Here is a 57,671-nt window from a genome sequence, read left to right as displayed (position 1 = left end):
CGGACATCCAGCTTTAATCGCGAGTCCAAATTTGACATCGGCTCATCCAGCAGTAGAATTTCCGGGTCCTTGGACAACGCGCGCGCCATGGCGACACGCTGCTGCTGACCGCCTGACAGCTGCGAAGGCTTGCGGTCGAGCAGATGATCGATCTGCAATATTTTACTCGTTGCGAGTGCACGTTCATAGGCTTCCTTCTTAGCCATCTTCCGCTCGCGAAGCGGGAATGCAATGTTGTCACGAACCGTCAAATGAGGATACAACGCGTAGGATTGAAACACCATCCCAATATTCCGATCCTTCGGTTCCACATGATTGACCAGCTTATCCTTGAAATAAATTTCACCGGAGGTTGGCTTCAGCAGCCCTGCCAGCATCATTAGCGTTGTCGTTTTTCCGCAGCCAGATGGGCCTAGCAGCGCAACAAACTCACCCTTTGCAATTTCGAGATTCAATCCGTCAACCGCGCGGCTTCCGATTTGCTTACCATCATAATCTTTTACGATATTTTTAAGAGAAATCATACCTGCTTTGCTCCTCCCATATTGATCTTCAGAAATACTTTCTGGGTAAAGATATAGAAAACGACTAGCGGGATCGTATAAAACAAACCAATCGCCGTAATTAATCCGTAGTTCAAAATGACATTTTCCTTCGTGACCAAGCGAGATAGATAACCGGCCAGTGTCAGCATATTGTCATCGAAGATAAATAGCTTGAACAGAAACCATTCGCCGTAGGCGCCCAAGAAGGAGAACACGGATATCGCTCCAATGCCCGGTAAAACGTACGGTACGAGTACTTTCATGAGGGCACGAAATCTCGAGCATCCATCTACCATGGCCGCCCATTCCAAATCCCAAGGCACTTCATCGAAGAAGCCTTTCATAATATACACACGACCTGGCAATGATCCCGTAATGGCAACGAGAATAACGCCTATATACGTATTCACCAAATTCATTTGAACGAGGATAAAAAACGTAGCGATAATGAGCGTAATACCTGGGAAGGAGCGCATTAGGAACAGAAACTTCATAGCAGCCAGCTTGCCTGTGAAATCAAGCCTGGAGAATGCATAGGCAGTGGGTACAGCAATGCCGACTTCAATGATAACAATTAGAATCGAATAGACTAATGTATTAAGTACGATGGGCCAAATCGCCGGCAGAACAACACCTGCATATTCGATTGGCTCTTTTACAAAATTGAAGTTCTCCAGCGTAAATTGCCCCGTTGTGCCATTAAAAGTAGCTGAGAGAAAATACCAGATAATCATTCCAATGATAGGCATCGTAAAGAGCAGCATATACGTGTGTACGAGCAGTTTTTTTGCAATACTTGTCGACATAATGGCCTCCTAATCCTCAATGCGCGATGGCTTGATCATTTCATCGAAATCAAACAGCCTCAGCAGCCATAATGTCAAAATAAGCGAGATCAGCACAACCAGCAGTGAAAGAGCAGCGCCGTATCCATAATATTTCAAATTAAAAGCCTGCTGGTACGCGTATAGAGATAACGTTGTCGTGTCTCGCATAGGTCCGCCATTGGTCAGCAGCAGGATGAAGAAGTAGGAGGACACAAAGCCGATGAGATCTGATATCGTAATATACATTAACGGCCACTTTAATGAAGGAAGAATGATTTTGGTAATGACCGATTTCTCGCTTGCTCCATCTACTTTGGCAGCCTTATACAGATCCTCAGGTATGGAGCTGATTGCAGCCGATAATAGAATCATGCCTCCTGAAGTTGTAGAAACGATCGTTGCAATGATTACGATTGCCATCGCGATTTTTGTAAACCACGAAATGGGATCGCCTTCTGGCTGGAAAAGATGTAGAACCTTATTGATAAGCCCATCCCCCGTAGGGTCGAATAAATACTTCCAGAACGTCACATATACAACAGCAGGAATGATGCTCGGAATTAACCATAGGACACGATAAATGACTGCCGCCAATTTGCCCTTTAAGAAATACTGGGTTGCGATCGATATAAACAAACCAAAAAACAAAGAGAATACAAGTGTAATAACGGCAAACAAAACAGTGTTCCATAAAATTTGGGGCATGCTGTAATCGGTAAAAATCCGTTTGAAATTATCGAAGCCAACAAAATTGATTTTCATTGATGCATTCAAATCCGTGAAGGACATCATGATGGTCGCAATCGCTGGAAGAATGAAAAATACGAGCACGAGCAGCGCAAAGGGCATAATGAAAAAGTATGGATACATTTTTTTGGCTAAAGGCTTCTTGTAAGGCTTCTTGGCTAAAGTCACTGGGATCTCCATAATGAGATCTGCACCTGCTTCCTATAAGCAAAATATACGGAAAGGCGCTCTAATAAGCAGAGCACCTTCTCGGTATCATCGTTATTCTACAATGAGACTGTCCGCTGGTACGTTTTGTTTGACATCCTTCTGGAATAGCTCAAACGCTTGAGCTGCGGTTTGGCCTTTGGTCAGAATGGCATCAATGCCAAGCGTGAACGATTTCATATAGACCGCATAATCCATTTGGGCCGGACGCGTTTTGGTAAACTCGATTAAGTAAGCATGATCTTTATAGAAGCTCATTTCTTGGAAGCGCGGGTCTTCTTGTGCAGCAGCTGTTACAGGAAGCTTACCGCTTTTTAGCGTATGATTAATTTGCAGGTCTGCATCCAGTACGTGCTCAATCAGCTTCTGAACATACGGCATCTTCTCGTCGTCAACCTTAGCTCCTACGTAGACCAATGCAGGGTTGCTGTAGGACACAGGTTTTCCGCCTTGCTCTACCGAAGGAACCGGAATCCAAATCGCATTTTCCTTAAACCAAGCTTCATAACCAGTCAAGTCCTCATCCATGCCAAGCTGCGTACGCATCACTTGATAGAATTCCGTACGGGCAAATTCAGCGAACAGTTCGCCTTTAATGAACAGCTCGGCAGCCTTGTCCGTATCGATCTCAGCAATGCCCTCCGTAACTACGCCGCGCTGCTTCGCATCCTGCCAAAATTCATAAACCTTCTCTGTGTTTTTCGACAGCACCATCTTGTTCTCTTCCGCACTATAATTATAGTTGTCGAATGTATAGTTCCAGCCTTCAAACCTTGTATCCTCAACTCCGAAGCCGATTTTGACTAGCTTCTGCTTTGCAGCCTCATCTGCAAGATCAACCAGCTCTCCGAAGGTAAAGATGCCAGCATCCACGCGAGCCTTCAACTCATCGATTTGTGCGGCTGTCCATCCAAGGCCCTCCAACGCTTTCCGGCTAATGAATACGGGAGAGGCATCCATATCCTGAATAACGCCGTAGTAGTGGTCTTCGTATTTCATGATGTTATTGTAGGATTCCGGCATGTTTTTGAACACGTCAGATGTTCCAACCCAGTCTACATCGCGAATGAGTCCGGCATTTAACTGCCACCCAATATCCACGCTGGAGTTAATAAATACATCGGCTACCTTATTCGCTTGTGCCTGCAAGATCAGCTCATCATCGCCAATGCCAGGCCACCAGTCTATTTTTATTTGTACATTCTCCGCCTTTAGTTCTTCGTTCACGCGTTTTTCTGCTTCTAGGAAATTATCCTTCCGCGCTCCCCATGTGTTCTCGCGAACGGAGATGACGACTTCTTTCATTTTCTCGCCATTGCTAGAAGCTTCTGCGCCGCCATTTGCAGCAACGCCAGAATTTGAGCCTGTACTACATCCTGCTAACAATGTCATACTTGTTATTACACTAACTAATCCAAGTGCAAGCTTCTTCATTCTTGTAAACCCTCCTCGTTTTCCAGTTCTCACTGGCTTAACTAAACTATAAAGGAGAATTGTAAAAACTGTGTCAATTACACATTAATAAATTGTTTTATTATTTTTTTAATTGTGATGTTGTTGTTTTCAAGTTAACCAATCAGATTTACGAGATGAATACATGCTCAAGCGCTTGATCTAGAATGGCCATTGCTTCTTCCATTTGCTTCACGCTTGTTATTAATGGCGGAACAAGCGTAATCACATTTCCGCTGGACACCTTAAAGCTAAGCCCGCGGGATAAGCATTCATAGAGAACCTTTTCAGCACCTACAACTTCCTTCTCTTTCGTCTCCCGGTCGGATACGAGTTCGATTGCGGCCAGCATCCCTTTCACCCGAACATCGCCTATGACGGCATACTTCTCCTGCAGCTTCCGAAGCTGAACAATTAGCCATTGCTCCATATTTTGTGCATGCTCAAGCAGGTTTTCCTTTTCGATGAATTCAATGGTGGCCAGTGCAGCCGCGCAGCCTACGGCGCTTTTCTCATGCGTATAATGCCCAAGGGAAATATCGCCTGCAATATCGAGATGCTCTCTAGCGATAATGCCTGCCATTGGGAAAATCCCGCCGCCAAACCCTTTGCCAATAACGACGATATCCGGCACAATGCCATAATGCTCGTGAACGAACATGGTGCCCGTACGGCCGAGCGCCGTCGGTATTTCATCCAGTATGAGCAGCACGCCATACTCATCGCAGATTTGACGAAGGCGCTGCATATAAGCAATGCTCGGAATCTGTACATCCGTGCTGCGAATCGGCTCAAGAATAACCGCACATACATCCTCTTCTCTCTCTAGCATGTAGCTTAAATAATCCAGATTCCGGTTGTTAGCCTCTTCTCCTTCGCCAAAGATTGAACGATAGCTGTTATAGGGCATCATATGCTCCGTTCCGGACATCAGCGGCCCGATCCCGCTTCTGAATACAGCTTCTCCTCCAACGGAAATCGCATCCAAGCTTGCGCCATGGAAGGAATCCCAAGTCGAAATCGTTTTGTGCTTGCCAGTTGCCCGGCGCGCAAGCTTCAGCGCTATGCCAATCGCACTGGTGCCGCCTGGCGCAAACAGCACCTTGTTTAAATCCCCCGGCGCCAGCTGGGTTAGCTTCTGCGCCAGTTTAATCGCAATCTGGCTCGTATATCGGCGCGGCAGAAACGGCAGCTGATGCATTTGAGCAATGATTGCATTCATCACATACTCGTTTTTGTAGCCAACCTGGTGAACGCTGTTTCCATGAAAATCAATTACTTTGCGCCCATCTTGATCCTCAATGTAGATGCCCTCTGCTTTTACAATCGCATTTAAGCATGGCGTAGACATCGACTGATGAAGAAAAAGCTTGCTGTCCTGTTCCAGTACAGCAAGCGTCTCTTCGCTTAGATGCTCGTCTTGCCAAGCTTGGCGGGCATCCGTTCCATTGATATCTCCTTCTATGCGGCTATTGATGCGGATTTCCATATGGCAGCTCCTTATTCATCAATCGTTCATTGATTTGCTCAATCATCGCAGGCAGCTGAGAAATGTCTTCGATAACGGCATGCGCTCCTGCTTCCCTATACGCCTTACTCACAGAAGCGACCATATGACGTTCTTCCTCCGGCGAAAGCTGCTGCACCTCGGCCTCCGTTAACCCGAGCATCGAGCTGCCTTTTACGATACCGATCGCCCACACGCCAGCACTATTCGCCTCTTGCATGTCAGAGGTTGTATCTCCGACCTTAACCACTTGCGCATGATGGCGCAGGCTAAGCTGCTTCATATTCTCATAGATCATGTAAGGATAAGGTCTGCCTTTATCCATAACCAGATCAGGGGTTACCCAATGGTCAGGCTCATAACCGTTTTGCTTAGCCGCTTTCGCCACGATGGATAGCATGGCCGAGGTATAGCCTGTAGTTGCACCGATTTTCAAGCCTTGCCGTCTGAGCAGGTCTACGGTCTCTACAACATAGGGATTAGGCTCTCCGAATTGCGAGAGTATGGCCAGCAGTCTAGGCTCAAACCGCTCATGCAGCTCATCAATATCCGCTTCCGAATAGCTGCGGCCGAATTTCGCTTGAAATTCAGCTGCTATTCTTGGCATTTGCAGCAGAGACTGAATGTGATCCCACTTCAATTGCCCCATAGGAGCGCGAACTTCCTCCATCGTTAATGGAATGCCGATCTCCTCAAAAATATGGCTAAATACCTGCACCGGCGCAAAGCAGCCATAATCAACTGTCGTTCCTGCCCAATCCAATATAACGCCTTCAATTCTCATCATTGCTCTCTCCCACAAAACGTAATGTGTGCTCAATCAAACGTTCCATATCCTCTGCATGCACATCTCCCATATTCCCAATGCGAAATACATTAATATCTGTTAATTTACCAGGATAAATGACATAACCAGCCAACTTCAGAAAGTTGTAAAAATGCTCAAATGTAAACGGAATATGCGTTGGATATAAGAAAGTTGTAATAAGCGGTGACTGCAGCTCCTTTGGCAAGTAGGCTTCGAAGCCAGCTTGCGTCATCCCATCCACGACGATTTGCTGGTTTGTGCGATATCGTTCATGGCGAGCTTCTACCCCGCCCTCTTCCGCTAGTTCCTTGAGCGCTTGCTTAAAAGCATGTACGACGTGCGTTGGCGAAGTGAACCGCCATTTGCCGGAATCCTTTTCCATCGTCTCCCACTGATCATACAAATCCAGCGATAACGAGCGTGCTCTCCCTTTGCACTTCATGAGCTCATCCCTTTTGCATAGAATAAAGCTGAAGCCAGGAACGCCTTGGATGCATTTATTCGCGCTGCTTATGACAAAGTCAATCTGCAGCTCTTCTACTGCGATTGGAATTCCGCCAAAGCTGCTCATCGCATCGATGATGGCTAGACGACGATTTCGTTTAATGGCATCCATCACCGCCTCAAGCGGATTTAAAATGCCTGTCGTCGTCTCGCAATGGACCATAGCCACATGCGTAATCGACGGTTCCTCAATCAGCTTCCTTTCCACAACAAGCGGATCAACCGGTTCATTAGGTTTAAACTCGAGGGAAAGATGCGGGATGCAGAGTACCCTTGCAATGTCCTCCATACGCTTCCCATAAGCGCCGTTTATCAGCACTAGCAGTTTGCCGTCACTCGGAATGACCGAGCCAAGCGTCGCTTCCACACCGAAGGTGCCGCTGCCCTGCATAAACACTGCCGTATAATGATCCTTAGATGCACAGCCAACCTCTAGCAGCTGCTGACGAATCTGTTCAACAATCGCTTTATATTCTTGATCCCACGTACACCAATCCTTTTGCATTGCCTCTTTAACCGTTGGCGTTGTCGATAAGGGCCCAGGCGTCAATAATAAATAGGGGTTGCTCATAGTTCCTCCTGCAGCTGCAGCTCGTATTTAGGATAGATGGGATTGCTCCACGCTACTTTTCCACAGGCATCTACGCATTCCACTCGTACATATTGCTCATCATTTTGAATAAAATACTCAGCTTCGGTGATGTTTACGCCGGTAGGGTCCATTTCCGCCAAACCATTGTTCGGAAAAGTAATAAACCGAATGCTCCGAACAGGCGAGCACACGACTTTCAGTCTGTTGTTCTCAATGCGCAGATCATAAATTTTCGGACCATTGGAGCTATAATATTGGCCAGCTTTTATCGCATCAATAATCGCTTGCTGCCCTAATCGTTCGCTCTCAACGACAATCCAGCCTCCATAAAACTCGGATACCGCCATGTCCGTCGGACCGCCGTGGGCATCGTCTGCCGCAATAGCGTTGACCCGCTTGCCCCACTTCAGAACATAGTCCCAATAAGATACGCCGTAGCCTACCGCCTCTTGAATTTCGGATTGGTGATTATAGATTTCAATTGCCGCATACCCTTCAAGCTTCAGCAGATCCTCTTCTCGGTTCTTGGACCATTCCGGATGATTCATAATGACGAGATTTCCTTTGCTTCTCATCTCATCAATTAATCGCTGAATCGTATCCAAGCTCTCATAATCCGGCTTAGCATGCACCTCATCGTGCTGAAAGGGCATCTCGGCCAGCAGCGAGCGATCCAAAAGTCCATGCAAGTGATATTGTTGCCACGTCGTTTCACGTTCCATTTCACAAGCCATTTCATAGCCATCCAGCATAATAAATGCTTCCGTGTCGTACGCATCGCTTTGGAAATAGATTTCATGGTCGCTTAAGCACATAAAATCATAGTCCTTTGTGCGATAAGCCTCTCTCATTTGCTCTACCGTATATTCGCCATCGCTGCGAATAGAGTGCGAATGAATGTTACCTTTATATTTTTGACGCCCCGCGTTTAATATCATTGCATCTCTCATTGTTATTCCTCCTCGGCTAAATCTTCTACAAAGATCGGATTAGACCATGCAATTCTGCCCTTTTCATCCACACACTCTACCCGAATATAGTTCATGCCCTTCTGGATCACCATACTTCCAGAGGTCATTAGCTCGCCCTTCTCTCGTTCTACATGGAACGGCCCACGCAGCGGAAATGCTTTAAACATGATGTACTGGCAAGGAGAGCACTCCACATGGACAAAGCCATTCTCTACTCGGAAATCAAAAATTTCAGGTCCAGAGCTGGAATAAAACTGTCCTTTTTTTAGTGCAGTGATAATGCTTGCCTGTGAAAGCTCTTCTGCCTCGACAGAAACCCAGCCGCCGCCGTACTCAGGAATTTTGCAGCTTGGATCATGGTCGTGCGAGTCATCGGCAGCAATACCGAACACGCGCTTGCCATTCTGAAGCGCATGATCCCAGTAAGCCGCCCCATAGGAAGAGCTCGTCGTCCATTCCGTTGCGTGATTATAAATTTCAATGGCAAAAAATCCATCATACCGAACCATATCCTCAAAGCGTGTCAAATGCCATTCGGGGTGATTGAACACAACAAGATTTCCATGCGCCCTCATATCGTCAATCAGCTTCTGCGGGGATTGTTGACCCTCCCAAGGAATGGGAACCTCAAACGTTTGCAAATGTTGAAATCTATCCTTGTCCGACTCGACCGTTGGATCGTCCAATACGCCAAAGTGGTAGCCTGGATCTTCATCCGGCACAAGATTTAATCCGCCTCTCTCCATACCGGGCAGTACAAGGAATGATTCCGTGTTATACTCTGCGGTACGAGCGAATACATCATGATCCGTTATACTAATGAAGTCGTAACCCATAGCCTTGAATGCAGCAACAACTTCCGATGCCTCTTGCGATCCATCTGACCATGTCGTATGCAAATGTAAATTCCCTTTGTACTTCCTTTTGCTTTTATCCAAATATACGGCATCCTTCATTGTCATCACTCCTATTTTCTTAGTCATCCGTTAGAACGAAAATTTGCTGAGCATGTAAAATACGAACACAACTTATTTTTGCTTTTAATTGCTTTTACTTTTATTTATGTTGTTTTAATTATTCTACTGCGAAAAATCGACCAATACAATGCCATTCGCAAGATTTAACATAATGATTACAATCTTTACACAACAACAAACAACATCAAACTAACAAACTAATAAATCTTTATATATAAAAAAAGCCAGCAGAGAAGACTCGCTTCTCTGCTGGCTTTCCTGATTAATTCAAACCTCAAAGTTCATGATTCCGTTGGCATCATCCATCTCGTATTCGCCTCTTCCAGTTGGGCGTTCCATGCTGCCGGAGGCTCTAATTCCGAAATAACGATATCGACATTATGAAAATCGCATATTTTGACCATGGACCGTTTGTTCCATTTCGATGAATCCGCCAAAATGATCGACGTTTCCGACTGCTGAATCCATTTGCGGGTAAGCGACGCCTTCTCATAGTCATAGCTTGTGAATCCATGCTCAATCGATAAGGCATCAACGGTTACGAATGCTTTATTCACAAAAATATCCGACATATTTGCTTCCGCAATCGCACCCGTTACGCGAAGATGCTTCACATTCACTTCTCCGCCAAGCATAATCATTCGGCCATCGAATTGCTCTCGCTTCTTGAGTTCAATCAAAGCCATTAATGCGGAGATCGAGCTCGTTAGCACGGTAACCTGCTGTTTCTGAGCGAGAAACGGGATAATCTGAAGCGGCGTCGTGCCTTCATCGATAAAGATAACATCATGGTCTTCAATTAGCGTATAAGCAAGATAGCCAATTTTCTCCTTCGCCTCTTGATTAATGCACGCTCTTTCAAACAAGGTAGGCTCGACCTCAACCTTTAGCTTAATTGCGCCGCCGTACACCTTCTTAAGCTTGTTTTCCTTCTCTAGATCATCCAGATCTCTACGAATCGTTTCAGTCGTAACCTCGAACATACGCGCCAGATCGCTCGCAATGACCTTTCCATGCTCATTCAGCAAATTCATAATACTCAGCTTTCTTTCTTCACCCGCGAGAGACATCGCAAACCCTCCTAATCTTTATCACTACTATTCTAACGCACTCATAATCTATAGAGATGCAGCCGCTGACGGCGATTCAGGGATATTCCCTACCAAATTCCGCATCCATTTCTGAGAGCGATAACGTTTGTATCCGATCAAAGCCTTGCTTATTTCTTCACATAAAAATAGGCCATAAACCCATTCGAGCGGCAGATGGAGCACATACGCGCCAACGAATACCGCTGGCAATGCAATCGCCCATGTTGTAATTAGAATCATATTCATCGTAAACAAATTGTCCCCGCCTGCTCTAAACATACCGACAATCCACACATTATTCAAGAAAAATGCAGTCATCGCCAAAGCCTGCAGCAGGAGAACATTTCCTAAAGAAGCGTGAACCTCAGCGCTTAGCTTCGGAAAAACAAGAGACGCGAATGGCGAAACGATAACAATGACAACACTAATCATTATACCAGCGATAACCGAAATACGCGTAAATCTACGAGCATACTCTATTGCCTGCTCTTGATTATCCTTGCCTAGCTGTTGACCAATCATCACCTTTGCTGCATAGGCAAATCCGTGGATTCCCATCATAAAATACCCCTGAAGTGTATTCGCCAGCTGGAACGTAGCCAATGCCGCAATGCCTAGAGATCCGAAAGCTACGGCATAGAGCATGTTGCCGATCGACCACATGCCTTCGTGGAACATGAGCGGCGTTATCGTTTTCAATACCTGCTGACGCAGCTTCAAAGGTAAACTGAAAAGCTCTCGAACTCCAATATTTAAATAATACGATTTACTATAAATGAAAACAAACAAAAACAACAAGCTTATGCTTGAAGCGATTAACGTTCCCCAGGCGGCTCCTGCAACGCCAAGCTTTGGCAAACCCAGCCTTCCATAAATCAAGCCGTAGTCCAATATAATATTGACCGCCATCGCACATAAGCCGACATACAACGTAATCTTAACCTTGCCTATAGATCCGAGCGCCTGAGCATACGCATCCCTAATCGCACTAATGAGAAAAACAAAGGCCATAATTGAAACGTATTGTAAACCAAGCGGCAGTAAGTCAGTGTCCTTAATAAATAAAGTTAGAATCGGTTCCTTCCAAATCAACACAACAACGAACGCCAGAAGACTCATACCGATTCCCGTAAGCAGCATAAAACCGAATGTCGCCCGCATAAGGGTATACTGCTGCTTACCATAATATTGGGTCATATAAGCGGTCATCCCATAGACAGCGGTAAGGATCATGGATAAAATGAAGCTGATTCTGCCAGCAGCGGCAGTTACGGCGACAGCTCCATCCCCCAAGCTCGTCACCATTAGCATATTAACAATCGAAAACGAATTGCCGACGAGCATTTGCAGCACAGATGGGATGACCAATTCTTTCATCTCGCGTTTAAACTCTGACCTTCTGATTGTATTCATCCCTAAGCCTATCCCTCATTCTTATTCAAATTATACGACAATTCGCATGCTTTTCACATAGCTTCAAGCGATTACATGGTAGTTTTCATGTGGTTTACATTGCTTTCATGTTGACTAATCCATCTTACAAATTGTTTGTCTATTAATCAATGTGTATTGGAGCGATTGTAGGAGGTTTACAAATACTTTAAATTTCGTATAACAAAAAGACTACCTCCGTTTTATCTAGAAAGTAGTCTTTCCTTTAACCGTTTGCTTTCGTTTTTGTTCATTTTTTATATGCTTTCTTTCGTTTTGATTAGTCTTTGCTAATCCAGATTTACCGCTCTGGCATTAAGTGCATTTACTCTGATCGTATCAATCGCAAGTGGAAAACCATCTGCTTGTGTTATTACAATGCTCTTACTTTCTCCTGGCAGCAAATCAAAAAAATTGTCACTCATACGGACATTGCCTTGTGCAATCTGAATATTAATCATCCGAGCAACAGCATCATTAGCCTGTACGTGCAGCGTGCCTTGCTCACCATTCCAATGGGCAACAAGACTGGATTCAGGTAGTCTAAGAAGTCGGTAATCTCTTAGGTAATAATAATTATCAAAGCAATCCCATTGTTCAGCAGACAGTTTCACTACAACTTCTTCTGCAGGAATATCTCCAAGCAATTCATTTTCTTCCCACTCGCCTAGCCTAACAGCTGAATTGGCTGTCACCTTAGCCGCAACTTCCTGCCGCTTGATGAGAGTGCCATCCATATGATAAATCGCCAGTTCCACGTTGCCCTGATACGCATCTAAACGGTCATTGACTGCCCAAAGCACGATAGGACTTTCTGGTCCATAATCGATGGTCAGCAAGAGCGGATGATAGAATTTGCGCGCATAGTAAAAGGATGCTTTTGGCAGCAGCTCATAGTCAATTAGTGACCAGCTTGTCCCCGGCCAACTGTCATTATGCTGCCAGATCAAGGAACCGCTTGTGCGTATTTTGTTGCGCCGATAATGTTCGATGCCATATTTGAGTCCTTCAGCTTGTGTCAGCATGGAATAGCTCATGTACTCCTCAATATTGCTCGGAATACCCGTAAACCCTTCCATGAGTAGAATCCCCTTTTGATGATTCGTATCTTTGTTGCGGTAAGCCATCTCTGTGCTGCCCCAGTAAAACTGTCCTTCTGGAATATACTTTTCGAGCGTGTAGCGATTAGCAGAAGCATGCATGCCGAATTCGCTGCTGAATAGCGTATCATCTTTTTTATAATTTTTAAACGTGACACCTTCAATACTATAATCCAGCATTGTTTTTTCGCCAATTTTACGTGGATATACGGAACCGTGCCAGACTTGCCAATTATGACGATCTCCTACATTGGGATCATTAGCATCATTGCCGCCATATGGAGACGAAGGCCAATAAGGACGCGACGTGTCTAGTTCACCGAGCAGCTCAGGCAGAAGCTCATGATAAATCGTTTCACCATAAAATGGACAAGTAATGTCACCATCGGCAGACTTCATATCGTATAACCAATCAATTTCGTTATTGCCGCACCATAGTGCCAAAGAAGTAAACTTCCTCAACCGTTTAATATTATAGATGGCTTCCTGTCTCACGTTCTCCATAAAATCAGCGTTGAAATCCGGGAATAGAGCATTAGCGAATGCAAAGTCTTGCCATACCAGCACACCAAGGCGGTCACATTCTTTGTAGAAAACATCTTTTTCATAGATACCGCCGGCCCATACTCGCAGCATATTCATATGGCTATCTACTGCAAGCTCTATCAAATCTGTATAGCGCTTGTCTGGTGCACTGCCAATAAAATGATCAACAGGAATCCAGTTGGAGCCTTTGGCGAACAGCTTCACACCATTTAGCAGGAAAGCAAAAGCATCGTTACCTAGATCATCTTGTACTTGAAGCTCAATGGAACGAATGCCAAAGGAATGACTATATTGATCCACAGGAACATCATTAGCAAGCAATACAACTTCAAGCTGGTATAAATAAGGTTCGCCAAGATCATGCGTCCACCATAAGCTCGGGTTCGTAACATTGAGCAGACAGGTTGTACGCTTGTCTTGAACCGGATTCGTTGATTCAGCTACAATATGGCCTTCTACATCGATTAGCTTTGTTTGGACAACAAAATCTTGCTTAGAAGAAAAACGTTTAATATCAACCGATACTTGTACCGATGCCTGTTGCGAGCTTGACGAGAGTGATTGAGCAAAAACGCTGTCGAAGCGCGCCTGGACAGTTCTAAGTAAATGCACTTTCCCCCAAATGCCTGTTGTCACCATGCGTGGACCCCAGTCCCATCCATAATTCATGGCTGCCTTTCTTATCCAAGGACGTTCCTTCGTATAAGAGGACCATTGCATAAGCGCCTTGTCCTTATGATGAAGGGATAATGGATCAAATTTAACTGCAATAGTATTTTTACCAGACTTCACAACTCTAGTAATGTCAAAGAAATAGCCACGATGCATATTAGCCGTTTTACCCACTTCCAGACCGTTGATAAAGACGGTTGCGAACGTGTCGAGACCCTCAAAAAAAAGCTCTAGCTTCTCTTGCTTCTGCAAGACCTCGTCCAGCTGAAATTTCGTTCTGTACCACCATTCCTTGTTCTCGATCCAGCGGCAATTGATATCGTTATGACCAAAGTAAGGATCGGTAATTAAGTTTCTTTCCATAAGTGTTGAATGGACACAGCCTGGCACTTTAGCTGTCATCCAGAATCGATCGTCTAGCCCCGCATCAGCAAGTTGCAATGCTGGTACTTGCCCTATGTCATAACCCTGCAATCTCCATTCTGCTGTAATCTCCATATAATCCTCCCATGATCTGAATAAATTTCAGGCCCGATTAAGTCTTAAGCTAAACACACTTAAGCCTCATCGGACCTGATAAAAGTCTGTATAAGTTAGAACGTTAAAGCGATATTTGTTTCACGATTACGAATTGTTCGATTCCGCAACTTTACCTTTTTCAACGAGCGTTTCATAAGCTTGCTCTAATGTAATTTGACCGAACATGACCGATTCTAGCTCTGATTTGTATGTGGCTGTGAAATCTTCAGCGCCAGCCGGTGCCGGATAGAATGGCAGTGCATTCGTTTTAGCTGCATCAAGAAGCTGAATACCTAGTTTTTCACCGCTTGTAAGCGTAGATTCAATCGATCCGAGCACTTCGCTGTTGATCGGAATACCACGAGTGGTTCCCAAAATTTTACCAGCCTCTTGGTCGGATATGAACCATTTTAAAAATTGCTTAGCTTCTTCAATACTTTTGGATTCAGCATTGATAGAGAAGAAGATCGTTGATTGTGCCCAACCACCGCCAGCTGTACCAATTGGATAGCTATTCACTTGAATATCTCCATTAGGGAGCAGTGCTTCTACTGCTGTTGCAGAACCAACGGAGGAACCTCTCAGCAATACACGTCCTTTAGCAAACGTATCCGTTTGTGGATCATTTTCTTTTGAAGAAAGCTGCAAATCAGCTTTCGGTACAATGCCTTTCTCCGAGAATTCAGCATAAATATTGTTGAATTCCATCCAAGTATCTTTATCTAAGTTAAATTTCCCATCCTTGAAAATAGGGCCAAGGCCTTTTGATGTTTGATAGAACTGATACCATTCCCAAATATTTCTCAAATCATCAATCGGATATTTATCGTTAGGCAGCTTTGTACGAGCTTCACGAGCAAAGTTAAAGAAGTCCTCCCACGTCCAATTGTTTTGCGGAAGTGTTATGCCGTATTGCTCAAGTCCTGCCTTATCATATACCATCGCTTGTCCGTTGTAGCTAAGCGGTATCCCATATAACTTTCCGTCAATTTTAACGTTTTCAAGCACACTTTCGTCAACAATGCCTGACAGATCCAAATCTGACAAATCAGCTAGTAAACCGCGCTTAACGTAGCTCTCAATATAAGCAGCATCCATTTGCATGACATCTGGTAACGTCCGAGAAGCCGATAGGGTTGGCAGCTTGCTCCAGTATCCATCCCATGCTGTAAATTCTGGTGTAAATTTAATACCCTCATTTTTACTCGTATAAAGGTCCAAAACTTTGTTCGTTGCTTCGTGACGCCCATCAGACCCCCACCACATGATTTTCAGATTCTTTTCACTAGCGGCAGCTGGGGTATTTGGAGATTCTGATGATTTTGATGAGCTGCACCCGGAAATAACTAGAGCCGAAGCAAGAATACCTGTTGTTAACATTTTCAACCAAGGTTTTGCTGTTTTCATACTTTGAACACTCCCTTTTGTAAGTTTGTATATATAAATTTAGGTGTTGCCGTTAGTTAGGCAGGACTAGCCTTTAATGCCTGTTGTCGCAATGCCCTCAACAAAGTGCTTCTGTGCCACGAAGAAGATAATCGCTGATGGCAGAACAGATAGCAATGACATAGCAAGTAATTGTCCCCATTGCACTTCAAACTGGTCAATAAACATCCGAAGACCAAGACCTACTGTGAATTTTTCAACTGAACTTAGATAGAGCAGCTGCGAGAAGAAATCATCCCAGCTCCACAGGAAGGTGAATATCCCAACGGTGTAAAGGGCCGGCTTGATAAGCGGCATAATAATTCTAAAGAAAATGCCATATACCGAAGCACCATCAATTTGAGCCGCTTCATCCAGTTCACGTGGAATACCTCGAATAAACTGTACAACCAAAAAGATAAAGAAGGCTCCTCCTCCAAAGAAGTGAGGTAAGATCAGCGGAATGTAACTATCTACGAAACCAAGTTTGTTATAAAGGATATATTGTGGAACGACGGTTACTTGAGCAGGCAGCATGAGTGTTGCCATTAGGACAGCGAACCAAAAGTTACGGAACCTGAAATTTAGTCTCCCAAAGCCGTAACCTACTAGAGCCGCTGTTAATACACCGCCAAGTACATTCCAAAACTCCATCATGAGTGTGTTGGCGAAAAATGTGGTGAAGGTATATTGGGATGAGAACGCCCAGCCATCCGTATAGTTTTGCCACATCCACTGCTCAGGAAAAAGAGATGGTAAAGATAACTCCGCGGTGCTTTTGAAAGAGGCACCAATCCACCAAATAACGGGGTAGATCATAAGTAGAGAGAATGGGATCAGGATAAGATGACTTTTCCAAGACCGCTTCGCTTCAGATGTCATATTTATTTCCCCCCATCTGATTCGTAATGCACCCAGTATTTCGATGCAACGAAGTTAATAAGCGTAAGGACGCCAATAATAAGGAGCAAAATCCAACCTAATGCAGAAGCATAACCCATTTGGAATTGCTTGAATGCCTTTTCATAAAGGAACAGCACATACATATAAGTCGAATTTGCAGGTCCGCCTGCTGTAATCACAAAGGCTGAAGTAAACATTTGAAAAGCATTTATAATACCAAGAACAAGGTTGAAGAATATAACCGGTGACAGCATCGGAATCGTAATATTGTAGAACTTCCTGAAAAGGCCAGCCCCATCAACAGAAGCGGATTCATACAAATCTCTCGGAATCTGCTTTAATCCAGCCAAGAATATAACCATGGTTGAACCAAACTGCCAAGCACTAAGAAGAATGAGTGTGCTAAGTGCTGTCTTGGGATTAGAAACCCAACCAATTCCTTCAATGCTAAACCAGCTAAGAATATGATTAATGTAACCATCCAGTCCGAACATATTACGCCATAGTGCTGCCACTGCGATACTACCACCGATAAGAGACGGGAAATAGATCAACGTTCGATATAGACTCATACCTTTAAGATCTCGATTAAGCAGCATCGCTACCATTAAGGAGAAAAACAATTTGATAGGAACTGCAAATAATACAAAGGTAAAGGTGACGACAAGCGATTTGACAAACAACCTATCTTTCTGAAAAATAGCTTCATAATTGCCTGTTCCGACCCAGGTCGGGGAATCAAGAAGTGAATACTGCGTAAAGGACAAATAAAAGGATTGTATTATTGGCCATAGTGTCAAAAGAAGAAAGCCTAGCAGCCAAGGAGAAATAAAAACGTATCCGGCTACATTATGCTCATATTTTCTTTTCGCACCTATTTTTTTCCCGAACATAGCATTACCCCATTTCCGTTAGAATCGATCGTATCTGTTAATGATTACGCTTTCTTTAGTTCATATTAAAAGATGAAACGGATTCAGTCAACTAAATTAGACTAAATTTTATGTTTTATTTTTGTTTGTAAGTTTATTTAAAGCGATTTCAATAATAACAAGATGTTGAAAGTTGATTTAAAAAGAAAAACGTCCTTGCCTCCTTGGGCAAAGACGTCCTATATTTGACTTTCTTTTTATGATCATCACTTTAGCTATTGGAAGAGATCGTTGCTGCCCGCGGCGTATCTATGCTGCTGCGAATAATAAGATCGCTTTGCAGCAGCAGCTTTTCATACGGCATATAGCTATTGGCTAATCTGCGGAAAAGCATATCAACAGCCTTTATGCCTAGCTCTTCACTCTCCGCGTTAACCGTACTCAGCTCCGGAAATTGCTCCAAAATATCCATATCATTGTCAAATCCCATAACGGATGTATCGAGCGGAACACGAATGCCCAGCTCTTCCATTGCACGCATGCATAGTGAGGCTATTTTATCATTGGCAAATACGAAAGCAGTTGGCAGATTGTTATGTTTCATTTGCTCAAAGCTGCGCTTGATAAGCGAAAGATTTTCAGGATGCATCGTTGGTTGAACTGACAACAGCGCACGGTCTGGTATATACGAGATTTCATTTTCCTCTAGCGCAGACTTGAAGCCATTCCAGCGGTCAGAAAAACTCCGAGCGAATCGCCAATCGCCAACAAATTGAATATGAGTGTGGCCTTTACCAATCAAATACTTAACTTGCTTACGCACGATGTCATAGTTATTCATAAAAACACTATCTGAACTGACGAGATCATCTTCGTGATCAACAAGGACAAATGGTACACCGATATTACGAAGATCAACAAGCATAGAAGAATTGATAAGTCCGATACCGATGATGCCCAGTAAACCATCAGGACGCATCACTTTATGGAAGTTGCGTGGTAGATCATCAGTAATAAGCACGGATGAGGTCCCACTGGCTTCAAGATTTTTGAAGACACCATCTAGTACTTTTCCCCAATAGCCGGAATCCCTATTCTGACTGCGAATGTTAGGAATTAGAATGCCAACAAGCTTGTCCTGATCTTCATCTAGCTGTTTACCGTTAAGTGATCGTTTACCAAGTTTCTGTTCAAGATAGCCGAGCTGAGAGGCCACTTCGAATATTTTCCCTCTCGTTGCGGAACTAATGCCAGGCTTCCCTGATAGCGCCTTCGAAACAGCATACTTTGACACTCCTACCCTGTCAGCAATCTCTTGCATCGTTACCTTTCTTGGCTTATCCATAAAATCATTCACTCCGAAGCTCATATTTCGTTAGTTTACTTGTAAACCTAACAGATTTCATTTCATCATAACAAATTTATGATTAGCTGTATAGAATGTTACACCTAAATTCAACTAATCGATTCTGTGCATCAATCGAGAAAAAATGATATTATGTATGTTGGGTAAAGGACTTTACTACTGCTTATATCGTTTTTAGATATTGCATTAAGAGGAGATAATATGAGTAACGAACACAACTTTTGGCTTGATTTGCCAAAGCCATTTTTTATATTAGCGCCAATGGAAGATGTCACAGATGTTGTATTTCGCCACGTCGTAAGTACAGCTGCAAAACCTGACGTATTTTTTACCGAATTCACAAGCACAGACAGCTATTGTAACCCTGCAGGAAGAGACAGTACTCGTGGCCGGTTAACGTTCACAGAGGATGAGCAGCCCATTGTCGCGCATATCTGGGGCAATAAACCTGCATTTTTCGAACAGATGAGCATCGATATGAAAAAACTTGGTTTTCGAGGAATCGATTTAAATATGGGATGCCCTGTCCAAAACGTCGCTTCCAATGGAAAAGGCTCTGGATTAATCCAACACCCTGAACTCGCAGCCGAAATTATTCAAGCAGCCAAAGCAGGTGGATTGCCGGTTAGTGTTAAAACAAGATTGGGTTACCACGAGGTTGATGAGTGGCGCGATTGGTTAGGGCATATATTGAAACAAGATATTGCGAACCTTTCCATTCACCTTCGTACAAAGAAAGAAATGAGTAAAGTAGAGGCGCATTGGGAGCTCATTCCTGAAATAAAAAAATTACGCGATGAAATTGCCCCAAATACGCTATTAACCATTAATGGAGATATTCCAGACCGCGCAACAGGATTGAAATTAGTGGAACAATATGGCGTTGATGGTGTCATGATTGGCCGCGGTATTTTCACCAATCCCTTTGCATTCGAGATAGAACCTAAAGAGCATAGCGCCAAGGATTTTCTTCATCTATTACTTTTGCAGCTTGATCTTCACGATCAATATTCAAAAGAAGACCTGCCGCGTCCATTTAAACCGCTTCTTCGCTTTTTCAAAATCTATGTTCGTGGATTTAGAGGCGCAAGCGAGCTAAGAACGCAATTAATGGAGACCAGGTCGACGGATGAAGTCCGCCGGTTAGTCCGTGGTGTTTTAGAACAGGAATTAGATTAATACAAATAATGAGAGACCTCCCAAAAGTTCAATGAACTCTGGGAAGGTCTCTTATTTTTTTGCTGCACACAGACCAGCATTATCGACGGTTGTATTTCTTTCATAATTCTTTCATAGCACTATGTTACACTTTACGGAGCTTCGCAAGCTCTATATTTACCTGAAATCGCTTTAACATTCAAGGAGGCATATTATGAAAAAAATGATTACTTATTTTGTTGTATTCACATTACTTACTTCTTTATTTGCAGGATTACCCATTCAGCCAAAAGCAATAGCAGCTGCACTCACTGATGCATACGGCATTAAGGAAACCCCCTTATCATTAGCACCAAATGCATTTACTTTTCCAGATAAAGGATATATTGAAAATATTAATATTATTGAAGTAGATGATTCTAACAATCTGTATGTGATTGCTAATGAAACCTACGTCAATGCAAGCGATATTTTCCATTTTACAACCGATGGAGATTTTCTAGGCCGCTTAATTACTCGCAATCAGTTAGCCGCTCAATTGACAGGTGCAAGTTGGAATACAAGCGTGGGAGCGCCGACTATTGAGCCAGTTAAGATGGCTTTTTCCAAAGAAGGTCTAAATCGTTATCTATATATTGTCTTGAAAGATAAGAATGCAGGTTATCCAATGATTAAGCTCGACTTATCTACAAATACTGTTGTCGAGGATAATCTGCATGTATTTACATCCAGACCTACGGGGATGCAAAAGGGTAAGGATGGTCTCATCTATATTTCCTCGTTTGCATGGAAGCATTACTCCATCTTGGATACTGCAGCCGCCCCTTTATCAGTTACAACAGTAAATGCTACATTGAATGATTATATTTCGGGCATTGTATCTACAGAAGACGACAGATATCTAGTCAATGGACCTTCCAAAGCTTATATTTGCAATGAGCTAGATCTGACGAATTGTACTACGCTTCATACAGATTACTCTTATTCCAATCCTTCTGCCTCAGAAAATGGTAAATTTAGTGCGTTGGGTGCAGAAACTTTATTTGATAACTACCTTGTTCTCAATGAAAACGAAACAATTGAGATTAAAGATGCTTTTTCACTTCGTTCTTCCTTTATTGAATTTACAAATAACGGAGATTTAATCATAGGCAATCAAGCAGGCATAAAGTTTTATTCCTATAACGATTCTGAACGAACCTACACCTTTGAGAACCTTGTAAACAGTTATCGAGGAGAAGTTTATGAGAATGAATTCGTTCAAATGATTGTAAACCCGGATAATGGTCATTTTTTTGTTGTTGATCTAAATACGAGTCATCTTGATGAATTCGACGAACAAGGCATATATATACGCAGTAAAGCTTTTCCTAATGAAACTGGAAGAGTAGCTTATCACGATGGATACTTTTTCTCCCTTCTAAGTGATGGCTCCCCGAATATGGACATTATATCTGCTGATGATTTCACACTTCTTGAGACGGTCCCGTTCGATCCGAATGACATCCTATGGACGCCAAACGGACAGCTTCTGGCCCTTTATAGCGATAAACTAGAACAATATTCTTGGAATGCCGCAACCAAAGAGTTAGTAATCGAACATACTTATCCGGTAGGTGGATATGGCCTGAATATGGTTGGCGATGGAGAACAGATTACTTTCACCGAAATAAATAGCAGCAATTTGTATTTGCTAAATCCTAATACGCATCAATATGTTGATACCACACACCAGTTAGGCTTTGGTAATAGTATGATGGACAGCTCAGGTTTACTAATCCATCATGATTGGTTAACCTTATCCATCATTAAACCGAATTACGGGACTGTTTTTCAAAACCGAAATAACCTTTACTCCATGCAATGGAGTTATTACTCGAAGGATACCTATCTCGTTCCAAAAATGGGTTATGATCCTGCTTCTCAAAAATATAAAATGATTCCTGTTCTCGTTCAGATGACTACACAGGATTCAAACGATGAGGCTTCATTTACAACCGTCCCTGAAACCCCAATGTATCCCGCTGCGCTTGTCACGGGTACGACATCAGACTTAGGCATTGACTTTCCCCTTAACGGAACAACCCTAAGTGAAATTCAAATTACAGACTACCACGGCGATATAAAATTATTTTTCACGGCTCATCCTGAGACTGGAATCGTCGTAAATGGTTCGCCTGATGCCATCTATCATGCCGTAATCGGCAGTGAAATTGGCAAAAGAATGGCGGTTGTACAGTTTTCAAATGTAAATCATTCATGGAATAAAGGAACATTGCTGATTATCTTTTTTGAGGAAACAGGAGAAATTGTCGTACAGGCTGAAACGCATCAACCCACCTCTTCGATGGAGGTATATACTTATCGTAAACAAGATAATGAAGGCTACCGTGATTTCCCATCAGGTACAGCTCAAAGCATCCATCTTGTGAATGATTCGTTCATAGCTGAGCACGGCAGAGCGTATATTCCTATCTTATTAAAAACGGGAAATACACTTACAGTACCTGTGCTAAATACTCCTGGAGATAAAGAGCTTTTCGACGAAAATCAGGATGAAGTCGTTCTAGAATGGACAAATTCCAATAGCTCTGCCAACTATAATAAGCAATATTTGCTGCTCTCTACAGATGCTAGCTTTCTCAAGTACCAACAGCTCGATGTGACGGGTCAAACCAGCTACAATCTGAATACCTCACCGTTGTTACCAGGTACTCCTTACTATTGGAAGGTGCTGGCGGTGAATACACCAACTGCAGAAATCGCAATGTCAGATACGCGACAATTTGCATTTAAGAACTGGACAATCGATCTAGCAATCAACAGTACATCCTTTGCTACAGCACCCGTACAAGTGACACTAGATACTTTAAATCTTAACTTTTTCAAGAAGGCTGGCGTTGCTGTAAGCACCTCCCCGCATCCCACTATAGAGGATGAGATGCTTGCTCTTACTGCCCCTTATCAAGTAGTAATGAACGATACGATTAATGGACTACAGCCGGATACCGTATATTATGCCAGAGCATTTGCTACAGATGGTACTGAGACCCGATATAGCCAGCAAGTTTCGTTCAAAACAGAAAAATTCAAGTATTCATTGCAACTAGAAAACGTTAACTTCTCACCCACGGTAACCACTGCTGTATATTCAGCAACCGTACCCTATGAAGTATCCGTAACAAAGGCTACTTATGATCAAACAAAAGGCATTACCTCGGCAGAACTATGGGTCGAAGGTTCATCTTATGGCTGGGAAACAGATATTCCACTACAAGTTGGGTTGAATAAGATAGCATCTCGCTTCACAGACGCTTCGGGTACTCACGATTCTACTATACTTGTAACAAGAGAAGCAGCGCGTCTAGCAACAGCAGTAACGAATGTGACTGCTACCGCAGGCAATGGTACTGCAACCGTGCGATTTGACACACCAACTGACAGTGGCTCCTATCCAATTGATAAGTATGTCGTTACTTCACATCCTGGAAATATTAAAGCTGAGGGTACGACCACGGATATTGCAGTAACTGGTCTTACGAATGGAACGAGTTATCGTTTCTCGGTACAAGCAGTGACAGCGGCGGGTGACGGGTCCGAATCCGGTCTATCCAATACAGTTACACCACGCGATGAACAAGATGTACAAATTCCGCCAACAACGGGTAGTACTGATGTATCTCCTAGATTTGATATTTGGATCAATGGAGAGGGCGTCAAGGCTGCTAATCTTAATGGAGAATCGAAAATTGTCTCCTCCAGAGAAGAAAAAGACATTAAGCTAGAAATTTCTCAAAAAGCTTGGACAGAGCTATTTGTTCCTCAAGGCTTTGTACAGCTAGAACATCAAGGGATCGAGTATCGCTTCCCAGTCGACAATACTATTACTGATCAAATGAAGCAGCAGCTGAACATTTCAGAAGGAACAACGTATTCCGTCGTATTGCATCTGCAGGTTGATGAACAAAAATCTCAAGCCGGCTCGCTGCCAGCAGGAGTTGTCAGCAACGGAATGCTCATTAAGCTGAAGCTGGAAATCCATGCAGGAGAGAAATCAGTAGAGGTTGACCGTTTTAATCGCTTTGCACAGCTTCGTTTCCCGATTAATTCAACAGATCTAACGACAGCTGTTCGTCTGGTTGAGAAAAGCATTTCCCATATTCCGACCAAGTTCATCACGAAGGGTGGCCAAACCTTTGCTGAGCTAAGTCTCATTAGCAACGGCAGCTTCACAATGATTCAATACTCGAATCGCTTTAATGATATTCAAGGACATTGGGCAGAGAAACAAATTCAAGAGCTAGCAAACCGCCGTGTAGTCGTTGGATTTGCGAATGGAGGCTTTAATCCGAATCAACCTATTACCAGAGCACAGCTAGCCGCTCTGACAGCAAGAGCCTTAGGTTTAGGCGAAGTCAGCTATAAAAACGGATTTAAGGATGTCAGTCCAGAAGCCTGGTATGCCAATGAGTTGGAGGCAGCGGTCACTTTTGACTTGTTAGAGGGTTATGATGATAGCAGCTTTAAAGGAGATAGCTTAGTCACTCGTGAGCAAGCCATCGTCGTTCTTAATCGTATCGCCAAATTAACGGGTATCCGTGTTAAAGACGATGCTGTGCTTTCTGCCCTTGCCTCCTTCGACGATGCAAATCAAATTTCATCTTGGGCACAAGCAGATGTAGGAGCGGCATTGTCAGCTGGGATCATTCAAGGCCGCAGCAATGGACAAATTGCCCCTCAGGAATGGATGACTAGAGCAGAGCTATCTGCGATTTTATATCGCTGGCTAATGCATACGGATCGCCATACACCTGCAAAAGCAAATACATAAAAGGGCTAGACGAGAAACCGTAAGGTTTTCCGTCCAGCCCTTTTCTTTTAGTGAATTTTTGGACAGCCCCTTCTCTGTTTGTTTCACTTCGACGTACTAGATAGCGCTCAGCGGTTTTCTCTCTCACTTTAGTTAAATTTCTCTATAAGCCGGAAATAAAATTCCGTTACTTTATTGGATATATCTGCATCCATCTCTTCTCGAATCATTTCAGTAAACTTTTTATATTGCCTTTTTAATCCTACTTCATCCTTTTTTAAAGCCAATGCTTCTAAGTAAAGCATGATCGATCTATCCTCAAGATCATAATTTTCAACCAAATTTTTCAGAATAGTTATTGCTTTATCCATCTCTGCTCTACTTAATAACGCCTCACAAAGCTTGTGTGCAAAAGAAATGTACAATAAAGCTAATCTCTCTATTTCATACTGTGCCCATCCATAAACTTGCTCTCCAAATAACTTCCCTTGATAGCTTTTCTCATGTTCAATTGCTCGGTTAACTTGTGTGGCATCATTGAAATCCAGCATCCTACATTGATCTTCAAACATAAAAGCGTCAACATCAATTTGTTTTTGATCTAAGACATAATACTGATTACCGGAATAGATAGCCTGAGGAAGCCCATAGCGATCCAACAATTTTCTAAGTTGATAAATAGTTGTATATAGATAAGCATCTGCTTTTTTTAATGGCATATGATCAAATACATCTTCTATTATTCTTGCCTTTGAAACAAGCTTTCCTCTCTGCATGATCAAATAAGCGAAAAGTTCTGCACCTTTACTCGATCGCCACTTTATGATTTCATGTTGTGATGTTCTTAACTCCATACTACCTATACAGCTATATATCAACTTTTTTTCTTGCTCAGCCTGTTTAGCCGAGTACTTTTGTAATTCGATATCTACAGCTGCCCGTCCAATGGTTTGCTTAAGTCGCTCTTGATTAACAGGCTTCAGTATGTAATCCAAGGCATATACATCAAAGGCAGGAAGAGCATATTCCTTATGTGAGGTCAAAAATACGATTTTCGTTTCTCGCCCTTCCTCTCTTAAGCGTTTCGCAAACTCTATTCCACTCTCTTTTGGCAGAATGATATCAATAAAGATTAAATCTACATCATGGTCTGATAAGTATGCATATGCAGACCAAGTATCAAGAAAACATCCAACTAAAGTAATAGAATTTATGTTTTTGAGCATTATTTCCATAATCATATGCATACTTTTTTCATCATCAACGACGATAACCTTCATTCGATTTCCACCTTCACATCAGTTTTAACTAGGGAGTTTTGAAGTTATCAGGAGTTAAAAATAAAATGTAGTGCCCACACCTAGTGAACTATTAAACCATATTTATTCTTAATTAGTAATTGATTCTGCAATAAATAACTTGCTTAATCAAAAGTTCACAGAAAGAAACCAAACTGACAAAGAAAAGCTCTAAGGCAGTTTGGTTTCTATTCATTTTATAATTATTCCAACTCTTTAAACCGTTGGAGCATAGTAGCAACCTCTGCTCTGGTTGCAAGACCAGAAGGATTTAGTGTCAAATCAGAGTTGCCCTTCATAATGCCCTTTGACACAGCCCAATGAATTGACTCTTTGGCAAAAGCTGAAATTTTATTTGCATCTTTGAAGCTAAGACTTGAATTTTCGGTATGAAGGTCAAAGCCCTTACCCTGTGCGTATCTATAGAGCATAACAGCAATTTGCTCACGAGTGATTGCATCATTGGGAGCGAATATACCCTTACGATATCCGTTAACAATTTGGTTTTGGTTTGCCCAAATAATAGAATCTGAATACCAAAGACCGCTTTGAACGTCAGAGAACACATCTGAAAACTTAACATTTGGTTGATTTTCCATACGATACAATACAGTGGCAAGCATTGCACGGCTCATTTGCCCAGAGGGTGAAAATTTTGTTTCAGAGGTTCCCGTGAATAGCCCCTCGTTATAAGCATACCTTACAGAAAAATAGAACCAATCGTCATGTGCTATATCTGTAAAAGGCGTTTTTCTCGCAAATGTAACAACAACAGTTATGTCACGGCTAACCTCTGGAATGGTGTAAATGTCACGGCCTATAAATTTTTCTCCATTGATAAAAATATATTCTGTTTCAAACCCTTCATCGGGAATCATTCTGATGGTTGCAGAAGTTGTTGCACGAATGGTTTGGGCTTCAAAGCCATCGGCAATTTTGCCATTTCCGCCTCTAACAGAAGCTTTAACAGAATAGTTAATGTTGTTTCCGTCCGAGGCAACCCAACGTTTCGGACCTATAATTTTTGAGTTCTCAAAATTGGAAACACCAATGCTAAGCTTTTCGATTGCTTCTGAGATTTCTGAAGCGAGAGCATCTTCTTTATCAAAAACAGCCTCAGCCTCGGCAATAACTTTCCTTAAATTTTGAGCGGATTTTGTTGAATACCAAAAATCCGGGCTATATATGGTTTTGGGATTATCCGCAATAATAACTGAAGCAAGTAAAGATTTTGCAACAACAATGTCTTCATATAGTGAAGATTTTGAGGCTTCCTTTATTCCAGAGCCAACAATAATTTGCACATCTTCAAATGGTTCAATATACCGGTGTGTCGCATCTTTGTTGGTTAGAATGAAGCTGCCCAAAGAAAAGTTGAAAGTTCCGTTGTTTCTAGCTTTGAAAACAGCAGTTCCAATATTCTGAAGCATTGAATCATCTTTTCCGCTCGCGGTCATATCAAGATAGATATAGTTGATGACACCATCGGAATATTTCATTGAAATGTCCTTTTCCATATGGACACTGGTGTTTTTCAGAACATAAGAATCAAACTGCAGCTTTCCTTGAAAGCCATATACCGGTGCTCTTCCAGCACCAGTATAGGAAAGACTTAGTTTAACAAATATTTCTTCTCCAACGTCAAATGATGATTTTGGAGAACCAGAGCTATCAGTTACTGTGATATCTACATGATAACCAAGGTCAGCAGCATCGTTTGCACCGTAGACATATGATGGTAAACCAGCCACTAGAAGTAGCATACACAACATAATTTTCAATTGCTTTGTCATCTTCTTAGTGCCTCCATTAGTGTGAGTTGCGCATCTACAATGTCAACAATGCCGTCACCGTTTTTATCCGATCTCATCCAGTTTTCTGAAGAACTAAACCCGTTGTAGACATTGTTTAATATAGCATCCATTGTTGCTACAATGTCAGTTTTATCAATAGCACCACTACCATCGGTGTCTCCACGAAGAAGAATAGGAGATTTCACCGTTGGTTCAAAAACAAGGTTGGCTGTTAATTGCTCACCAGTAACAAGTGACCTTGAAGAACCCATATATGCTTTTTTCAAGCTGTCATATAAAAGAGTTTGTTTATTTCCTTCAACCACAACTGTTGCCTTGCCCATGTTTATTTCCGTGTATATGGTGTACAACGAGAACCCTTGTGTTTGACGAACTTCATAACGATAACCAAGATCTTTCACACTAATTTTGATAACGTCTGACAGTTCTTTATAGACCGTTTTCCCATTTTGACCTTCAATTGCAGAAAGTCTATAGCTAACTTTGATTGCAGTTTCGCCGGGAGCTAATGCTTCAATTGTCCCATCTTGTGAAAGGCTGATGATGTTCTGATTATAAAGAACGTGCCACACAACGTCTTCTGCTTTTAATACAGTATCCCCAACTGTGCGAAGAGCTTTAACAGAAAGCTGCGTTTTCCCGCCTATGCCAAGCTCGATAGAATCAGGTTGATCATCGGAGCTTTCAAGGTCAGAGATTAATTTAATGCTTTCAAATTCTGTCAAAGCACGATTCACAAGATAAACCTGAACAACCGTTTCGTTTCCAGCATCATCAACCGCTTTAAGAATCAGGGTTTGATCTGGATCTTCGCTTGAGGTCTTACGATTTACAACGAATGTTCCGTCTGGATTTCTAACAATTCCGTCTGAAGTACCGTCTAAAGTTAATGATGCGGATGGTTCTGATAGACCATGGAAGCTATAGCTTGAGTCCGCGCCAACAAAAACAACTTGATTGCTGACGGTGTTGTCAACGTTTTCCTTGTCAAGGCTTGTTTGAACATCTTCGCCAAGGAGTAACGTCGGTGCTTTTGTATCAACCGTAAATCCAATTGCACCTGATGACCTGCTGCCTCGAATGGTGTCACGGTTTTCACCAACTGCTAGAAAGTCAATCAATTGCTGGCCGTCTTCAAGACTTTCTTCAAATGACCAAACCGTCTTAAACTCTTGAGGCGTGTTTTTTTCTTCAGTGTTAATGTTAAATGTCATTTTAACAGGCCTGTCGAAGGTATAAGTTGCCTCTAACTTATCAGTACTTAAATAATAACGTTCTTTTGATCTGTCAATGTTTGTTTCAATGCTTAAAAGCTGAGGCTTCTCCATTGAAGGCATAACAAAGCTTTGCGATGATGCAAATTCGGTTGAACGATAATATTCTGCTTGTTTAAGAGGATCTTCCACAATTCTAGCAGCCTGCACTTTAACAACATAAGTCTTGCCTTCCTCTAATAGAGGTCGGTTCGTTTTGTCTTCTAATGGTTTTAGGATGATGTCACTGCCAACTTTAAATTGACCAAAGGAATTTTCAACCTCAACACCATCTTCGTCTTGGATAGCCACGAGATAGTGTGTTGCCGTTTTGTCACTTCCCGTTATATCCACTTTCACATAGCCGTCACCACTGTAGACCGCAGAAACAGATTGTGGTTTTTGAGGAAGCAATGGATTTGTGAAAGTGAATGTTGAAGAAGTGATTTTCTTACTCATTCCACCTTGATGGTTAACAAGCATGGCAACAACATGGTATTTCCCTTGAGGGAAGGACTCAGGAAGTGTGAACACATGAGAACCAGATTTAATTTCATCTAACTCTAGGTTGCCAATACTAATTAAAGATGAAGTGTCTTTAATGTTAGTGGATTCAATGGCCTGCATGATTGATGGGTCTTTTGTGACATAGACATTAAGTGCACCCGAATAATTGCTTTGCTTATCCGTTGTCCAAGAAACGTTAATATCACGGCTTGAATTCTCGCTAGTTGAAGCACTAATTCCTGTAAGTTCTGGCATATTATCAATACTGTTTACTTCAAAGTTGTCGATATAAACATCAGGTGTTTCAACTGAAATGGACCAGTTACCAGCAACAATAAGAGATGGGTCAGTGATTGAAATGTACAAATAATTAACGCCATCTAAAGATTGAACAAGATAGTTTCCGTTACCCTTATTATCGTCTTCAACCATTGCCACTTTTTTTCCATCTGGATTGGTGACAATGATTTCTGATGCAGAAGGTTTGACAAATCCACGAAGTGGAATTTCAATGAGAAGTGAATCTTTCGTTGCCAAGCTAACCTCTTTTGTAACACCATTTCCGGCTCGAGTTTTAGCACTTGTCTTTGTAGTGAGTCTTCTCATATTCGTTCCATATGCCATGGTCGTTGGCACAAGGTTGCCGCTTTCGTCTAGCGCTTCCGAGTGGACATAGTGAACAGCGTTTCCTCTTGAAGACAGGTCGATTGATCCGCCAAAGCTTAGATCGCCGTTCCAATAATAGATAAAGCCAAGCTTAACGCCAATGACTTTAAAGTTTGCACCCACAAAGTCAGTTGAAACAGCTGCCTCAACTCCTCCAATCTCCTTGCCCCCCACGAATGGGATAGAGTCTGGAATGAACAATCCTGCGTAAACATAACCATAGAAATAATCTTCAGTAATTTTTATCGTTATACCACCACGTATTATTCCTGCGTGGATGCTGATGTCGCCAAATGCATTTAGCTGAAAAGGCGATATCCATTGAACATTCATTCCCGCTCGAATATTAAAGATTCTTCCATCATCGTCTCCATTTAACCGGCCTGTTCCTTCAATTGCAAGACCGGATAGTTTTGCATCCAGCTTAAAATCACCTACAATAATGATATTAATTAAAAGCCTTGTTTGAAGATGGATGGTAATGGGTGGGAGTTCGCCTGCTGGTTCTCCAGCAATGGTATCTGCAAGATTTGAAATTCCTCCGCCAAGTCCTGTAATAAATACATAAGGCGCAACAACAGGTACTTTCGTTGTTTCCGATGCTAAAAAGAATGTGAGTTCGTCAAGCATCATTTTTGGAACTTCGTTAATAGGAACCTTTTTCAGTGCCAATGACCCTTCTACTTCCAGCATGGCTATAGAAACACCTGCATCGATGCTATAAATATCATCAATAGTGTTAATGGTTATTTCGGCCTCTACACCAGCTTCGTTTCCTACTAATGGACCTAATATATCTTCTGGTAGACCTACAGATAGTGTTGTGTTAACACCAATAAAACCAATCTCGCCGTCTTTACTGCCATAGAGAACATCTTTAACGTCTGCAGTTAGTGAGCCTTTATATTCATCGAATTCTTCACCCTTCGACTTGTCAGGAGCTTTTAAAGGCAATGAGATCTTTCCGCCAAAGCTAATTCCGAAATCTTCATCATCTTGAGTCATAACACCATATTTAATATTGATTAAAAAACCTGCAATATTTTGCAGCATCGTTCCGGCATCTCCAAGCTTAAGTTCAAGTGCCTCAGCATTCTCCTCGGAAACAGCCTCCCGATCCAGGCTGTATTTGGTTCCATTCTTGGCTTCATAATACCATTTATTATGCCAAATATTGACGGAGTTGATCACTTTGATGGTACCATCGCCTTCTAGCTTTGCACCATTATTGTCAACTGTCATCTTAAGGGCTGCGTTGCTGTCATATGCCAAGATGTTGTTGATGGTAATGTCGCCATCGGCTCTGCTAGCAGAGTAGTATTTCTCTGTCCCCGTACCCATAAGCCTAATTTTCCCGCGAAGTGTCAAAAGAATTTCAGTTTTATCTTTTTCAAATCCTATGCCTTTATTAAGAAGGCCATCTCGTTTAACGCTGCCAGATACAAATTTTTTCATTACATCTTCGTTTTCAAAACTAACATAGTCATACAACTGTCTGTTGTTTGAACCATTTGTAAATCGAACTAGCGAAACAATACCATAACTTGCACTTTTATCCTTAATATTATTTGTTACATCTAGTGTAGCTGTTGCTTTGATTTTTGTACCAAAGGCATCGATTAGCTGTTGGTTTGTAAATCTAAATTCAATGTCATATTTTCCAACTGCCAACGTTTGATCAGTTGAAAACGCAAGCGTTTGACCTTCTTCAATAAAACTTATTTTTCTTTTATCAATCAGAATAGCCTCGCCGCTTGATGATGAAACAAGATAAAGACTCCATCCATCACTTCCCGATAGGGCTTGATCCAAAACTTTCATATCACCTGAAACCGTGATATTTTTGTCGCCTTCATAATAAACGGCTGCTGGGAAAACATGCTTCATTGAAACTTCAGGAAGCTTTCCTTCAACTGCAGGAATCAAAATGTTTGTATTCGCACTATAGTCAACCACTTTATGTGTGCTAGAATCAATAATTTCTGTTGCACTTAACGAAACGACCAAACGTTTGGATGTGATCATAGACTGAGTCTCTGCAATAATCTCAACATTCGGAATATCAAACACAGTTCCAATGTTAAGACCGCCAGAAATCTTCACATTGTATTCTCGTGTATTCGTTGCTGCAAAAACAAGTCCTTCTTCAAGGCTAAGCTTCACGATTGGTTCTATGAGCTCTCTTGCTCCTGAGACACTGTTGTCAATGGTTACCGTTGCTTTAAAAACACCATTGTTTTCATATCCTTTTTTGTCATTAGTTAGTAAAACGTTCTCGGTTTGGATACCTATTGAAACATGATCCTTTTGTGTTTGGTCAGAAAAATTACCAACACCATAAAGCATTTCAGAAATTCTAACTTGTCCTGGCTCAATTGATTTTTCGTTCCAATAATAAGCAGTTGCCGTGTCAGGAACTAAATATTTGTTTGAATAGTTGGTAAAGTCAACACTCGGGTTTGGTGTATATTCATATCTTGTATTTGCAAGATTAACCCAATGACCAACAATAACTTTATCAACGTCTACGTCTTTGTTGCCACTCCAGCCGGACAACATGGCATAAGCCATTTTGTCCGAAGCTGAAAGAGAATCAACATATCTAATTTGTTGTGGAAGGTTGTCACCGCTATATTCCGTTTCGACGATTGTCGGTTGTCTTGGGTCAACCAAAACATGAGGTGAATCAATTTCTGAACCAAGCGCGTTGTCTAAGAGAAGACGAATACCAACTGTTCCGGCTTTAGCATTGTTATTTTTCACATCATATGAAATACCAACGTTTCCAGCCAGCGGGTTGCTAGGGTCAATAGAAATAGACACCTTCTGTGTAATGGTATAGCCCTTGATGTCCCACGCAATGGTTAAAAGCCTGTTTTGCTCTGAAACGACAGGTTCATGAAGCTTTGTATCTATTCCAAACCAGCCATATTCCTGACCGAAAATAAAATCTTTTCCGTCGATACGAACGGTTGTGAATGATGTTCCATTGCTCCTTGCCGCATCTTCCCTATAAAGAAGCGGCAGGTTGTTGTCGAACGTTTTTTGTGGATGACCGTCAATCGTTTCAATTGAAAAACCACCCGTTCTTGAATTTATAGAATATTTCATAAACTCATTTGCAATGGAATAATCCGCACCACTAGCATCTGCACGAATAGGGAAACTTGCAAAAGTGAAAAGCATGGTTATAAAAAGGGTTGCAGCTATACTGCGTTTTATTGTTCTATGGATAGTCATTGCCTATTTCCCTCCTTTGTTTGAAACATAGACAGAAATGTTGAAATAGTCACGTTTATCCGTTTGGATATATACGGTATACCAACCGTCTGAGACATTATCAAGTGTATAAACTCCGTTTTTCTCCCGTAGGACAGTTCCTTTTGTTTTCATCTGACCTTGTGTTAAAATACCTTTTTCATAACGTGCATATGAGATTCCGGAAAAGTTTTTCAGTGAAATTTCAACTTTGTTTCCAAGAACGGTTGCAACATTCGTGCTGTCTGGCATAACTCCGTTAACAAGGGCTATTGTGTCATAAAGACCCACAAGGCGAACGGTTCGACGAATGGTTGTTTGATTTCCTGCATCATCTCTTACTGTATAGTCGATATAGTAAGGGTTCGAGCGAACAAATTCATTTGCTGAGATGTTGTCAGGGTTAAACACTCGCCCGCCTACTTCATAGCTAATGGTAACTCGGTTTGTTAGATCAACTTTTTTACCTGCAACCATATCCCATGCTTCGAAGTCGAGAAGCTTTGACTTGTCATATGCAATGGAGGCATCTTTTTTAGGCGTCATTCCTTCGATGAAGATTAGCTCCTCACCATTTTTAAGTTTTAGCTCAGGAGGTGTTTTGTCGATTAGACCAATGTTGACACCATACGAAGCAGACTCCCCTGTTCTTCCTTGGAGGTTGAAAACATAAAGTCCATTTTCCCTATAGTTCATTGACTTATCTTGTTCCCAAACATCGTTTCCGCCAACGAATTTAGCATCTTTATCAGTGATTAAAGTGACTTTGACATCTTGATTTGTTGTTGGGTTTTTATCCGTTCCCACCACATATCCTTCTTCTTTTCCAGATGTGTCAACTCCAACAGTAATCTTGTTTTGATAATCCTTTTCCACCCACTGGCCAGCTTGGTTTTTCTCAAGATATTTATAGGACCAACGAACTTCTTTAACCTTTGGTCCTCCTACTTCAATTCCTTCAACCGTCAGTAGAATTTTTTGTGTTATGCCTGTTTGGTCTCTAACTTGAAAGACGTGCTCCCCGTTAGTCTTAACGTTGATAACTGTATCTTTATAGGACACAACATCACCGTCTTCATTTTTCTGCTCCGTTAAAAGTTTATATTCATATCCACGATAAGAAACGGTAAGGTCTGTTAGCTTTCTAAGAATGTCCAGTGGAACGCCATCACTGTCACGGATTTGGTCAAATGTTACATTAACGCTCAGCTTATCTTTAGCTAATGCTGCAGTTGCGCTGATTTGCGGCGGCGTAGAAACAATATTGGAAATGGTAATAATCTCATGTCCTTGGTTTCCATAGTTGTCGGCAAAGAACATCGTAACCGTACCATTTTTTCTAAAGCGAACAGCTTTTGTGCCAGGGATATGTACGATATCGTTGGCAGTTAGACTTCCAGTCGGCTCTACACCGGTGACTGTAATCGTTTTGATGTCTTTGCTAAATTGTGTCAACTCAACATTCACACTTTGTGCAGTAATTGTAGTTGGAAGTATGCTGTAAGTCCTTGCGGTTGCAATTGGCACCACTTTATTAATATTTGAAACGGTGAGTGGAGTTGTCCACTTGTTTCCTGCGTAGTCATATGCTGTAACATAATAAATGCCCGAGCTGTCAAGCTCAACGACATATTCATTTTCAAGCGGCTCACCTTTAAATGGATAAACCACTTCGCCCTTCTTAACCTCCGCAAATGCGATTTCACCCGAATCATCAGATAAAGTGATCGTTGCAAAGATATTTTGGTTTGTATTCGAAGTTTTTGATAACACATAGGAGGTCTCACCAATTGTGTTGTCAAATTTGTTATAGCTAACCGTATGAGAACCTGTGTTTCCTGCATTGTCCCTAAACTCAAATGTGAATGTGTTAACATCTGGAGTTAGAGTCCTTGAAAGTGCTGCGTTGTTATTTATCATAGTTAGAGCTTTTCCGCCGCCGATAAACTTGAGCGTCGCCATAACCCTTCTGTAGGCTTTTCCTTCTTGGATTGGAACCCAATTGCCAAGATAGTTCTCATAGGCGTATTCAACCGTGTAGTGACTGTCTTGCAAGATTGGGGTTTTATCAATGTTTGAAACGGTGACTGGCAAGATTGTTTCTATTCCTGCTTTGTTTGTCACTTTGAAATATACCGTTGCATTTTGCTCGAATGTTTCGGTGTGCGAAACAATGGAGTCAATTGGGCTAAAGTTTATGCCCTCATACGAACGTTCAAGTTTTAAAATGCCGCTTTCCGGGTCAGATATAGAAAGTCTTGCGTTAACATTTTGGTTGGTTGACTCCGTGATCGAATAGTCCACATTTGCAACTGGTGCAGTTTCGTCAACCACTGTCATTGCAACATATTCGTCTTCCATCCTGTCGGCTTGAATACCTTCTGTTGTGTATGCCTCGAAATAAGCTGATTTTGTTGTTTTGCCATCTCTTCGTGCTTCAAAAACAAGCTTTGAATAAGCTGTTCTTCCTTCTGCTTCTGTAAATGAAGGGGCAAGAACGCTTAGCTCTGTATTTAGTTCTAATCCAGACAACACTGCATTTTCAACAAAGAAATATTGTCCAGAATACTTTGGATTGGGAACGACAACGTAGTAAAGCTTGTCGCCTTGGTTATAGGCTATAAACCCTCCGTTTTGGATCGTTTGACCATTTTTCTCTACATACCCTTCAATGTCAAATCCCGTAACAAAATCAACATCAGGGGTAAATTCTAAAACACTATCCCTTCCGGCCTCGTCCTGAATATAAAGGCTGATTGGATTATTGTTTTGAATAACAACATCATAGTCCATCGTATATTCAGTGGATGTTGTTAAAAGTCCTGTATAAAGAAGGTTCGACCTTGCCATATCACCCACAACGTTACCCTGAGCAGGTGCATTAGGCATTACGGTTACTGGAACGTTAAATGAAACGGTAACCGTTGAGGTGGTTTTTGTTGTTGCAGGGTTTGCGCTAACAGTTACAATGGATGCTTGCGCGTCAACCAGGTCTAGTTTTGAGTCAAAGAAAACTTTTTCAGTCACATTTCCTGATGAATCGACGGCTTTGATCCCAACCGCGTAGCTTCCACTAAGCCCCTTCAAGTCAATTTTGTAGGTTTTCTGTTTGTTTCCTTCGCCATTAACGATTACCGGACTACTTTGCATTTCCACGGATTGACTCGAACTAAACAACGCATAGTCAGCTTCGGTTAAAATATGGTTTTCCGATGGGTCTTTAATAAGTGCGAATGAAACGTTTGTGTCATTCTTGTCTGAAACATTAACTGTGATAGCACCATCTTGTCTGGCCCCTTTTGTCACGATTTTACTTGACGCAAGTGCAGATGGAGCTGTTTTGTCAATGTTAGAAACGGAGATAGGAACAAAAACACGATTTCCAAGCTCGTCAGATAGGATTAAGTTTGTTGTTATGTTTTCGCTAATCGTTACGGTGAATGCACCGTTTGCATATGGAGAAACCGAGATTTTGTCTGCATCTTCTGGTGAAACTGTCAGCTTGCTAATTCCCGTACCAACATCATTTGCTGCTATTCTTGCTGTCACTGCTGCGTTTGTTGGCTGAATGGTGCTATAGTCTGGCAATTCAAAGGTTGGCGCTTGGCTATCATAAAGAATCGTGATAGGTCTTGCTTCTGTTAAAAACTCAGGTTTTGCGTCAGCAGGATAATTGATGAGCCCAAACTGAAGATAAATGGTGTTGACACCCTCTTGAAGCGGAACAGGTGTGTCGAGTGTAAATTCAAAATTCCCACCCAATTTGTTGCTCGCTGTAAATGTAGAAACTAAAACGCCGTTATCTGTTGGCATACCGTCAGTTGTTGCATAATATACCGGGTTTTGATATTTCGATGTACTGTTAGAAGTCCATGATACATGGGGTTCATTCAAAACAGCATAGACACTATATGTTCCATCCGTTGTTGCACCCATTCCGTTCAAAGTCTTTGATTGAGTATGGTTTAATGCATCAATTGTCGCAGGTCCTGACCTTATGCCAAAGTATGGGGAAACCTTTTTGCTTTCTCTGCCATGCGGGTCTTTTGCAACAACAACAATGCTGTACGCACCTGATGGAAGTCCTGTTATGGTCAAGGTTTGATTAACCTCTACTATGTTTTCACTGTCTGGTGTCAGTGTCAGCGGATAGTTTTGCGTATCTGAAATTCTAACATCTGAGTCCGGCTTAGATAAATAGTAATATGCACTTTCAATTCCGCTGCGATCTGTCACTTTCACGTTAAACTGATGTGATGATTTAAAATGATCATGCTGACTCCCTACGGTATAGCTAATCACCGGGGGATAGTAGTCATAATGGTATACTCGTGAAAACTCGGCAGTATTGCCAGATTGTTTATTTGTAACACGATATTCCAGTATATATCTCCCGTCCATCAAAACATTTGTTCCTTTAAGATTACTTTTTTCAGCAGCACCAACATCATCGCTCGATTTATATACACTAAAGTTTTGTGTAAAGCTTTGGTCATTGCCAGGATGTGAAATCCATCTATAACTCGTTTCAATGTTTGAATTGCTTATGTCGAAACTGATGTCAAAACGTGGCATTGGAAGGCTATAATCCTCCGTAATGAGTGTGTCGACAACATTTCCATTGAAAATACTCACAGGTCTTTTATAATATCTTGACACTTGCTCGTTTCTTGAATCGTTTCCAAGTGAGTCCATTGTGAAATAATAGAGAGTTCCATCAAAGTTGTCACCTTTAGGAATGGATAGCATTGCAGTTGCGCTATCACCTTCTGAGTCTACAAATGCCCACATCCCTTGAGTTGAAGCGATTTCTTTTGATGCAGGTTCAATTTGATTGATTGGAGTGTCTGTTGGCGTCGCAGTACCGTTTATAAAGGTATAATAAGTCCTTGACCAGCCGTTATTGCTTTGTTGAAAGTCGTTCATTTCAAAACGATAATCATTTCTTTTGCGAAGCTGCGCATCTTGCGGATGTATCGTTTCTTGAATGGTCACTCGTGGAGCCTGGCTATCGATTTTGATATTTTCAATTTCTGCATATCCAGCGTCTCCGCCTAGTGGATTGTCAGCTTTATCCCATCCATAAAGCCGAAGCTTGAATTCGCCTTCAGTTGGATCGATTGGACTTAGTTTTATGCTGACTCCATTTAAAACTTGCGTGTTAATAGGTGCGGTAACTCTTGTTTTGTTTCCTGTACCATCAAAGTTTGTTATTCTTGTCATTGCCGGTTCATAGGCATCATTGTTTTTTTTGTACAGCTCATAATTAAAATAGTTTTGATTCAAAGTGGTGTGGGCGACATTTCCCTCTGAATAGAGTGTTTCGCTTGAAACCATATAAAATTCGTGCATCTTTTTGCTCTTGTTTTGAATCGAGTTTTCGCCCACAAGGTCATTTCCACTTTGGTCGGTAACTCTTATGGTTGGTGTTTTTGTATCAACTTTGTGAGTTGAGAAATAAAAGCTTTGTGATGTTGGTGATTCTGGTGTCGGATTTTCCAAATGATAGGCCTGAGCTCGACCATTTTTCATTAGAGAGGTAGACACGTTGTTAAGCTGAAGCCTTATGCCCTCGCTTTCAACAGCGCTAACATCCAGCGGTACTTTTCCAGTAAACTGAAGTGTGCCAGTTGGTTTTCCATCATTGCCTTGCAGTTTTGTCATCGTAAGGCCCGCAAGCGGTGTTTCCGTACTGTTTCCAAGATATAACACAGGTGTTGCTTGGAAGTTTGTTATAAGCTCCGTTTTGATTTCTTGGGTCATGTTTTTTTTGTGAATGGAAACCGCGTCAACTGTGATATTAACATCTGTAAATTTACGATTTAAGTATCGATTGTCAGTGCTGGGTGAATAGGTAATCGTTTGATTGATATTGGGGTTGCCAAGGTTATATATGCTACGATAAAACGTATAAGTTACATCTTTATAATAGTAATCCGCTTGCCCTATCTTTGTTGTTAAATAGGTTTTAACTTCGGGATTTCCTGAACTTGTATGGGCAAAAGTCCCTCCAAGGCTTTCAGCGTTGGTAGACTGAGCAAGAAGCGCCACCCTATAGGTTAGTGATATCTCCGCTTTATCCTGTGCAACCATTGCATCGTGAAGCTTATTGCGGTCAATATCCAACTTGAAATTTTTTGTTTTTGTTGGCTCTTCGAATGTTAACCAATCTCTACCTACAGCATCGTCCGAAAGGGTATAGCTGAAAACTGGAGCATCCTCATATTGCATAATGTCATATTGACCATATTGATCCCTAACATTTTTGTCCCAGTTTACACTTTGAGCGCCTGACGAATTAGCATCAAGGTAGAACTCTCCCCCAGGTAAGTCAACGGAACCCATATCTATGAATTTTCTTTTTGTTACGTCGGAAATGTCACGATAAAGTCTGCCCTGATCTTTTGTCCATGAGTTTATTGGAATGGTCTTCGCCTGTGTTGGATTTATGTTCCCCCCAATTTGAGGAAGCCACAGAACCACAGTTTCACCGTACCAGTCATCACTGCCCACAAGCCAAAAAACGAGTTCATTCATTCTCCATGGTGGAATATTTTGCAATTTAAATGTATGTTGTGGTTCAGACCAAGCCGCAGTGCCGCCAAGATTTACTACATGATCAGAGTTTGCTCCAGGTTCATAGGTACTTACGCCCATGTAAATATCATCACCTGTTCCGCCGCTATCATTTCCGCCTGTTTTCACACCAAACACATAGGTGTACTCTGTTGGCACATTCGCATAAACAGGCGCTACTGATGCTAAAAGCGAAAGTACTAGCATCAAACTTAAAATCTTCTTCATAAAATACCTCCTCGTATAATCGTACTTGTAATCGTTCTTTTAAAGTCGCATTCATTTTTGATCTCATAGTGACCTAACTTAGTAGTTATGAACCGTGACAACCAAATTTCGACAATATTTTCCCTCCATGTTACCATGGTTGATAGAAACACTGATGCTTTATAAAGAAAACTTTAAGTTTCGTAGGTAGACTAGACTACGAAGCCAACCTAGACGCGCAAAAAAGAGACTCGCAAAAGTTTGGTGAACTCATGCGAAGCCTCTAAGCAGAAACCATCAAGGACTTTGCTGACTACTCCGTGGATGACATTTTAAGTGTGGCTGGAATTCTGAATCCCGGGGAAGCGCAACAATGATAAAACCACATTCAGGACAGCATTTACAGCTAATTTCAGTTAAAAATAGTTGCTATATACTTTGAGCTAAGGCCAATGGCTTTTAGCTCTACTTTCATTTCATTTGTGTGTTCGATTTTTCTGTTAGGGACATATAAAGCCACGCCGTTGCGATTTTTATAACCTGCTGAATTTCTTACTTCGAATGCAAGTGCTTGGGCTGCAGCAGTAATTTCTGATGATTTGCCCATTATATCTATAAGATCATATTGATCGAATATCCCATCGTTTTTGCCTAATAGTTCTGAGCTCTTTGCAAGGTCTGTTAGTGAAAAATCAAATTCTGCATTTTCTATTGCCTTAACCACTGATTCAGCCTGAGATAGCTTCATCATTGACATTGTTGTCGGCATATTAGCTTCAATCCCCGAATGAAGGGTAAAGGAATCTAAAATTAAACGCCCCACTCTTTCAGTGCTAATTTGTGGGTTTCGCTCCATCGCACCTATCCATGTGGTATAATACAACCCTGCTGCGGGGGTTGAATCTTCAGAAGCTATAAGATATTTGCCATGGTTTCTAAGGGCATAGGCCGTTTCAACTGTGCCCATAAGACATGCATCAAAGACGATTAAGTCGAAATACATATCTGATGCATCGATTGCCTTCGAAAGCTCCGAAACTTTCATCGTTTTTCGTTCGTTTAGCTCGTCTGCACCAAAACCACCCATAGTACCATACCCATGGTCCCATAAAATCAGTATATAACGTTCACTTGGTGCAACGGTTTTGCCCCAAACAAGAAAATCCTTTAGTGTTTTAGGGTCTGATGCAGCGGTTTGGATACGGCTTTCATGCTTTTTAAGCTGTCCATTGCCAACTTCAAAGCGTTCTGATGCTCCATTAGCCATATATTTGTTGTGATATTTGAGCGTTCCACCCGTTTGAATCAGGATTTTCGTATTTTGGTTTGGCTGACCACGTAAAATTTCTTCCAAGTCATCTGTTAGCCGGCCTTGCTGTGATTCAAGGTCAGAACCAACTGCGTATATTAAAATCGTCGATGAATCAAGTTTTTTATCCTGCTCCCAAAGTGACCTTGCCTCGTTTAAACCTTGCGTTGTGAAAACATCTGCTGCACTGAGGGTTTGAGCTAGTGTTGCAATTTGGTTTTTAGGTCTTGTGTTTAAAACATAACTGCTTATTTTTGCAAGAGTTCCCCGATTGAATTCGACTTCTTTTGTAAGGTCTACTCCTAAAACCATTGAGGCGAAAGAAACCGCGGTTTCATAGGTAAAGTCGCCCTTTGTTTCTGAATATCCCAAAACCCTTAAAACCATTGAACAATATTGGTTTAGAGAGGTTGGTCGGTTACCGCCAAAACTATATTCATTAATTCCGTTAACTACACCCTTTGTATAGGCATACGACACGTAGCGACTTTCCCAACCTGTATCATTAAATGGATTTTTGTAGGTGCTCTTCAGGCTCTCTTCTTCTTTCCCCCACAGACGCAGCATCATTACAAGTGATTCTGCTCGGGTAGGCACCCTCGAAAGTTCATATCCATTCCCCGTTCCACTGAACAATCCCAAGTGGTTAAGCGCTTCTGCATAGCTTGAGCTTTGTGCCGCTGCTGATGGAGCTGTTGCAAGAAGAAAGATTAAAAAAATGATTAAACTTCGGATATTTTTCATCAAATTCCGGCCTTTCCATTTAAAAATTTCCTTCTGACCAAGATGCGGTATATGCGTATCTATGGCATTATAATCTGCCAGCACATGGACGCCTGATATTTAAGCCTGAAAGACGAATGGGACAAGTTAAAAGATATCCTATGCCCCCCTACAGTCGCTTAAGCTTTTCAAAAAAGCGTTTCTGCGGAATTGGTGAGGTCTGCCTATTTTCGAAAACTGGTTTTCATTATCCATGTTTTCCAGCACCAAAGCTCTTTTACTTCCGCATTTCCCCCTCCAGCCCGTCTCTAATTCCGAGAGGCTATATGACATCATCATGAAAGTTTGTTATTTTCAACCTATAACTTTGAACTCCCTCGAGTGGTTCCCATTCTAAAGTAGCTGTAGTACTCGTTACATTGGTTGCTTTAAAGCAGGGATCCACCTCCCCAAAGGGATCATCCTCAGCGTTTGCATGTGACACCATAGCCCCCGGTGAAACCATTAAACTAACTATTTTTGTAATGATTAAAAGCCTAGAAAATATTATTCACATATATGCTCCTAAATTAGCTGATTTATCCTATCAAGCTACTACTCTATCATGGCGGATTAGCCCCTGTGTGAAAGTTAAAGAAATCTTTAAGTTCGCACTTGAAACTCACTTCTGGCAACCAGCGAAAAGAGCCTGATCTCCAGAAGATCAGACTCTTACAAATATCAGAAATTCTATTCAATTAAGTGTTATAAGAATGTATGTATTTTATCTAGGACATGCCACGATCAACCAGCATATAGCCAATCCCTCGAGCCGTAATAATTCTCTCAGGATTAGCGGGATCTGCCTCAATTTTTTTACGCAAATTACTGATATGTACCGCCACTGTTCTCGTATCCTCTAAACTCTCCATTCCCCAGATGAGCTGGAATAACGCATCAATAGTTACGGCACGATTGACGTTTTGTGCCATGTAGGATAGCAGGCTGAACTCTTTTTTCGATAAGTATACCGATTTACTCCCCATGCTGACGGTCTGCGCATAGTAATCCAGCGTCAAACTCGGCAACTCTAGCAGTTGTTCCCTTCTGCCCGTCGATACTCGACGAAGATGAGCCTTGATCTTGGCCATGAGTACTCCCGGACTGAACGGCTTGGTTACATAATCGTCGCCGCCATAGGTTAATGCACTGATTTTGATCTCGTCCTCCTCATGACTACTTAGAAATACGATCGGGGCATTTGTATAGCTGCGTGCGTCCTTGTACCAATCTATACCGTTGTCATTAGCCAGCCTCACATCCAGTACAATCAAATCCGGCTCGAACGATGTAAGCAGCTTCATAGCAGCTTCCCCGTTATGACTGCACGTGGATATGAAGCCCTCCCGTTCACAATACACCTGAACAATCTCGCATATATGGGGATCATCATCGACGATCATAATTTTGTGTGTGTCCATCCTACTGTCACCTTCCTTCCTCTCAATCGACAGGATGTTGGAATTTATCACCTATCTTAGCATGGAAGGTCAGACTAGTTATGAAATGTAAAGGAATCTTTAAGATTTTGCTTTATGCACAAACTTAAAGTTTTCATTACATTTCATTTTGAAAAGTATGGTCGGGCGCTAAAAAATCACAAGAAGCTTAACCAAATGCTTGATGAACGACGCAACGCTTAATAAATTAGGCTTCTCACAAAGTTCGACTGAACTCGTGAGAAGCCTATTTTTTTATTCATGTGGTCAGAATGTGGTCAAATGACGTTCTTTTAACATGTGATCTCTTACTGGGCAAGGAATACTAGGTCAATTTACATCATGCCGCCCATGAGACAAATACGTTTTCATGTGTTTTTCGAGTCTATTTATGGGTTATTTGTCCGATTTTCTTCAAAAATTAGTTCGATAAATCCATGTGAGTAGAGTATGTAAGTAGAGTTCGTGGGCAAAATGCGGTCATGTTGTGGGTATGCATTTGATAAATCCTATGTTTCATGCGGGCGGCTACCTCTCTACGATTGCAACTGTTCGCTGTCGCTTTATGCCGTGTAGAATCAAGGTTTTTCGCAAAACCCTTTACTTCAATTCACTTGATTTATCGTGTCTTGTTAAGAATCTTTCGGCAGTTTTGTTACCTCAGGCTTACTTTCATCAATTCTTGACTTAATCTTCTAACTGAATCCAGTCTAATAGAGTGCCGTATACTGTCTGAAAACGGATTAGAAAGAAGAAATGAACCCCTGATTAGCTCTTAGGAGGCAGTTGCCTACTCACTCAATCGGGGATTCAAGTCAATTTTATTATGAACCCTTTAAAATCACACGGTACCTCATTACAAACGCATAAATATTCTTGGGATAACACCTGCAAATACTTATGAAATCTTTCACCGACTAGATGATGCGTGCTTTGCTGGCACGCAAACAAAAAAAAACCACTCCCTAATCATTCCTTAGGAAGTGGTCATTGCCTTACTTATTATGAATAACTGTGACTACTTCACAAATCAATGTCGTGGATTAATTAAGTTTGACTTGATCAGTAAATTTTGAATCGCCACTGCCGCTTCTGCATAAGTCAGCTTCGACTTAGGTGAGATTGTCATTACGCTTGTCCCATTAAATACATGTGCAGCAAGCACCTCTATCACTGATGGCTCTGCCCAACTGCTCACCTTACCATAATCGGTGTAGGTGTTGTATATTGTTAGGTCTGTCCCGATCAATCTTGTAATCTTCATCGCTCTAGAGTACATAACCATAGCTTCTTCTCTTGTAATCTGCTGATCAGGTCTGAATGTTCCATCAGGATATCCCGTTAAAATACCATACTCGTTGGCTATAAGGATGGCCAACGCTCTGTCCCCTGTTACGCTTACATCCTTGAATGAATTTTGATGAGTTGAACCTTCTCTGTACAAGCCCAAGGCTCTGACAGTATATTCTGCAAAATCTGCCCTGGTAATGGCTTTGTTGGGCTCAAACTTCTCAGGATTAAAGATAATGAGTCTCGAGGCCAAATCATTAACCGCGTCTTTGGCCCAGTGGTTTTCTACGGATTTCACAATAATTGGATTCCATATGACAGAGTAGCTAGAATTAGTCATGGAGTTCAGCTTAGCTTGCCACTTATTATCATTCTGCAATACCTCTGTAGGCACATGGCTGTATGTTCCATCCAAGTTGAACACAATACCTGTTGTAATCTTGTTGGGGTCAACACCTGCCGGAATCTCCAATATCCTTTCTACGTAGTTGCTGAATCTATTGATTACTACCTCTTCTGTTGTGCCATCTTTTTTTGTGACCTTGGCTACAATCTCGAATTCAACTGGCAGTAATATGAGCTCTGCACGATTGGACTGTGCAATCTCATAATATTTGGCGTTAATAGATTTATCTACCTGGGCAATCTTCACTTCTATCCTGATATTTACAAGATTGTTTTCTGAGACACCCAAGCTTTCTGCAACCTTGCTTATTGTAAGTTCTTCAGCCGGAATCACATACTCTACATTGTCACGCTTGACAGAAATATTGAAATTGTTCGTTTCCAATTTCCTGATGATATCACCGGTCAGTAAAACCTTGGCCACCTCGGACTTGGTATCCGCAATGATCACTTGGATGACATTGCCTATAGCATTTGCATTGTTACTTAATACTTCATCAATTTTGCTTTCAATGACTTTGTTATCCACCTCTACGATTACGGTCGATTTACCGTCATCAGTCGTATTGGTTAGCTTGCCTGCATTCTGTGCTTTACCGTTGACCATGACGATAACAGTATCTTGACTTGGTTGGGAAGGTGTATGTGTACCGCCTCCATCATTACTCGCAGCAGCCCTTGTTACCGTGATCGTATACGTCTTGATCGTGTTGTCTTCTGCGGTTACCACAACTTTAATCGTGTTACTTCCCACGCTCAATCCGATGGATCCCAATTGCTGTCCGCTTGTTACAGAGTTTCCGTTTACAGTGATGGTCGCATTCTCGTCAGCAGCAGTAGGACTTACGGTAATGCTGCTTACTTGGTTTTCTACGTTTACCGTATACGAGATTGTACCTGAATTAAAGGCAGGATTGAGAATGCCGTTACTTACCGAGAGTGCTGACAAATTAGCAACATTAGATAAAATCGTATATCTCTCACTCATCACATCACTGTTATCGAATCCTGCTTTCACCGCGATTGATTTGATTGTTACAGCTTCGTTCACAGTGATGGGCGCGACATACAGAGTGCTCGCTGACGTCGGATTACTTCCGTCCGTCGTATAATAAATGTCGGCTCCGGTCATTTCGCTGCTTAAAGTTACGGTTGTTCCAGATGCGATTGCTCTACCTGAAGGGTTTGATGTAACATTACCCGCCTTGGGCAATTGTTTTCTTAATACAGCCTCATTGGTCTGTGCTATATCTGAGCTTATCGTCAAGGTTTCATCGTGATGCCCCGCGGCTGTTAGAGTGGATAGACCTGCAGGCAGCCACATGACAGCTGTTCCATCGGATTGGGTAGCTGCATGGTAAGTGTAGTTTCCACCCAGAGTTCCAACCACAGCAGACTGAATGGTTACAGCTACGGCAGGTGTAACAGATACATGAAGCATGAATAGATCATCCCCGCCAGGAATATTCTTAATTGATCTCGGATTCGTGCCTTCCATGACTACCGAGCTAATATTGCCGACTGCAATATAGACATCCTTGCCCATGATAGAAGCTCTTTGCGCTGAGACTCCCTGCCCTCCTCGGATATATACATCTCCGGCAGTTTTTGCAATCGTGACGGTATTGCTAGCTGCGCGCACCCCAACACCACCGAGATTTGTTTCTCCATTACCGCCCTTAACAGTCAAGTTGGCGCCGTTCTGTACCTTTATAGTCCCCGAGCCCGCGTAAACCGCATGCGCTCCGTTTCCTTTGCCGTGTCCGCCTTGTACGGACATGGTACCGCCGGATACTACAAGATCCTTCGTACTAATGTGAATTCCCAAGCCGCCATTCACCTTAGTACTGTCACCGCCTTTAACCACAACTTTTGAATCCGTTATTGCTGTGTCTTTATAATAGTTAAAGATCGCTGCTCCACCGATTGCTTCAACACTGTTACCACCATTAGCATTGATGGTTGAATTCGTTATTGCTGTATCACCTTCTAAAGTAAAGATACCGACTCCGCCGTTCTGTTTGTTACTGTCTCCTCCTTTAGCAATAATCGTTGAATCTTTAATCGTCAGACTCGAAAATGCATAAATGGCATTTCCGCCCATCAAATGCTCCGCATCTCCTCCGTTTGCCGTAACTACACCCTTATTAATATGAATATTTCCGCCCTTGCTATGGTCATTACCCATGAAGGAAGCTACTATTCCTTCACCTGCATTATAATTCGTACCATTACTGTATCCGCTCGTTGCTGTTACCGTTGCATCATCAATATAGATATCACCATACTCTACAGCAATAGCATCGCCACCAGATTGACTTAATGCGTCACCACCAGTTGCAATGACGTTTACTCCGCCTTTGATTGTCAAGCTCGCACTGTCAACCAGGCTCTCAAGCGTAGACTTAGCAAGTAATCGAATTCCTTTGCCTGCAACTGAAATATTATCGGTGGAATCTCCACCCATTGTGGTTAATACCCCATTACCTTGAATCGTAACATCCTGATTGTACTCAGAAAGAATGCCGTGTTGACTCGGACCTCCCTTTAGTGAAACTGCACCACTAATATTGATTGTAGCTTTATTAGTATCCGTATCATTCTTAAGAAGCTTAATTGCGGACTGACCGTTCGGAGCTTCAATGTTCAGATTATCTAAGTTCAACGTGATATCGTTGTACGCAACCACATAGGTGTTGTTGCTACTTATGCTGTAATTGCCTTTAACCGTGACCGTCGAGTTGTCTGGTGAGAGAATCGCGATTTTAACCTCATGTGACGGCGCAGACAGAATCTCTAAACTATCATCGCCAGATAACTCAATCGTTTCATTAATACCTGCCCACCGATAGCCCTCGTTGTTAATTGAATATTGAGGTTCTATTGGCTGTGATCCGCCGCCTGATGTTACTACGGCGTTCACTGTAAAACTTACACTAAAGCTTTGGGCTGTCACATTACTGCCCGAAACCGTTAACGTAGCTGCATATGTACCTACTGAGAGCCCTGTTACAGGCACTACAGAAAACTGCGAGCTAGTTCCCGCCGCAATACTTGCAATGGCGGCTGTAGAAAGAGAGAAGGCCGACGGACTACTGCCGCTAAGTCCAATAGTCAGCGCGTCTGCCGAATCTGTCCCTGTACTTTTCACGGTTACGGAAAATGGAGCTTGTGTGCCATATCCCTCTGTTGCGTTATCAAAGCGGAAATTAGGGTGAGTAACTAGCTCAATGCTGGATGAAGATTGAGCCGCGCTCACAGGCAGTGCCGTAAAAGGAAGCATCGTAAAGACCAGAACTGCCACAAGAAAAGAACTAAACAATCTACGTTTTCTCATAAGTACCTCTCCTCGAAGTTGATAAAGTTTAGGTCTACTAGACTCCTATAGACCTACGTTGTATTATATCAACAGTTCGACATTTTTTTCTACTATTTACTATATTATCAATCTTATATTTTCGCTCCTTTGATTCATATATAAAATGCACGGGCTCTGCTAGAATTCTAAGGCACCCATACAAACAAACTAATGTGATGAATCAGGTTGTTTGCATAATAAAAATGCTTCTCAGCAAGTTCGATTTGAACTCGTAAGAAGCATTTTTATTATTCAATATGGTCAAAATGTGGTCAAATGACGCTTTCTAACTTAAGATTCCTTGCTGGGCAGGGATTTCAGGTCAGTTTTCCGCATGGAGCTTCAGTTCCATCGGCAATCGAGTCTACCGCTAAATCGCGGTCGCTCATCATCGAATTGCTTCGATAATGGCTTGACTACATCATTCCACCCATACCGCCCATGCCGCCCATATCAGGCATGCCGCCGCCAGCGCCTTTAGGCTCTGGTTTGTCAGCAACAACCGCTTCAGTTGTCAGGAACATAGCTGCAACGGATGCTGCGTTTTGTAGAGCTGAACGGTGCATCTATTGTTATTATCACGTTTATTCACTATCTAAAAAATATAGACTACTTCTCGTATTGATGTTGCTATTTTAAGTATAAAGTGGTGATAAGTTTATGTAAAGTAGTCATAAATTATTATCTGGAACAAAAAAGTCTATGTTCTGATTCCTGAGCCTTTATCACTAAGAGTTCACTCCCAAAATCCTTCAAAATCATATCTGGAAGCTTTTACACGTGGTATGTTATATAAATATCTTTCTAATATACTGTCAGTAATCATAGGAATAGCTCCGTATGACAAATTAATGTAAAGCAAAAAAGCAGCAAGAGTTAGATCATCCCATTGTTCATAAAAGTAACCATATTTTTTTACACCATCTGGTACATATCTCATATTTGTTTGAGAAATTTTATGATTGATTATTATTCCAGACCCATTTATAACAACATAATCAATTTGTTCTTCAAGTGGAACCTTTTCAGCCCTATAATAATCAATTATTTCACTGACGGTATCGTCAATATTGGCTTTTGCTTTGAGAGAAAAGATAAATGAAGGTATTCTTTTTGAGTATTCGATTTCATCCTGAGTAGCTTTTGATGTTACAACTATACTTGATTTTGATCGAAGTAATCTTTTTAAAGATATTATTTGCTTTAATCCCCTTATAAGTTCCTCCTTATTACTTATATCTGGTTTTATTTCTATAGCACAATCCACTCCATCTGCTAGTAATACTGTAAATTTACCAGAGTTATCCACTGTATAGGGATGAGCAGGATTACAAAGAATACAATCTATTGAGGCTGATTTGTTTCCATATGTATCAAGAATCCCCCCTTTTGCAATCCTATACGGAAATGGAAAGTACTTCGATAAAAAACTATGAAAATAAAGTTCTCTAAAATCAGCTATCTCTTGTGGAGTACCCCGCCCTTTAATTGATGCTTTTTTAAATTCATTAGATAAATCTACACCTTCAATTCTAAGAAGTTCAATCAAATCGCTCACTATTTCACCTCAGAATAAGATTTACGTCTAATGTTATAGTATTCACGAACCTAAGTGGCTTACCCCATCAGCTTAATTAGCACTAGGAGTCCTTTTCGGTTATTACTATTCCAGAATATATATCCAGTATATCACAGGCTCAAAAAATTGTTCTGTTTCTAAAATATAAAGAGATACAAAAATAATAACAGGGAGCAGCAGGGTGAAATCCTTGCCCTCCCTGTTTTGCTATGTATTAAATCAGTACGGTTTTATGTAGGGAAATGACTTAATTTACTTAACCCTAGTACGAGATATAGCCACAGGAAATTCCTCGAAAAGTCTCATATGACATTCAATAATCATAGTAAATCATTGATTTAATGAGGAAAATATCCAAAGTAATAGTCATAAAATGTCTGATTCTGGTAAACGAAACACGAGTCGAGATATAATCTCGGCTTTTTTATATAGTTTTTAGTTCATGCGACACATTCTGCTTCTGCCCTCGATATTTAATTCACGAAAGCACAACAAAGGAGGAACACAAAGTGAGTCAATTACAATTTTTCAGGTTTGAAGGAACCAACGTCCGGACAAAGGTTATCAAAGGTGAGCCGTGGTTCGTGGTGAAGGACGTTTGTGACGTTCTCGACCTGACGAATCCCACAATCGCTATGCAAACGGTAGACGACGAGGATCGGGCTAAGTTCAACTTAGGGCGTGGCGTTATTTCAAACATCGTCAACGAATCTGGCCTATACTCCCTTATCATGAGCAGCCGTAAACCAGAGGCAAGGCGTTTCAAACGTTGGATAACGTCCGAAGTTCTGCCAAAGATCCGAAGGACAGGATCCTATGTCATACCGCAAATGCAGCCATCATATATGTTTGAGCATCCAGTAAAACGAGCTGAACGCTGGATCGAGGAATATCAGGATAAACAATCACTCCAGCAGAAATTGTCGGAATACTCGCCTAAAATCAGTTATCTTGATGAGATCATAGAATCTGAGGGAACAGTTACAGTCTCCGAAATTGCTATGGACTATGGAATCAGCGCTATAGAATTAAATCAGATTCTAGCAAACGAAAAGATTCAGTATAAGGCACGAAACGGCAGATGGATGCCTTATTCAAAATTCAGCAAAGATGGTTATATGAAATCAATAACTCAATTTGTTCATGATAGCAATCGGGAAACGCCTTTGTCATTTGTCCGGACACGTTGGACACAAAAAGGCCGAGTAAAGATCCACGAGATACTAGCAAATCGCGGCATTTCACCTGTGATGAAGCGAGGTGATTTCTAATGGAAAACAAGGCCGAACTATTCGTCAAGCTGCACATAAACGCTTATCGAAGCGGGCTGATGGGAGCGATTTACAAAGAGGCAGGAGCTAACGCATGGCTTCTCCTTTGCGCACTTGCTTGTTTTATGAACGATGAAAGAAAATGCTGGCCAACTCAGGCACAACTCGCAAAAGAACTCCAGAGTACAGAGAAATCCGTTCAACGATGGACGAGTGAGTTGCTATCGTTTCGTTGGAAGGGAAGGCCGATTGTAACGGCTCAGAAGAAGCGGACGACAAAGAACCCGGAGCATTTCTATAATCTGTATACGATCCATCCAGCGGCGTGTTTCTCAATATTTAACGATATGAGGAATGGAAGCGGCAGCAGTGATTCAGATGAAATTGATTGGGAGGCGATTGAGGCTGAGGCTCAGAAGGTTATGAAAGCAAACGATGCTAAAATCGCTCGATTTCTTAGTGGCGTGGACAAAAGTGAGGTATAAACCAGACTCACTATATAGAACCAGACTCATTCTTTAAAACCAGACTCATTTATTAAAAAAAAATTATCACCCGAATACATGAACCTGTTAAAGATCTTAAAAGATAAAAGAACCATAGGTAAAGCACAGACTAATGTATCCACGACCTCGCAACAGCCGCATAAGCTGCCGTATTTCGGGGGTATAGATATGCCTCTCAGACCTATCTATATGGAGATCGATCCATACTTTGTATGGTTCTGTCCAGAGCGCGAGACCACTGAACAGCGACAAGCTCGACGATGTGCTAAAGTAATACACGATCAAACAGATCCAAGATATGACGCAAGTCAACAAGTCCTTTTTATATCATGGGTTACAAGCTCAGTCCTAGCGACTGGGCTTTCTCGTATAGAGGTGCGACCCAGCGGAGGCCGAGGAGAAAGTGAGCGGAGCGAGCTTATGGTAACAGAAAAGGGAGAATTACTCACAAGAGTCCCTCCCTTTCCGGAACATACCGACTAGTCCTTTCTTCAAGCCAACCCGACGATCATGACAATGAACGTGAGCAACGCAATTAGTTATGAAATACTCATTCGGCTGAGCTATTCGCTCATATGTTATAACGATATTACTTTTTCTATTAATCACAATGATGCCTTCGCTAAAGTTGCTGGATTAGCAGTTTACCTATGTATAAAACAGCTGTAAAATTAAAGGAATAAACTAAAGATAGTAGGAGTGATCATTATATGAGTATTAAATTTGATCCAGAAAGTCTACGACAAGAGGTAAATAACCTAATTGAGTTCTTCAATGCTCATAATATTGGAAATGACTTTCAAGATGAATATCCATTTAATGAGAATGATGATGATGATAGTGAAAATGAGGAAGTTATTGTAAATGAAGATACAGAATTTAATATTTGGCTTCCTAAGTCTGAATATGAAGAAGGCTCGTATACGTTAGGCGAAGTGTTGGCTATGGTTCAAGAAGCCATTAATGCAAAAAAATTAGATGAGTATTCTTTAATAGGGAAAAGATTAGCACTAATTCCAATTGATAGTTATAATATGGAACAACTAAATCGAATAATGACGGACAATCCAAGCATAATTGGGGTCATAGAGAAAGTAGATGAGCAGGAATATACCTTAAATATTGTACAGGGTCTCACAAGTTATGGTTTTGCACTTACAATCCAAAAAAAGTACAGCAAATATGTACCACCTGTTGACTATAGTGACGTGTTCATTGAAATTTGGGCCGAACACACGTTAGACGATAAAATCATTGATAGTTTAGTACAAGCCTATATTTTTGAAATAAAGTCTTCATTAGATATTGAAATTCATATATCCCCAAGAAGCACTCATGAATTTTGGGAGACAGATGAAGTTGAGTTATCCATTCCACCGAGGTTGAGACCATTTTTACGAGGCAAAGGTATAAATGAGTTATTAACGCTGTATAACTCCTCAATATCATCCCCAAATGATGAGTTCTCTATTTTGACGTATTCAAAGGTAATTGAATACGTCTCCCAAACAGTAATACAGCAAGATTTAATCAGTTCAACATTGAATAAGTTATCCAGTACACGGGCGCTTACTCCAGATGCAAACTATATACTTGAACTGAGTCGTTTGTTTGAGGAGCAAAGAAATAATAAAAAAGACCATCAGGCCATCAAACTAACCGTCGAAACCTGCTGTGATCTTTTTGAAATTGTACCAATCGCCCCACCTTTTTTGAATTTAACAAAGGCATTGACTATTAATAGCAAACCCGATGATAAACAAAAAGCCTATGAAGAGGTTGCCACCGCAATTAGTCACACACGAAATATGTTTGCCCATGCTAAAACTAACTATGAATCGAAAGGAAAGGAATGTCCTAAAGATCAATTGCATGGCTTTTCTCGTTGTGTAGACATACTAGCCCAGCAAGTCATCAGATGGTTTGCAAGGCAGCAAGAAGATAATAGAGTTATTTAATGGGGTCTGATGACGACTTACTCACTATCTCTCTTGTGCTAGTTTCTTAAGCCGGAGTAAAACACATTCTCCTGATATCTTTTTGTTAAATTAAATTTTGGTTTTATATGTATATTTGAAGGCTAATCCTAACTTCTATAAGCATCACCTACTCTTTGCAGCCATAGTACAGCTTTCCCTCTTTCGGTATCAGATCTTAAAAGTATTGACACCAATCGATGAAAAACGTAGGATAAAGATATTAATCGGTGTCATAACTTATATTCATAATTAAGAGGGGAAAGTATATATGATTTATGGCTATGCGAGAGTTTCAACTGTCGGACAAGATCTGGAGGCTCAGATCCAACAGCTAGAGGCGAACGGAGTGCAAAAGATCTATTCTGAGAAGTTCACCGGAACAAAGAAAGAGCGTCCGGAGTTTACGCAGCTACTCGATGTGCTGCAATCCGGGGATACGTTGATTATCACAAAGCTGGATCGTTTCGCACGTTCAACAGTTGACGCTATAACAACGGTGAAAGAATTGTTCAGCCGGGGAGTACGGATCCACGTCCTGAACATGGGAATAATCGAGGACACTGTAACAGGCAGACTCATCCTGACGATCTTCTCCGGATTCGCTGAGTTTGAACGTGATATGATCGTCGAGCGTACACAGGAAGGCAAAGCGATAGCTAAACAGAAAGAAGGCTTCAAAGAAGGCAGACCGAAATCATACACCGAGAAGCAGCTGAACCATGCTGTTATCCTGTTAGATAGCAACTCATACAATGAGGTCGCCGCTATTACTGGCATTAGTAAATCGACATTGATTCGTGAAATTAGGAAACGTAAGTCTTGAACGAAGAACTGGCAGCTCATCGGCTGTCGGGTTCTTCGTTCAGCATTCACATAACACATGCACACACACGCGCACCCACCCGGGGGCATAGGGGTGTTGAAGGGCAAGGTAAGCCATCAGAAAAAATTTTTAGTATCATTTGAAACTCCGGGAAAACTCGTTCTGAGAGCCGTTCTAAGGCACGAAAGCCGATGAGCTAAGGGATAAAAGGCCATTCCTTTGTTATGATCGGATTTGATGAAAAGACAAAGACCACCGGATAAGGATCCGCGCGGCCTTGTTCTTTAGTTATTTAGATTTCATTTATAAATATTTCATCAATTGTTTTATATGTGTTTTCTTCATTTCTATACTCATGATACTCATACTCATAGCTAACATCATTTGAGTTAATCATATCACCCATTGCCATTTCCACGTCGTTCATAGCACCTTTTAATGTTTGGATTACTACTTCTAAATCCATAGCTCCAAGTTGCTTTAATGTTTTATCAAAGCAATCTTCCATAATAGTACTTACTAATTTCCCATTAACGTTGATACACTTATGAATAAAACCGTTCGGCTGACTATCTTTACTCAATTCCACAATAAAGGTTTTGTATAGCTCTTTTTCCTTGATAGCTATTGTGAACCCCTCATCAGCTGTAATTAGTTCAATTCCAGTACCGTCGATTAAGAATCTATGATCTGTCATTTTGCTATATTTTAAGTTTGAGTTATGAAGAAAGTTTTGAACATCTAGTAAAGCAAGGTTAGTTATTAATACAGAATACCTTGTCCCAAACTCATCACATTTTAAATTGTATTCTTTCACATAGCTTTTGATACTTGCAATTAAGTCCTCTTTCTCTAGCCCCTCAGATTGAAGGTTTTTAAGCTCATCAATGTTCATTTGGTTTTCTCCTTTTATTTTAATTCTTATTATTGAAATCAGGCTCCGGGATCGGCTCGTTTGATTCGAGCTTGATCTCGATCCATGCTCGCTTTACTTGCTCTAATTCTTTGAGCAGCTCCTCGACCGTTTTTCCGCTCGCCTTGCATCCATCCAGCTCGACGAATCCGCCGTAATAATAACCGTCCGGATATCCGGGATCGTTCTTAACATGCTGAAATTTGAACGTATAGGAGAGGTTCATATAATACTCAATATTTTTGATTGTCATATCTCATCCTCTTTCGATAATAAATGAGACTCACGTTATTTTCTATCATTTTATAGCAGTGAGGTATCCACGCTCTCTCATCCATGATTCATAGATTTCGTCCCATACATGACGGATGCAGGTTTCCGAACATGAGTATTCCCACGGTTGGGATTTCTGCTCGCTAAGACCGCTTCTAAGATAATGATCAGTAATGTAATAGTATTCTTTGTCTTTTGTGCTAGAGACTCTTGTTCCACACCATGCGCAGGAGAAAGAACGTTTCCTCTTTAAGGGATCAAATTCTTTCTTCTTGTATACATTGATACCATTAAGCAAGTATCGATGATTCAGGTCTATACCCATACTTTCGAGGTGGAGATCCTGATTCTCCTGTTCTACAAACGCATTGATCTCTGGACTCTCATATGCGATCTTGAGTTTATCTATTATCTCCAGAGCTTGGTGAGGATCCATTAAAAATCCGTGCGAATCTCTGAACATGAGTGCTGGAGATTCACCCACTCCCACTTTCATCAGAAAGTAACGGCTCAGATCCCACAGCAGATCATTAGCAGTCTGATATCTAGTATCGCTCACATCTATCACCCTCACCCTGATAATGAATCAAAAAAAAGATTCCTGCGGTGCTTCCGCTCAGAATCTTCCTCGACCGATGCTTTTGGATCTATTTCCAGTATATCACAGAATATTAAAACTCGTCTATGCTATGATATAAACCATATATCATGGCTTCTTATTTACATGTTTTCGCATCATAATCTGCTTTTTGTCGGCTCTCCTGAAACAAGAAGAACGATGCTTTGCCCGAGATTGCATACGGTAATGCCTATCTTAGATGATGAGAAGTTCTTTCGTTATAGAACTCAGATATTTAGAGAATTTAATGGATTATATTTATCATTCTGCTCCCTTAGTTCATTCCCCCACATAGCAACATATCTCATCGTAACCGTAATGTTTTGGTGTCTCATAAGCTTTTGAATTGCAAAGGCACTCATTCCAGTGTAAATGCTAATCTAAACATGTACAGAAGTGCTTGAATAAAAATGTACAACTTTGACGAGATGAAACATACTGGTCTCAAGGGAGAGATGAGTATGTACATCACGTTGAATGTTCAATCCAACATCGAGATTCGTAGTTTGCTAGACTTACCTAAACTAAAATCATTG

At 41.6% G+C, this 57,671-nt stretch carries 33 protein-coding genes and 1 pseudogene (1 of these 34 running past the window's edge); 6 read left to right on the top strand and 28 right to left on the bottom strand.

The genetic code is table 11. The features are described 5' to 3' along the window. The 16 genes from E0496_RS21535 to E0496_RS21460 form a co-directional block, all read right to left on the bottom strand. Positions 1-524, bottom strand: partial view of an ABC transporter ATP-binding protein gene (locus E0496_RS21535; protein ID WP_141503857.1) — the start only. Its footprint begins 592 nt before the window's first position; the window shows 524 of its 1,116 coding nt (coding positions 1-524); its start codon is at positions 522-524; the stop codon falls past the left edge of the window. After that, positions 521-1,351, bottom strand: coding sequence for a carbohydrate ABC transporter permease (locus E0496_RS21530; RefSeq protein WP_141503856.1), 831 nt, complete (start codon positions 1,349-1,351; stop codon positions 521-523). Before E0496_RS21530 ends, E0496_RS21535 begins: the two co-directional genes overlap by 4 nt. Positions 1,352-1,360: 9 nt before the next feature. Continuing rightward, positions 1,361-2,299 (bottom strand): carbohydrate ABC transporter permease, encoded by a 939-nt coding sequence (locus tag E0496_RS21525; protein WP_141503855.1) that lies wholly within the window; start codon positions 2,297-2,299, stop codon positions 1,361-1,363. Positions 2,300-2,380: 81 nt separating this feature from the next. Beyond that, positions 2,381-3,760 (bottom strand): ABC transporter substrate-binding protein, encoded by a 1,380-nt coding sequence (locus tag E0496_RS21520; protein WP_141503854.1) that lies wholly within the window; start codon positions 3,758-3,760, stop codon positions 2,381-2,383. A gap of 148 nt (positions 3,761-3,908) precedes the next feature. Next, positions 3,909-5,267 carry an aspartate aminotransferase family protein gene (locus E0496_RS21515; protein ID WP_141503853.1) on the bottom strand — a complete coding sequence of 453 codons (1,359 nt, stop codon included), beginning with the start codon at positions 5,265-5,267 and terminating at the stop codon, positions 3,909-3,911. Beyond that, the gene (phnX, locus tag E0496_RS21510) at positions 5,248-6,072 is read right to left on the bottom strand and encodes a phosphonoacetaldehyde hydrolase (RefSeq protein WP_241674919.1); all 825 of its coding nucleotides are present in this window, start codon (positions 6,070-6,072) and stop codon (positions 5,248-5,250) included. The genes E0496_RS21515 and phnX overlap by 20 nt, the downstream gene beginning before the upstream one ends. Continuing rightward, positions 6,059-7,168, bottom strand: a complete 1,110-nt coding sequence (gene phnW, locus E0496_RS21505; protein ID WP_141503852.1) for a 2-aminoethylphosphonate--pyruvate transaminase — start codon at positions 7,166-7,168, stop codon at positions 6,059-6,061. The genes phnX and phnW overlap by 14 nt, the downstream gene beginning before the upstream one ends. Next, positions 7,165-8,139: a CehA/McbA family metallohydrolase gene (locus tag E0496_RS21500; RefSeq protein WP_141503851.1), complete on the bottom strand. Its 975-nt coding sequence runs from the start codon at positions 8,137-8,139 to the stop codon at positions 7,165-7,167. Before E0496_RS21500 ends, phnW begins: the two co-directional genes overlap by 4 nt. Before the next feature lie 2 nt (positions 8,140-8,141). Further along, positions 8,142-9,116 (bottom strand): CehA/McbA family metallohydrolase, encoded by a 975-nt coding sequence (locus E0496_RS21495; RefSeq protein ID WP_141503850.1) that lies wholly within the window; start codon positions 9,114-9,116, stop codon positions 8,142-8,144. Positions 9,117-9,418: 302 nt separating this feature from the next. Then, positions 9,419-10,207: a DeoR/GlpR family DNA-binding transcription regulator gene (locus E0496_RS21490; protein ID WP_141503849.1), complete on the bottom strand. Its 789-nt coding sequence runs from the start codon at positions 10,205-10,207 to the stop codon at positions 9,419-9,421. Positions 10,208-10,255: 48 nt separating this feature from the next. After that, the gene (locus tag E0496_RS21485; RefSeq protein ID WP_141503848.1) at positions 10,256-11,641 is read right to left on the bottom strand and encodes an MATE family efflux transporter; all 1,386 of its coding nucleotides are present in this window, start codon (positions 11,639-11,641) and stop codon (positions 10,256-10,258) included. A gap of 308 nt (positions 11,642-11,949) precedes the next feature. Beyond that, a complete protein-coding gene (locus E0496_RS21480; RefSeq protein WP_141503847.1) occupies positions 11,950-14,475 on the bottom strand; it encodes a beta-mannosidase in 2,526 nt (841 codons plus the stop codon). A 126-nt stretch (positions 14,476-14,601) separates the two neighbouring features. After that, positions 14,602-15,903 (bottom strand): ABC transporter substrate-binding protein, encoded by a 1,302-nt coding sequence (locus tag E0496_RS21475; protein ID WP_141503846.1) that lies wholly within the window; start codon positions 15,901-15,903, stop codon positions 14,602-14,604. A 66-nt stretch (positions 15,904-15,969) separates the two neighbouring features. Next, a complete protein-coding gene (locus tag E0496_RS21470) occupies positions 15,970-16,803 on the bottom strand; it encodes a carbohydrate ABC transporter permease (protein ID WP_141503845.1) in 834 nt (277 codons plus the stop codon). Between the two features lie 2 nt (positions 16,804-16,805). Then, on the bottom strand, positions 16,806-17,717 hold the full coding sequence (locus E0496_RS21465; protein ID WP_141503844.1) for a carbohydrate ABC transporter permease: 912 nt from the start codon (positions 17,715-17,717) through the stop codon (positions 16,806-16,808). A 250-nt stretch (positions 17,718-17,967) separates the two neighbouring features. Next, positions 17,968-19,041, bottom strand: a complete 1,074-nt coding sequence (locus E0496_RS21460; protein ID WP_161601512.1) for a substrate-binding domain-containing protein — start codon at positions 19,039-19,041, stop codon at positions 17,968-17,970. Between the two features lie 222 nt (positions 19,042-19,263). On the opposite strand from E0496_RS21460, the gene E0496_RS21455 reads away from it, so the two are divergent. After that, a complete protein-coding gene (locus tag E0496_RS21455; protein ID WP_141503842.1) occupies positions 19,264-20,241 on the top strand; it encodes a tRNA dihydrouridine synthase in 978 nt (325 codons plus the stop codon). Between the two features lie 193 nt (positions 20,242-20,434). Beyond that, the gene (locus tag E0496_RS21450) at positions 20,435-25,051 is read left to right on the top strand and encodes an S-layer homology domain-containing protein (RefSeq protein ID WP_141503841.1); all 4,617 of its coding nucleotides are present in this window, start codon (positions 20,435-20,437) and stop codon (positions 25,049-25,051) included. A 128-nt stretch (positions 25,052-25,179) separates the two neighbouring features. Here the strand turns inward: E0496_RS21450 and E0496_RS21445 are convergent, their stop codons facing one another. The 9 genes and pseudogenes from E0496_RS21445 to E0496_RS21410 form a co-directional block, all read right to left on the bottom strand. Continuing rightward, on the bottom strand, positions 25,180-26,310 hold the full coding sequence (locus tag E0496_RS21445) for a response regulator (protein ID WP_141503840.1): 1,131 nt from the start codon (positions 26,308-26,310) through the stop codon (positions 25,180-25,182). Between the two features lie 221 nt (positions 26,311-26,531). After that, positions 26,532-28,121 (bottom strand): S-layer homology domain-containing protein, encoded by a 1,590-nt coding sequence (locus tag E0496_RS21440; RefSeq protein WP_141503839.1) that lies wholly within the window; start codon positions 28,119-28,121, stop codon positions 26,532-26,534. Continuing rightward, complete coding sequence (locus E0496_RS21435) at positions 28,118-33,808, bottom strand: hypothetical protein (protein WP_141503838.1); 5,691 nt, start codon at positions 33,806-33,808, stop codon at positions 28,118-28,120. The genes E0496_RS21440 and E0496_RS21435 overlap by 4 nt, the downstream gene beginning before the upstream one ends. A 3-nt stretch (positions 33,809-33,811) precedes the next feature. Further along, positions 33,812-40,630 carry a hypothetical protein gene (locus E0496_RS21430; RefSeq protein WP_141503837.1) on the bottom strand — a complete coding sequence of 2,273 codons (6,819 nt, stop codon included), beginning with the start codon at positions 40,628-40,630 and terminating at the stop codon, positions 33,812-33,814. Positions 40,631-41,021: 391 nt separating this feature from the next. Further along, positions 41,022-42,746: a clostripain-related cysteine peptidase gene (locus tag E0496_RS21425; RefSeq protein ID WP_141503836.1), complete on the bottom strand. Its 1,725-nt coding sequence runs from the start codon at positions 42,744-42,746 to the stop codon at positions 41,022-41,024. A 662-nt stretch (positions 42,747-43,408) separates the two neighbouring features. After that, positions 43,409-44,101, bottom strand: a complete 693-nt coding sequence (locus E0496_RS21420) for a response regulator transcription factor (RefSeq protein ID WP_141503835.1) — start codon at positions 44,099-44,101, stop codon at positions 43,409-43,411. 1,048 nt (positions 44,102-45,149) lie between these two features. Then, positions 45,150-49,118 carry an S-layer homology domain-containing protein gene (locus tag E0496_RS21415; RefSeq protein WP_161601511.1) on the bottom strand — a complete coding sequence of 1,323 codons (3,969 nt, stop codon included), beginning with the start codon at positions 49,116-49,118 and terminating at the stop codon, positions 45,150-45,152. Positions 49,119-49,588: 470 nt separating this feature from the next. After that, positions 49,589-49,732 (bottom strand): annotated as a pseudogene (locus E0496_RS36610) (hypothetical protein); the annotation flags it as partial. 176 nt (positions 49,733-49,908) lie between these two features. Then, the gene (locus tag E0496_RS21410) at positions 49,909-50,730 is read right to left on the bottom strand and encodes a DUF6602 domain-containing protein (protein WP_141503833.1); all 822 of its coding nucleotides are present in this window, start codon (positions 50,728-50,730) and stop codon (positions 49,909-49,911) included. 530 nt (positions 50,731-51,260) lie between these two features. On the opposite strand from E0496_RS21410, the gene E0496_RS21405 reads away from it, so the two are divergent. The 4 genes from E0496_RS21405 (at position 51,261) to E0496_RS21390 (ending at position 55,330) form a co-directional block, all read left to right on the top strand. Further along, positions 51,261-52,022: a phage antirepressor KilAC domain-containing protein gene (locus tag E0496_RS21405; RefSeq protein WP_141503832.1), complete on the top strand. Its 762-nt coding sequence runs from the start codon at positions 51,261-51,263 to the stop codon at positions 52,020-52,022. Then, the gene (locus E0496_RS21400; protein ID WP_141503831.1) at positions 52,022-52,507 is read left to right on the top strand and encodes a helix-turn-helix domain-containing protein; all 486 of its coding nucleotides are present in this window, start codon (positions 52,022-52,024) and stop codon (positions 52,505-52,507) included. Before E0496_RS21405 ends, E0496_RS21400 begins: the two co-directional genes overlap by 1 nt. A 731-nt stretch (positions 52,508-53,238) precedes the next feature. Further along, positions 53,239-54,486, top strand: coding sequence for a hypothetical protein (locus E0496_RS21395; protein ID WP_141503830.1), 1,248 nt, complete (start codon positions 53,239-53,241; stop codon positions 54,484-54,486). Positions 54,487-54,775: 289 nt separating this feature from the next. Then, the gene (locus E0496_RS21390) at positions 54,776-55,330 is read left to right on the top strand and encodes a recombinase family protein (protein WP_141503829.1); all 555 of its coding nucleotides are present in this window, start codon (positions 54,776-54,778) and stop codon (positions 55,328-55,330) included. Between the two features lie 292 nt (positions 55,331-55,622). On the opposite strand, the gene E0496_RS21385 is transcribed toward E0496_RS21390, so the two are convergent. The 3 genes from E0496_RS21385 to E0496_RS21375 are packed head-to-tail and all read right to left on the bottom strand — an operon-like array spanning position 55,623 to position 57,084. Further along, positions 55,623-56,225 carry a hypothetical protein gene (locus E0496_RS21385; protein ID WP_141503828.1) on the bottom strand — a complete coding sequence of 201 codons (603 nt, stop codon included), beginning with the start codon at positions 56,223-56,225 and terminating at the stop codon, positions 55,623-55,625. 19 nt (positions 56,226-56,244) lie between these two features. Continuing rightward, positions 56,245-56,496: a type II toxin-antitoxin system HicB family antitoxin gene (locus tag E0496_RS21380; protein WP_141503827.1), complete on the bottom strand. Its 252-nt coding sequence runs from the start codon at positions 56,494-56,496 to the stop codon at positions 56,245-56,247. Positions 56,497-56,541: 45 nt separating this feature from the next. After that, on the bottom strand, positions 56,542-57,084 hold the full coding sequence (locus tag E0496_RS21375; RefSeq protein WP_206669830.1) for a hypothetical protein: 543 nt from the start codon (positions 57,082-57,084) through the stop codon (positions 56,542-56,544). Between the last annotated feature and the right edge of the window lie 587 nt (positions 57,085-57,671).

Source organism: Paenibacillus luteus, from assembly GCF_006542765.1.
GTDB lineage: Bacteria > Bacillota > Bacilli > Paenibacillales > Paenibacillaceae > Pristimantibacillus > Pristimantibacillus luteus.
Note: the sequence above shows the minus strand (reverse complement) of the source record. Positions and strands in the feature narration are given on the sequence as shown.

Coding starts and splice junctions, on each gene's coding strand:
- E0496_RS21470 (WP_141503845.1), bottom strand. CDS start 16,803: ATGACATCTGAAGCGAAGCGGTCTTGGAAAAGTCATCTTATCCTGATC.
- E0496_RS21450 (WP_141503841.1), top strand. CDS start 20,435: ATGAAAAAAATGATTACTTATTTTGTTGTATTCACATTACTTACTTCT.
- phnW (WP_141503852.1), bottom strand. CDS start 7,168: ATGAGCAACCCCTATTTATTATTGACGCCTGGGCCCTTATCGACAACG.
- E0496_RS21455 (WP_141503842.1), top strand. CDS start 19,264: ATGAGTAACGAACACAACTTTTGGCTTGATTTGCCAAAGCCATTTTTT.
- E0496_RS21440 (WP_141503839.1), bottom strand. CDS start 28,121: ATGACAAAGCAATTGAAAATTATGTTGTGTATGCTACTTCTAGTGGCT.
- E0496_RS21485 (WP_141503848.1), bottom strand. CDS start 11,641: ATGAATACAATCAGAAGGTCAGAGTTTAAACGCGAGATGAAAGAATTG.
- E0496_RS21465 (WP_141503844.1), bottom strand. CDS start 17,717: ATGTTCGGGAAAAAAATAGGTGCGAAAAGAAAATATGAGCATAATGTA.
- E0496_RS21430 (WP_141503837.1), bottom strand. CDS start 40,630: ATGAAGAAGATTTTAAGTTTGATGCTAGTACTTTCGCTTTTAGCATCA.
- E0496_RS21445 (WP_141503840.1), bottom strand. CDS start 26,310: ATGAAGGTTATCGTCGTTGATGATGAAAAAAGTATGCATATGATTATG.
- E0496_RS21515 (WP_141503853.1), bottom strand. CDS start 5,267: ATGGAAATCCGCATCAATAGCCGCATAGAAGGAGATATCAATGGAACG.
- E0496_RS21420 (WP_141503835.1), bottom strand. CDS start 44,101: ATGGACACACACAAAATTATGATCGTCGATGATGATCCCCATATATGC.
- E0496_RS21495 (WP_141503850.1), bottom strand. CDS start 9,116: ATGAAGGATGCCGTATATTTGGATAAAAGCAAAAGGAAGTACAAAGGG.
- E0496_RS21480 (WP_141503847.1), bottom strand. CDS start 14,475: ATGGAGATTACAGCAGAATGGAGATTGCAGGGTTATGACATAGGGCAA.
- E0496_RS21500 (WP_141503851.1), bottom strand. CDS start 8,139: ATGAGAGATGCAATGATATTAAACGCGGGGCGTCAAAAATATAAAGGT.
- E0496_RS21475 (WP_141503846.1), bottom strand. CDS start 15,903: ATGAAAACAGCAAAACCTTGGTTGAAAATGTTAACAACAGGTATTCTT.
- E0496_RS21435 (WP_141503838.1), bottom strand. CDS start 33,808: ATGACTATCCATAGAACAATAAAACGCAGTATAGCTGCAACCCTTTTT.
- E0496_RS21400 (WP_141503831.1), top strand. CDS start 52,022: ATGGAAAACAAGGCCGAACTATTCGTCAAGCTGCACATAAACGCTTAT.
- E0496_RS21530 (WP_141503856.1), bottom strand. CDS start 1,351: ATGTCGACAAGTATTGCAAAAAAACTGCTCGTACACACGTATATGCTG.
- E0496_RS21380 (WP_141503827.1), bottom strand. CDS start 56,496: ATGACAATCAAAAATATTGAGTATTATATGAACCTCTCCTATACGTTC.
- E0496_RS21520 (WP_141503854.1), bottom strand. CDS start 3,760: ATGAAGAAGCTTGCACTTGGATTAGTTAGTGTAATAACAAGTATGACA.
- E0496_RS21490 (WP_141503849.1), bottom strand. CDS start 10,207: ATGTCTCTCGCGGGTGAAGAAAGAAAGCTGAGTATTATGAATTTGCTG.
- E0496_RS21390 (WP_141503829.1), top strand. CDS start 54,776: ATGATTTATGGCTATGCGAGAGTTTCAACTGTCGGACAAGATCTGGAG.
- E0496_RS21460 (WP_161601512.1), bottom strand. CDS start 19,041: ATGGATAAGCCAAGAAAGGTAACGATGCAAGAGATTGCTGACAGGGTA.
- E0496_RS21525 (WP_141503855.1), bottom strand. CDS start 2,299: ATGGAGATCCCAGTGACTTTAGCCAAGAAGCCTTACAAGAAGCCTTTA.
- phnX (WP_241674919.1), bottom strand. CDS start 6,072: ATGATGAGAATTGAAGGCGTTATATTGGATTGGGCAGGAACGACAGTT.
- E0496_RS21385 (WP_141503828.1), bottom strand. CDS start 56,225: ATGAACATTGATGAGCTTAAAAACCTTCAATCTGAGGGGCTAGAGAAA.
- E0496_RS21395 (WP_141503830.1), top strand. CDS start 53,239: ATGAGTATTAAATTTGATCCAGAAAGTCTACGACAAGAGGTAAATAAC.